This window comes from Caenimonas soli, assembly GCF_013155545.1.
In the GTDB taxonomy this organism is placed as follows: domain Bacteria; phylum Pseudomonadota; class Gammaproteobacteria; order Burkholderiales; family Burkholderiaceae_C; genus Ramlibacter; species Ramlibacter soli.
The window spans coordinates 612,533-665,242 of sequence record NZ_JABJVV010000001.1; the positions used below are offsets into that span (position 1 = coordinate 612,533).

A 52,710-nucleotide genomic window follows, 5' to 3' on the forward strand; every position below is an offset into this window, starting at 1 on the left:
CGCTATCAAGACGCCTGGAAGTTGCTTGCTGCGCTTGAGAAGCCAGATCGTGGCGAGCGTTCCGGCGCCGAGTGCCAGCGCTACCCAGTTGGTTCTACCCGCCACAATCGCCTCCACGAATGCCCGGGACGCACTCAAGAGGCCGCGGCCCTCGACCGAGAAGCCGAACAGTGCGGGCAGTTGGCTGACCAACACGGTCAACGCGATGCCGTTCATGTACCCATAGCGAATGGGCTTGGACAGCAGCTCGGTGATGAAGCCCAGTCGGGCGAGTCCTGCCAGGACGCATACGCAGCCGGAGACAACGGCCATCAACGCAGCCAGGGTCATTGCGCGCTGGGGGTCCCCGGCGGATAGCGGAAGCACGACGCCCAGAATAAGGGCGATGTGCGAGGAATCCGGTCCGAGCACCAGCACGCGGCTGGGCCCGAACAAGGCATAGGCCAGCAGCCCGAAGATGGTGGCGTACAGGCCGCAAATGGCCGGAACCCCCGAGGCGACCGCATAAGCGATGCCGACCGGCACCAGCACCGCGGTCAACACCAGTCCGGCCAGGACATCGTGGTGAAGCCAGGCAATCTCGTACCCTCGAATGCTATCGATCCCAGGAAGCCAGCGCGCCCACCCGGTCTGGCGTGCGGCGCGCCGCAAAGGCTTCGAATCGCTCATGAACTGGCCCGACCTCAGGCCAATTCGACCAGAACGGGTTGGTGGTCGGACGCGTCCGTGGTGCCGTCGACTCGAACATCGCGAACACGGTGCGCGATGTCCGCGCTGACGAAGATAAGGTCGAAAGTGAACGGTGGGCCCGGCCATTGCGCCTTGTCGTGCACGCCCACCGTGGGCTCGTGCGCGCGACCGGGATGGGTGACTTCCCAAGCATCTTGGTAGGCCGGTGTCGCTGAGTCGATCGGCGCAAGCACCCGCGCGTGATCAGGCTCGTCGGGCCTGAAGTTGCAGTCGCCGAGCAGGACTGCCGCGGCGGCATGTGGCATGGCTTCGAATGGACCATGCGACGCGTCGCCGGGCTGACTCATATGCGAGCGCGCCACCGAGTCGCGGTGCAACTCGCGCAAGCGATCGATCTGGGCATCACGCTGGCGCGGCGAGTAGTACTCGAGATGTGTCGTCGTGACGCGCAGCGGGCCGAGCGGCGTGTCGAGCGTGGCCTCGATCGCGACCCGCTGCATGCTCATGACACCGTCCTCGGTGGGCCAGGGGAGGAGGTGCCGAAACACCTGCCGCACCGGCAGCCGCGAGAACAGCATGTTGCCGAACCGGCGGCGCTCGCCCGCCGTGCCGAGCGTGTCCACCGCCACCCCGGCGACTGGCTCGTAGCCCGGAAGTCTTGCCGCGAGCTGTTCGAACTGATCGCTTCCGTCGCAGCCGGGAAGCTGGTGGTGGCCGGCCGATACCTCCTGCAGGCACAGGACGTCGAAGTCCGCGAAGCGCTGCGCATGGGCGACGATGCGATCAAGGTCCACGCGGCCGTCGGCTCCCCGGCCCCACTGGATGTTCCAGGTGATGAGCTTCATGTCTGCTCCTGTCCTGACAAAGCCTGATCTGAACAGTCCCCAGCACAAGCACTCGCTAGAAACTGTTTCGCCTGTCACCAAAAGATCCCCTGGGCCATAGCCCAGCAACTAGACTGGTCTGATGAACGACGACGAGATTGCAATGCGCATGCAGCGCGAGGTGGTGGACAGTTACGACGAGGAACTCGAGCTCGAGCTGGAAGACCGCCCCTTCGACAGCGACGGATTGGAAGTCGCGCTAACGGAACAGGAGAAACGGGAGCGCCGGCGCTATTTCGCCGAGCTGTTGCGGCTGCAAGGCGAACTGGTCAAGCTGCAGGACTGGGTCGTGGCGAACGGGCATAAGATCGTCATCCTGTTCGAGGGGCGCGACGCGGCGGGCAAGGGTGGGGTCATCAAGCGCATCACGCAGCGCCTCAACCCCCGAGTCTGCCGGGTGGCCGCGCTGCCGGCTCCGAACGACCGTGAACGCACCCAGTGGTACTTCCAGCGCTACGCCGCGCACCTGCCGGCCGCGGGCGAAATCATCCTGTTCGACCGCAGTTGGTACAACCGCGCGGGCGTCGAGCGTGTCATGGGCTTCTGTACCGACGAACAATACGAAGAATTTTTCCGCACGGTGCCCGAGTTCGAGAAGATGTTGGTGCGCTCGGGCATCCAGCTGATCAAGTATTGGTTTTCCATCTCGGACCAGGAGCAGCACCTGAGGTTCATAAGCCGCATCCGGGACCCGCTGAAGCAGTGGAAGCTCAGCCCGATGGACCTTGAATCGCGACGGCGCTGGGAAGCCTACACCCGGGCCAAGGAAATCATGCTGGAGCGCACCCATATTCCCGAAGCCAGGTGGTGGGTGGTGGAAGGCGACGACAAAAAGAAGGCCCGCCTGAACTGCATCGACCACCTGCTCTCGCAGGTGCCCTACAGCGAGATCGAGCACCCCGTCGTGCAGCTGCCCGAACGCGTGCGGCACAAGGAATATTCGCGCAGGCCGGTGCCCAAGGAACTGTTTATTCCGGCCAAGTACTGACGGTTCTAGCGCAGCGGCTGCAGGTAGTTCTTCACCGCATACTGGCCGATCTCCTTGCCCATCTTCTGCCCTGTCTCGGTGGAGAAGCGATAGTGCACCCCGCTCCATACGCGGGCGTCCGACACCTCCTGCACGAACTCGGACACCTTGTTCCAGCGGCGCGTCACGCCGGGCAAAGTGGGACTCACCATCTCCAGGGGGCCAACCACATCGCCCAGCTCGCTTTGCAGCACCTGGCCCACCGAGGCGGCACTGATGCAATGCGCGCAGGGATATTCCGGGTGCATGGGCGCATCGACCAGCGGCAGCCAGCCCGCATCACGCTTGACTGCGGGATTGCCATGCTGGTCGCCGTTGCGCACGGCAGTCATGGGTCGCCAGAAGTTGTAGGTGTACTTGGCGTCGAACACGGCCACCAGTGCATCGTTGAACGCCATGTAGACCAGGGCGGCGACCCGCGCGGACTCCAGGGTACCCAGCTTGCGTTGCTCCACGGCCTGGCGCATGAGGCCGTTGAACGCCGGCGCACCGGTAATCACCCAGAACTGCGCCACTTGTGTCTGTTCGGCTGTGCGCTTGGTGGAGGCTCGGGCGCCGATCTGCTGAATCTCGTTGAAGTCGCGGGCCCACGTCTCGCTGGCGAGCGCCGGCGGCGGGGGCGGACGGAACTGGTCCGCGCTCTTCAGCAGCCACGGACGAGACAGCGCGAAGTCATGCGCGACAGGCAGCGTCGTGGGCACGTAAGACCCGGGGGTGGTGATCGGGCGGTACTGCGTGACCGCGCCCACGCGGTCATCGGCGCACCAGGTGAGGATGGTCTGCGCGGCCGCTTGGCCGACCGCGACACCGTCGTTGCGGGGCGCTCCCTCCGGCAGCTTCGCCAACGACGCCGAGAGCGCCTGGTCGAAGGTGGCGCGCTGGTCCGGGTAGAGCTTGACCAGCGCCGCATGGGCCGCAGCCGCCGCCGCGGCATCGATGGACGCATTCGGCGCCGCTGTGCCGGTGAACTTGAACTTCTGGTACTTGGGTTGGACGGCGTTGACCGCGTCGAACACGGCGGAATGGACCACCGCCATGCTGCGCGTCGTTAGCGTCGGCCCTTGTCTGGAAGCGACTGCCGCCTTGATGGCGATGTCGTTCCATTCGAGTACCGGGTTGGCGATGGCGTACAAAGGCGCTGCCAGAAGGAAGGGCGCAAGCCAATGCCTCCGGCCCATCACTGGGATTTGCATCCTGGTCTCCTATGACGCGGCGAACCCGCTGCGGCGGAAACTGTATGCCTCGCGCGCAGGAGGCGCAAAGCAAGAGATAAAGCGTTACAGGCTCGACAGCAGCGGCTGCTCGGCGCTACCCCTAGCGCGCAAGCGCTCGCAGGATCGCCTCGCGCGTTGGCCCGCGCACCTTGATCGCGTTGAGCACCTGGACGCGGCTGCGGCCGGTGGCGCGCATCAGGAACTCGACCTCGTGGTCGTGTTCGGTAGGCAGCTTGATCTCGGGTCCGCTCTTGGTCGGGTCGACGCCAGATTTAGCCATATTGCCGCCTAGTGTTGTGGTGGCCCACTGTGACAGGTAACTGTCGAGGTGTCCAACCCTGAATGCCGAACTGGTCCGACACCCGCTGCCATTGCGCGGGAGAACAATGGGACACGCGGCCGCGTAAGGCGGCCCCAACCCAGCAGGAGCAGCCATGACCGATCCTGAACGCAGCGAACGCGAACCCCAACCCTGGCATGCCGCGGACGAGAAACCCGCCGCCAGGAAACGCGGAGGACCCATAGGTACGCACAGCCTGACCGGCGACCCGGCCAGCGTCGGCATTCCATCGGCTCCTGAGGCCAAGAACAAACCCGAGCGCAGCACCCCGCGCGACATGCCGCCCGGCGCGCAGGAGCCCGATCCGCTGGCCGAGCCGCGCGCCAACGTCGGCGAGATTCTCGGGCACAAGCCTTGAGGCTGTCGGCGATCGTGTAAGCGGCGACGGCCTCCACGGGCTGCTCATGGGCAAGATCTGGCCTATCTAGCCCCTCATTTCATTTCTGGTTTTCGCCGAGCCACTTCAGGATGAAATCGGCGACCTGCAGGTTGTTCCTGTCCTGCATCATCATGTGCGAATTGCCCTTGATGCCGACCTCGGGAAGAGCCACCAGGGTGGCTCGGCCACCTTCGTTGCGGTTGATCCGCTGCACCACCAGCTTGCGCGCCTCGTAACGAGTGCGCGCGGTAAAGACCGGGGCATCCAGGTAGTCGCCAAAGAGTTCGAGTACCGGCACCCCCTTGTACGCGGCGATCTGTGCATCGGTCGGGACGATGGCCTGAGCACCTTCGATATTCACGACCGCGTGCACCAGGCCTGGCCGCAGCGCAACCAATGCATCGGCAAAAGGCCCCGCCAAGGAGTGGACCACCACCACCGCCGGGCCGATCTTGTCGAGCAAGGCGGCAAGCGCACGGGGCGCCGTTTGCATGGCGCCGCCCTCCAGCGTCACTTCGGCAAAGGGCACGCCCTGCGCGCCGAACGCCGATGCGGCCTGAATGGGGTATTGGCTGCCGGGATAAGCAGTCCCATGGGTCGGTCCGAAGCGAAACAGCGACCATGCGAGTTCAGCCGTCACCATCAGCATGGGGGGCGGAAGGGCCTTGGCGTCGGACTCGATCTTCGCCTGATTGAGCGCTGACGCATTGAATCCCGCTCGCCCGCGGCCGGGTGTGTCGACGACATAAACCGCATGGCCCTTGCGTGCGAAGTAGGTCGCCCATCCCTCGCGGCCATCGGGCGTCGTTTCGTAGCTCGCGCCCGTCAGGCCGCCTCCGTGGACCAGCACGACAGGGATCCTGCTGGTCTGGTTCGCGGGAATCCGGTAGTGAACGTACATCTGGTCCACCACCACGGTGCCGGGTGGCACCGGGCCGGCGGGTGAGACGCCAGGAAAGCGGGACATGGTATTGCGGCCTCCGACAAAGAAGGCGCCTTCATCGGCGAGGTTCAGGGGTGCTCCCAGGCTCGCAGCCCAGGTAGTCGGCACCCCGCCAATGGCGGCGAGTGCAAGTGTGAACGCTGAAAGCAGCTTCGTGAATCGGGGGTTTTGCATGACTTGTCTCCAGGATAGTTTTCGCTGGCGAAAGTGTGGTCACGCGTTGCCTCGATGTCCAACGAAGAGAAATCATGGATTCATGAGGCGGCCTTATGAGTGGCCGGTGGCATGCTTCTGGCTGGCAAGGAAATCGACAAAAGCCTGGGCCGCCGGCGAGACCGAGGATCCCGCCTTGCGCACCAGCAGCACTTGCCGCTCGACCAGCGGCTTCTCCAGTCGGCGCCATCTGATCCGGCTCTTGTCGGTCAACGACGTGGCATAGCCGGGGAGGATGGCGACGCCCAAGCCCGCAGCCACCAATCCAATGAGCGAGCCGGCGTAATCGGCCTCGAAAGCCGGTTGCAGCGGCAATCCAACGGATGAGAATCCCGCCTCGGCCAGATCCCTGAAGACACTGCCGCTGCGCAGCGTGAGGATGGGCGCAGAGGCCAGGTCTGCCCACGTGAGACGCTTCATGGAGGCAAAGGGATGCGAAACAGGAAAGACTGCGACCATGGCTTCCGTGAACAGCAGCAGCCGCTCCAGGTCCACCTCGGTCGCAGAGAAGGTCCCTATGCCCAGGTCGGCCGCCCCGCCGCGCACCAGAGGCAAAACCTGCATCGGCAACGTATCCTTCAAGACGAGTTCGATGCCGGGATAAAGCGCTTTGAATGCTGCCAGCACGGGCGGCAGAAACGTGCTCGATAGCACGAGCGGCGCAGCAATCACGACTCTTCCGCGCTCCTTGGCCACGAGCTTGTCGACCCCGTCGATCACGCTCTCGAGGTCACTCAGGATGCGCTGGGCCCCTGCAAAGAACTCGCTGCCGGCCGCGGTGAGGCTCACGGTACGCGTCGTGCGGTCGAGCAGGCGGGTATTCATCGCCACTTCGAGTTCCCGCACCAGCAAGCTCAAGGCAGACTGGGTGACGTGCATCGCCTGCGCGGCCCGGGTGAAGTTTCCAAGCCGGCCAACGAGAACAAAGGCCCGCAACTGGCGGAGGGTGACATTCATGAGGCGAGCCAATCACTTGATTGGAATAAATCGTTTGAATCATAGCGCCGCGGCGACTTTAATCACGCCACTACCCAAGCCAATACAACAGGAAGAGAGACATGAATCGACGGCAACTCATTGCGTTCCTATCCCTCGTTGCCGGCACCGCGCTGCCGGGAATCGCCGGCGCGCAAACTGCGTATCCATCCGGCCCCGTCAAGGTGCTGGTCGGGTTTCCGCCAGGTACCGCCGCCGACGTGGCCACCCGCGTCGTGACCGAAGGCATGGCCAAGCGCCTGCGCCAGCCATTTATCGTCGAGAACCGCGCCGGCGCGGGGAGCAACATAGCCGCCAGGGCCCTTGTTTCATCGCCGCCCGACGGCTACACCGTCTTCGTTGCGACCATCGCGAACACCATCAACGCCGGATTTCCCAATTCAACGGCCGTCGACCCGGTCAAGGATTTCATGCCGGTCACCATGATCGGCAACGTGCCGAATGTCCTGGTGGCGCATCCCTCGCTAGACGTCGCCACGGTGGCAGACGTCATCCGGATGGCCAAGGCCAAGCCGGGGGACCTCTCGTTCGCCTCTTCCGGCATCGGCACATCACCGCATCTTTCGGGTGAACTGTTCTCCATGATGGCCGGCGTGAAGATGGTCCATGTCCCGTATCGCGGCAGCACGCCGGCGGTGACCGACCTGCTGGCCGGTCAGGTGCAGCTCATGTTCGCACCGGCATCGTCGGTGCTCCAGCACGTTCGTGCCGGCAAGCTGAAGGCGTTGGCTGTCACCAGCCCAAAGCGCACGGCCGTTGCCCCCGAGTTGCCCACGCTGGATGAGCTTGGCCTCAAGGGTTTCGACACCTCGGTCTGGATCGGTCTCGTTGCGCCGGCCCGTACCCCGCCGGAAGTCACGGCCAAGCTGCGCGCGGCCGCCCACTCGACGCTCGATTCGCCCGAGGTCGAGAACGTGTTCAAGACGCAGGGCATCGACGTCGTCAAGACCAGCCAGGAAGAATTCAGCCGCCACCTGCGCAGCGAAGCCGCCCGGTGGTCCAAGGTCATCCAGGCCGCCGGCATCAAGCCCGAATAAATTTTTCATCACTAAAGGAATAGCGAAATGGCAAAACTCACCGCCGCGGAATGCCGCGAGTTCATCAAAGCCGTCACCGAGAAGGCCGAGGAAATGGGCGTGCCCCTCTCGGTTGCCGTGGTAGGCCCGGAAGGCAACCTGATCTCTTTCGAAAGGATGGACGACGCCGGCTTCATCACGCCCGATACGGCCCGAGCCAAGGCGTACACGGCAGCCGCATTCCGCTCCATGAGCCCCCGTTTCACCGACGGCCTCGTGATCCAGAAATGGTTCAAGGAACGCAATCCACAGATGCTGGTGAACGCAGCCGTCTTCAGCAACGGCCTGGTCTGTGCCTCGGGTGGCTGCGCGCCGGTGTTCAAGGGAGACGAGATGGTGGGCGCCTACGGCATCAGCGGAGCGACCGGTGACCAGGACGAAGAGATCGGCCGCTACGCCAGGGCCAAGGTCGGCTGGGCCCATATGCCGGCCAACGACACGACGCCGGAGAGTGTCAAGAAGCACGTCAACGAGATCTACGCCAAGGTGGGCCTGAGCGACCGGACCCTGTGAACTCATGACTATCGACTCAGCGAATATTGACTGCGCGGCCCGTGCGCTGCGCGAGGCGGCGTCCAGCGGCAACTTTGTCCCGCCGCTGCGCGAAAGCTATCCCGGGCTCGATGCCGCCGGCGCCTATGCGATCCAGCGGATCAACACCGAACACAGGTTGAAGCAGGGGCGCCGTGTCGTCGGCTGCAAGATCGGCCTGACCGCCCGCGCGGTGCAGGCGCAGCTCGGTGTCGACCAGCCCGATTTCGGCATGCTGTTCGACGACATGGGCTTCGGCGATTCGGACCCGGTCCCGATGGCCCACCTGCACCAGCCGAAGGTGGAGGCCGAAGTGGCCTTCGTGCTCGGCCGTGACCTGGCCATGCCGAACCCGGGCCATGCGGATGTGCTCCAGGCCATCGAATACGTGCTTCCCGCCGTGGAGATCGTCGGCAGCCGCATCGCCAACTGGAACATCCGTTTCGTCGATACGGTAGCCGATAACGCCTCCTCCGGAGCGTATGTGCTGGGCAGCACGCCGCGGCTCCTACGGGAGGTCGACCTGCAGCTGTGCGGCATGGTCATGACAAGGCGAGGCGAGCCGGTTTCGGTCGGCGCGGGCGCAGCTTGCATGGGCCATCCGCTGAATGCCGTGGCTTGGCTTGCCCGCACTATGGCTGCGCTGGGCCACCCGCTGCGGGCCGGTGACCTGGTGCTCTCGGGAGCGCTGGGCCCGATGGTGCCCGTCAGCGCAGGTGACGTCTTCGATGTCCGCATCTACGGCCTGGGCGCCGTCAAGGCGGCATTTGGCGGCCGTCCCGTCCAGGAATCACATTGATGAATCACATCACCGAACTTGCAACTATTCTCGATGACGCCGCGCGCCAGGCGCGCGCGGTTGCCCAGATCGATGCCGAGGGCCGCCTGTCGCTGGACGACGCCTACGCCGTCCAGAAAGCTTCGATCGAACGAAGGCTGGCACGTGGCGAGAAGCATGCCGGCATCAAGATGGGATTTACCAGCCGCAGCAAGATGGTCCAGATGGGAATCTCCGACGTGATCTGGGGCCGCTTGACCACGGGCATGCAGATCGAGGAAGGCAGTTCGATCGCCCTGGGCCGCTTCGTGCATCCGCGCGTCGAACCGGAAATCGCTTTCGTCCTCAAGAAGCCACTTCCCGGAATGGTCACCGCCGCCGAGGCGCTTTCCTGTGTCGAGGCCGTGGCCCCGGCGCTGGAGATCATCGATTCGCGCTACCGTGACTTCAAGTTTTCCCTGACGGATGTGGTCGCCGACAACGCATCGTCGAGCGGGTTCGTGATCGGCGCCTGGAACGATCCACGCGAGGACTTCAGCAATCTCGGCCTGACGATGAATGTGGATGGCGTTGCGGTCCAGATCGGTTCGACCGCGGCCATCCTGGGCCACCCCTTGCGCTCGCTGGTGGCGGCGGCGCGTCTGGCGGCCGCCGCCGGCGAGCCGCTCCAGGCAGGTGCGGTGGTGATGGCCGGCGGCGCGACGGCCGCGGAATGGATCAGGCCCGGAAGCTATGTCTCCATCGAGATGGAGCGTCTCGGCCATGCCGGCTTCCACGTCAATGAACAGGACTAGGCCATGAGCGACAAGGTCAAGGCAGCCATCATCGGTCCGGGCAACATCGGCTCGGACCTGATGATCAAGGTACTGCGCAATGCGAAATATCTGGAGATGGGCGCCATGGTCGGGGTGGATCCCTCGTCCGATGGCTTGGCCCGCGCCGAACGTCTCGGCATCCCCGTCACGTCCGACGGCGTCGAGGGCCTGCTGAAGCTGGACGTCTTCGACAAGATCGACGTCGTCTTCGACGCAACTTCCGCCGGTGCGCACCGCCACCACGACGAAGTGCTGCGCGCCCATGGCGTGCAGATCATCGACTTGACGCCGGCGGCGATCGGCCCCTATGTGATTCCCGCCATCAATCTCGAGTCCGAAAACGCGCCCAACATGAACATGGTGACCTGCGGCGGGCAGGCGACGATCCCCATCGTTGCCGCGGTATCCCAGGTTGCCAAGGTGCACTACGCGGAAATCGTTGCATCGATCTCCAGCAAATCGGCGGGGCCCGGCACCCGCTCCAACATCGACGAATTCACCGAAACCACGCGGGCGGCCATCGAGAAGCTCGGCGGCGCCGACCGCGGCAAGGCCATCATCGTGCTGAACCCGGCCGAGCCCCCTCTGATCATGCGCGACACCGTCTTTGTGCTGTCGGAGCTGGCCGATCAGGCGGAGGTCGAGGCCAGCATCGCTCGCATGGTGGCCAAGGTACAGTCGTACGTGCCGGGCTACCGCCTGAAGCAGCGCGTGCAGTTCGACGTCATCCCCGCAAATGCCCCGTTCAACGTGCCGAAACTGGGCCCACGCCATGGACTCAAGACCTCGGTGTTCCTGGAAGTCGAAGGCGCCGCCCACTACCTTCCTTCCTATGCAGGCAACCTGGACATCATGACCTCCGCAGCATTGGCCTGCGGCGACATGATGGCTCGCCGCCGGATCGCCGCCGGCATTGCGCGCGGCCTCCAGGAGCTGGCATGAACAAGCTCTACATCTCCGACGTCACGCTGCGCGACGGCAGCCATGCCATCCGGCACCAGTACAGCATCGCCCACGTCAAGGCGATCTCGGGCGCGCTCGACGCCGCCGGCGTGGACAGCATCGAAGTGGCCCATGGGGACGGCCTCGAAGGGTCGAGCTTCAACTATGGTTTCGGTGCGCACACGGACGTGGAGTGGATCGCCGCGGTGGCCGAAACGGTGAAAAACGCCAAGGTCGCGACACTGCTGCTGCCCGGCGTAGGCACGACGCACGATCTGCGCGCGGCCTACGACGCCGGTGCGCGGGTGGTGCGGGTTGCGACCCATTGCACGGAGGCCGACGTTTCGAGGCAGCACCTTGAGTACGCCCGGCAACTCGGCATGGACCCGGTCGGCTTTCTCATGATGAGCCACATGACCACGCCGGCGAAGCTGGCCGAGCAGGCCCGGCTGATGGAGGGCTACGGCGCCTCATGCGTGTACGTGGTCGACTCCGGCGGCGCGTTGAGCATGACCGACGTGCGCGACCGTTTCCGCGCGTTCAAGGACGTCCTGCGCCCGGAAACGCAAACCGGCATGCACGCACACCACAACTTGAGCCTGGGCGTGGCGAACTCCATCGTGGCGGTGGAAGAAGGTTGTGACCGGATCGATGCCAGCCTGGCCGGCATGGGTGCCGGTGCGGGCAATGCCCCGCTGGAAGTCTTCGTAGCGGCGGCCGAGCGCATGGGCTGGAACCACGGCACCGATCTGTACCGGCTGATGGATGCCGCCGACGACCTGGTCCGGCCGCTGCAAGACCGGCCTGTGCGCGTGGATCGTGAAACCCTGGCGCTCGGCTACGCGGGCGTGTACTCCAGTTTCCTGCGCCACGCGGAGGCCGCCGCCCGGAAATACGAGCTCAAGACCGTGGACATCCTGGTTGAACTGGGCAAGCGCAAAATGGTCGGAGGCCAGGAAGACATGATCGTGGACGTGGCCCTGGACCTGTTGAAGCTTCCACACCCCGCCTGATCATCCGCCCCCAGGAGCGGTTCACCACTTCATCTCGCCCTTGTTCACCTTGGCGCCAATCTCCAACGCGATGCCCGGGCCCGCCTCCGGGTAGGCCTGCTTCATTGCGCCGATGAGGGCACTGCTGTTGCGTCACATCCAGATTGCGGCACGTCCGGTCCCCGACAGGCCTCTGGAGGCCGACTGATGACGCAGCTATCCGTCGTGAACGGCAGATGATTGCTCATGTCCTGGCCGGATTGACGACCAAGGAGGCCGCCCGCGAGATGGGGATCTCTTCCACCACCGCGCTCACCTATCGCGACCGTGCTTTCAGCATCTGGGTATTCGCAGCCATCGGGAACTGATGGTTTTGCTGGCCCCGGGGCTCAGTGAGCCGCCTGAATAAGGCTCCCCTCAGCACATCCCGGAGACACGCACCGCCGGGACCGCCAGCTCGCGGCCGACCAAGGCGCGGGCCGCCAGCTCGAAGGACATCCCTTTGACGGCCTCCGGATTGTGAACGTTGACAGCGTTTCCCGCGTCGAAGGCGACGATGTTCTTGAACGCATTGCCGTATGCGATCTCGTGGTTGTCCACCTCGACATAGCCGATGTGCGGTGTACACAGCGCATTGGGCAAGGAAAGCAAAGGGTCCTTGCCGTCCAACACGGGCTCAGTCTCGAAAACGTCGACGGCAGCCATCCCGGGGCGACCGGCCTTCAATGCCGCGGCCAAGACGCCGGGTGAGATCAGTTCCGCGCGGCTGGTATTGACGAGCAGCGCGGTCGGTTTCATGCACGCAAGATCCTGCGCCGTCACACTGCCGCGCGTCTCTTCGTTGAGTCGCAAGTGCAGCGAAAGAACATCGGACCGGGCAAAGAAATCGGCGCGGTTCGCCGGGATGTCATGCCCGTCCTTGCGGGCCTGTCCGAAGCCGTTCTCCCGTTCCCAGACCAGCACGTTCATCTCGAAGGCCTTCGCGTAGTTGGCGATGACCTTGCCGATCCGCCCGTAGCCGAGGATGCCCAAGGTCCGGCCTCGCAGGCCCCTGCCGATCCTGGACTGCCAGCGACCCTGTCTCAACGCCTCGGCCTCGAAAGGGATGTGGCGCATGGCCGCGATGATGAGTCCCCAGGTCAGTTCCGCTGCTGCATAGGACGGCCGGGAGGTCAACTCCGAGCAGACGACGACACCGTGTCGCGTACAGGCCTCGAGGTCGATATGGGGCACATGGCCGTTCTGCGTAATGAGCTTCAGGTTGGGCAGGCGCTCGAGCAGCGCCTCGCCGATCGGCGTGCGCTCGCGCAACAAGACCAGGGCTTCAGCGTCCTGAACGCGTTGGGCCAGCACATCGACATCGGACACATAGTCGTTGAAGATCGTGACTTCGTGACCCTCCAGGGTCTTGAAGCAGTCGAGGCGACGGACGACGTCCGCATAGTCGTCAAGGATGGCGATTTTCATGGTGAATCCACTGGCAGTTATCTGTTGGTCAGGCGTTGGCCGGCAGGTCGGCAACCGCCAGGCCTTCGTCGATGAGCTTGCACTTGCGCGCTTCCGCTGCGGCTTTTTTCTCGGACAGCGCCAGCACGTCCTCGGCTCTTTGCCGGGGAATGAAGCAAACGCCGGTGTCGTCAGCCAGCACGATGTCGCCGGGCGAAACACGTATGCCACCGATCTCCACGTCGCCGTTGATCTCGACGGTTTCGATGCGCCACTTGCCCGTCACCGGGGAAATCTCGGTAGCCCAGACGGGATAGCCGACGCTTCTCGAATGGGAGATGTCGCGAATGGCGCCGCTGATGACCGCGCCGGCTTCACCCTGGCGCTTCCCGGTTTGCGCGGAAATTCCGCCCATGTTCGAGATGCCGCTGACGCCGTCGATCACGAGCACATCGCCCTGCGAGGCGAGGTTGTGCGCCTCGAACTCCGCCATCTTGTTGACATGAGCCCGAGCGCTTTCGTAGGCGTGCTCGCGCTGCATGATGTTGCGCACGGTCAACGCAGGTCCCACCACACACGCACCGGCGATGGTGGGTACGAACCGCGAAGCCGGCAGGACGCCGACAATGCCCAGTTCGTCCATGATGTCGGAGACGATACTGCTGGCGTCGCCGCCGAGGGCCTTGAAGCCATCGATCAGGGCCTGCGCCGGGCGTGGTACCTGCATCAGGCGAATGCGCTCGGGGGCGATTTTTCCGGTCAGTTTTTTTTCGGTCATGGTTTGCTTGCTTTGCACTGTGTCTTTAACGAATCGGGGACCATGGAAGAGGCGCCATGATTCGGCCTTCCTGCTTGGTATAGAACGGTTTTATCTTGGCGACGTAGTCCTTCCACCCAGGCGCCACCTGCAGTTCGGCGCGCCTGCGGCTTCGGTCTTCCATGCTGTCGTAGGCCCACAGATGGACGACCTGGTTGAGCAGTTCGTCCTCTGTCTTGAAGTAGCCCAGCATCCGCAGCACCTTGCTCTGGATCGGCAGGCCTTCGCTCTCGTAGAGCGCCAGGTACTCCTTCATCCGTTCCGGCTGGATGGTGTAGATGCGTTCCTCAATGACCATGCTCTTGCCTCGTCACTTCTCGATGCCCTGCTTGACCAGCCAGTCACGAACCAGGCGGGCCACCTGGTCGCTGTTGCGGTCCATCATCACCATGTGGCTGTTGCCGCGAATTCCCATGGCGGGCAGGTCGATCGTGTCGGTAGTGCCACCGGCCGTCTTGATGGCATTCGTGTACGTCTCGGCGGTGTTCCGGTAGCGCATCCACAGCGCGCTGTCCGCGAGATAGTCGCCCCATACCGTCAGGTGCGGTATGTGCTTGACCCGGGCCGGATCGACCTTGACCGGATCGAGGGCCGAGGCCGGCTCGATCAGCACGACCGCCTTCACCTTATCGGGCGCGCGCTGCGCCGCCGTGTAGACGAACTGGCCGGCCTGGCTATGCCCGACGATGACGCACGGACAGACCCGCTGCACCAGCGCGTCATAGGCGCTCTGGATCTGTGCATCGGTATTGGTCCAGCGGGCGACAAATTGCTTGGTGAACTGGTCGATCGCCGCCACCGGGAACTGCATGCCCGGATAGGCCTTTTGCTTGCTGACCTCGGCCGAGTAGCCATCGGCCGGGCCAAAGCGGAAGATGCCCCACGATTGGTCGATGGTGCGGTGCTCGGGCTCGGCGGGGTTGATCTCCGGATAGCGCGCCCATGAGGAGCGGCCTCGCTCCACGGCGTCAGAGACCAAGGTGTCGTAGCCCGCGCGCATGAAGTACTCATGCCATCCGGCTCGGCCGTCGGGAGTGGTTTCCCAGGTCACACCGGTCAGCCCGCCGCCATGCCAGAGCAGCAGCGGCACCTTGGCCTTGGGCGATGCCAGGGCAAAGTGCTGGACGTACAGCTGGCCGACCTGATAGTCGCCATTGGGATCGGACTTGCGAGTAGGCGCCTGGGGATTGGTGCGCACCTCTTTGACCGGCAGGCCGGATAAGGTCTTGCGTTCGCCGCCAATGTGGTAGCCACGCACGCTCTCGAGCGCGATCGGACCTTTTGTCGGCACTGCCGTGCTGGCACAGCCGGCGAGCAAGGCCACCCACGCGGCCAGCATGCATATTTTGAGATTCATCGGGCTTTCTCCGGCTTTCAATTCGGTTGCGCGCCGGATTTGCGTATCAACTCGGCCCAGCGTGGAATTTCCTTTTGCATGAACGTCGTCAACTCCTGCGGCGAGCTGCCCACGACTTCGATCCCGGTCGCCGCCATCTTCTCGCGCACCTCCGGCGTTTTGACGCTCGCGACGATTTCCTTGTTAAGCCGGTCGATGATCGCCTTTGGGGTGCCCTTAGGCGCATACACGGCCTGCCATGCCACCATCTCGAAGCCCTTGACGCCCGCCTCGTCCATCGTCGGCGTATCCGGCGCGGCCGCGACGCGTTTGGACGTAGTCACGGCAAGCAACCTGAGCTTGCCCGCCTTCACCAGCCCCATCCCAGCGGTTAGCTGGTCGAACAGGAACGCCACCTGTCCGGCCGCGACGTCTTGCAGCGCCTGCGGTTGCCCCTTATAGGGCACGTGGGTCAACGGCACCCCGATCAGGTCGGCAAACATTTCTCCGGCCAGATGGGTGGACGACCCGGCGCCGGGCGATGCGAAAGTGCGCATGGCCGGGTCCTTCTTGAGCAGCGCAATCAACTCCTGAACCGATCGCACAGGCAATTGCGCGTTGACGTACAGCGCGTTGGGAATGAAGCCGACCAGCGAGACGGGCTCGAAGTCCTTGATCGGGTCGTAACCAAGATTCTTGTAGAGCCCCGCATTGATCGCATGCGTGCTGATGGTGCCGCCCAAGAGCGTGTACCCGTCCGGATTCGCATTCGCCACCAGGCGAGCAGCAAGGGCGCCCGCCGCGCCCGGTTTGTTGTCCACGACCACCGGCTGGCCAAGGGCATTGGCCAGACTATGACTGATGGTGCGGCCGACGACATCGGTGGTTCCGCCCGGCGTGAATGGCACGACGTAGGTGATTGGCTTGGTGGGCCAGGACTGGGCCATGGCCGCGAGGGGCGCACATGTCAGGACGGTTGCGGCGACTGCCGCGAGCAATTCAAGGGGCCTCATGGGGTACTCCGTGTCTTGTGCGGCGATTATTTCTCGCAGATGGCTATGACGCGGGCTGGGCTACCACTTCCAATGACGAGGGGGAGCGCGCCTGCGACGAGGGTGCAGCTGTCGGGCTTGGCCGAAGCGATCGAACCCAGGTTGGTGGCGTTTTCTATGAACTTCCAGTCCCGCTGCAAGCCGCGCACGTGCGATGCATAGATATGCCCGGTAAAGCTTGCGTCAGCGCCGGCCTGGCCCTCGCCAGAGTCGATGCCAATGTTGTCGATCGCGATTCCATTGATGCGGATGCCTTTCTTTTTTTCCAGATCAATCAACGCATCCACTGCCGCCTTGCTTACACCAGGGAAATTCCAGCCATTGATGTAGGGCGATGTTGAAAGATCACCTCCTTTGTAGAAGCGCGACCAGCCGGTGTTGACAACAATCCAGCTGCCGTTCTGGAGCTTGTCGGCCACCGCATTGATGTCATTGGCTGTGACGTTGTTGGGCGAGGCTTCCGAGAAGTCCATCACGCTCTTTTGCGGGCTGGGGGTGCCGCCGTTCCTGTCCAGTTGGGCCTGCACGCGTTGGCTGATGTCGACAAAGACAATTGGTCCGGTCAGGTCTGCAAGGGTCAACTGATTTTGAAACCTGCGAGGTAAAGAAGCATCGGCCTCGACCGTTCCGGGGACATTGACGTAATGGGCTGGGGCATCAATGTGTGTTCCATGGTGCTCCGCAATCGTCATATAGGATCGATAAAAATGCCCGTCATCAAAGTGATTTTCACTGGGCTGCAATGCAACCTGCCTGAAGAAGCTGGGCACGGGCTGGCTGTGTGCATGGGGCTTGGTCAGGTCTGGCTTGGCGGGGTCACTGGCCAGAGGCGCGAAGGTCGGAATCTCGTGGGTCAGGTCAAGGTAGAGCGGTTTGGCCTTGACGTCACTAGAGAGCACATTTGCCTGGGAACCCTCAGCCGATCCGCAAGCGGTGAGCACCGCCCCGCTGATCGCTGCGAAACCCATTGAGCCAATGACGATCATCGTTCTTGCTGTCAATTTCATCGGAGTCTCCTTCTTGGTTTGTTCGGTCGCTCCGTAGTGCGAAGCGGCAGGCGTATTACAGGACTCCCTCATTCATAATACAAACGAATCTTTTCAATAAACACATTTGAACTATTCATGAATCTGACAGTTCGACAATTGCGCGCTTTTGTCTTGGTGGTCCAGAAAGGCAGCTTTACCGGCGCGGGCCGGGCAATGCACCTGACCCAATCGGCGGTGAGTATCCTGGTGCGGGACCTGGAGGAGGCACTGGGCTCACGCCTCATCGACCGCACTACGCGCAGCATCGCCGTTACCGCGGTGGGGCAGGAGTTCTTCGCGAGCGCGCAGCGCATCCTGGCCGATATCGAGCATGCGGTCGGCAATGTGGACAAACTCATCGCGAAGCAGCGGGGCCGCGTGGTCGTGGCCGCACCCCTGATCCTGTCGAGCACCTTCCTGCCTCCCGTCCTGGCGGCCTTCGGGCGCCTGCACCCCGGTGTTGACGTTCTGGTGCTGGACTCGTTGACGGACCAGGTTCTGCCGAACGTGCGTTCCGGCGTGGCGGATCTGGGCATCGGCACTTTCCGCAAGACGGAGGCGGATCTGTCCAGCGCTCTGCTCTTCAAGGAGCCGCTGGTGGCCGTTTACCCCAAGCGCCATGCGTTTAGCCGCGCCGCCCGGCTGGCCTGGAAGGATCTCCATGGGTGTTCCATCCTGACCCTGCGCAGTGGCAGCGTCTTCAGAGAGCTGACGCAGGCCGGGTTGGCCTCTGCCGGGTTGCCGCTGGAGCCGGCCTTCGAAGCGACCTACAGCGGCACACTGATCGGATGGGTGAAAGCCGGCCTGGGTGTGGCTATTGTTCCGGCGCACGCCACGGCACTGGCGGATGAAAGGAGCGTTGGCTGGAAGCGCCTGGAAAAGCCCGCGATAGAACGAGAGGTCCTCATGGTGCACCGCGCCGGCGTTTCGCTGTCACCGGCGGCGCAGGCAGTCGCCGAGCACCTGCTGACGAACAGCACGCGGGGCGCCCTCGACTCCGGCAAATAGGTTGCGGCGGAGCAACCCGCCCCTCAATCTCCGCTAACGTTGTTGTAGCGCTCGATCTGGCATGCGTACGATGCCTCGCCGGCGGAACACGGCGATACGGTGGACTGGCGGGGGGAAATGCCTGAGCACCCCGCCACCGCCAGAAGCAAGGCGACACTGAATGCCTTGATCATGATCACGGGCTCAGCCCATCTGGAGTTCCTTCTTGAGACTCGAGGCCTCGTCGTGAGCCCGCTGCACCGCCTGCTGCACTTTCGGGTCGACGTTGCCCGCTTTGCGGCACGCCTGCATGGCGCGATCGCCCGCCTGCTCGAGTTGCATGACGACATCGCGCAAGCGGCCTTGGTCGGCTTGCTGCTGCTGCGAACTGCACGCCTGCTGCGCCTGGCGCGCCTGCTGATGCATTGCGTCCACGGACTGGCGCACCTCGCTCGGCACCGAGCCTGACTGAACTGCCCGCTCTGCCTCGTCTGCACATTGCTCGACTCGATCGATCCGTTGCTTCACTTCACTTGGCTGCATGAGGTACTCCTTCATCAGAAAATTCAAGCGTACGCACCCCGCCGCAAAGACCAAGCCGACTCGTGCCTACTCGCGTGTAGGACAACTACCTACGGCCTTAGACTAGCTACACAGAAAGCATAGCCATGACCAACCTTGCCCACTCCTGGTTGATCCGCAGCGCGCCTGTGGCCGCCGCACAGGCCGCCGGCCGCCCGGTCGTCGCGCTGGAATCAACCATCATCGCCCACGGCATGCCCTATCCCGAGAACGTTCGCACTGCGCGCGAAGTGGAGGCCGTGATCCGCGGCCTGGGAGCCGAGCCCGCCACCATCGCGCTGATGGCCGGGCGAATCCGCATCGGCCTTTCGGATGACGAGCTGGAGCTGCTAGGCCGCTCCGGCCAGGCGCACAAAGTCAGCCGCCGCGACCTCCCGGCCGTGTTGGCAAGCGGCGAACTCGGCGCCACCACCGTGGCCGGCACGATGATATGTGCGGCGCTGGCGGGCATCGAGGTCTTCGTCACCGGCGGCATTGGCGGCGTACACCGCGGCGCGCAGGAGACCTTCGACATCTCGGCCGACCTGCAGGAACTGGCGAAAACCTCGGTGGCGGTGGTGTGCGCGGGCGCAAAGTCGATCCTGGACATCGGGCTCACGCTGGAGTACCTGGAAACGCACGGCGTGCCGGTGCTCAGTTGCGAGCAGGACAACTTCGCCGCGTTCTACACGCGCGACAGCGGCTTTCGCGCGGACTTCAGGCTGGACGACGCGGCGCAGCAGGCAATCTTCATCCGCACCAAGTGGGACCTGGGCCTCGCGGGCGGCGTGGTCCTGAGCACGCCGGTGCCGGAAGCGGCGGCGATGGCGCGTGGGGAGATCGACGCGCTGACGGAGCAGGCGCTCTCCGAGGCCAAGGAGCAAGGAATCACCGGCAAGGCCGTGACACCCTTTTTGCTGGGTCGCATCAAGGCGCTGACGGGCGGACGCAGCCTGGCGACCAACATCGCGCTGGTGAAACACAACGCCGAGGTGGGGGCCAGGCTGGCGCTGGCGTTGGCACAGGCGGCGGTCCATTGAGCGAGTAAGGCCGAATCCCCCTGCGTTGGCAAGGTCTCCATCATGCAACTACAGTTGTTGCATGAAACGAGACAGTCGATTATCCGGTGTGCTGCATTGCCTGCTGCACATGGCCGAGTTGGATGGCCCGGCAACTTCCGAGTCCCTGGCTGCCGCCATGCACACCAACCCTGTGGTGGTGCGGCGACTGATGGCCGGGCTGCGCGATGCCGGGTTTGTGGCATCGGCGAAAGGCCACGGGGGTGGCTGGGTGCTTTCCTGTCCCCTGGAGCACGTCACCCTGCGAGACATCCACGAGGCCGTGGGCTCGCCCGATCTGCTGGCTGTGGGCCATCGCGAGCAGAACCCGACCTGCCTGGTCGAACAGGCGGTGAATGCCGCGCTGGAAGACGCCTACCGCCAGGCGGAAGAACTCCTCCTGGCGCGCCTGGGCACGGTCACTCTCTCGGCGCTGTCGAAGGATTTCCACCGTCGCATGGCCAGCGGCCACCACAGCCTCGAGGAGATATCACATGGAATTTGACGCAGTCGTCGTTGGTGGAAGTTTCGCCGGGCTGTCCGCAGCGCTGCAACTGGCGCGGGCCAGGAGGCAGGTCGCCGTGATCGACAGTGGCCTGCGCAGGAATCGTTTTGCGCAGGTCTCGCATGGTTTTCTGGCTCAGGACGGACGGCCCCCGTCCGAAATCCACGCGGAAGCCAAGCGCCAGCTGCTGAGGTATCCGGCCGTGCGGTGGCTGGAGGGCGCGGCGCACGCCGTCCGCAGGAGCGGAAAGTCGTTCGAGGTAGTCACCGACCAGGGGGCGCAGCGCTCGAGGCGAATCGTTCTTGCCACAGGCGTGGCCGATCAACTGCCGGACGTGCCGGGGCTGCGCGAACGCTGGGGCAAATCGGTGTTCCATTGCCCCTACTGCCACGGCTATGAGCTCCGAAACGGCCACATCGGCGTGTTGGCAGTGGGGCCGGTGTCCATCCACCAGGCTATGCTGCTGCCGGACTGGGGAGCGGTCACCCTGTTCTTGAACGACGCGCTGACGCTGGACGCCGATCAGGAGCAAGCATTAGCGGCGCGCGGCGTGAGGATCGAGCGCGCACGAGTGGTCCGGGTGGCGGGGCGCGCGGCAATACAGCTGGAGGGACAGCGGGAGGTTGAACTGGACGGTATTTTCACGGCCAGCCTCACGCAACCTGCCAGCCCACTGGCTGAGCAGCTCGGTTGCGAATTCGATCACGGCCCACTGGGCCCCTTCGTAAAGACTGGTGCGCAACAAGAGACCACCGTCCCGGGCGTGTTCGCCTGCGGGGACCTCGCCCGAGCGGCTGGCAATATTGCGGTCGCCGTGGGAGACGGCGCCGTAGCGGGTTCGGCCGCGCACCGCTCGCTGATTTTCGAGCCGTAGTGTGAACAAATGTGTCACAGTCTTCACGCGGCCTTTGCGTGAAGCCGTCATCTTCCCTGCCCTGCTCCCCGTTGAAGCAGTAACCGGCCCAGAAGGCGGAGGAGGTGCCAAAATGATCCAGACCAGACCCAGCCCCTATCTGCTGCGTTTCAAATCGCTGTTCGAGAACGGACCCGGGTACGCCTTCCCTTGCGATGACAGGGGCCGGGTGGACCTGGATGGCCTGAGCGAGAGCGCCCGCAACGACTACTTGTATGCCCGAGCGATGATAGGCCGCGAGCTTGCCGCCCCTGCGGTGGAGGCCGGCGACCTGCATTGACAATGTCCCCCATGCCCGGCACATCGTTCCTGAGGTTTTGGGCGCCCGGCCTGGTTGCGCTGGGCGCGATGCTGTCGACCTGCGAAGACTCGCCGGCCGACCCGCGAAACGTCGAGCAGCAACTGCAGGGCACGTGGCTGAGGGAGTACGCGATGCACGGCATGAAAGCACGGCGCATCCTGACGCTCCAGCTGGACGGTTCGTTTCGCGAAAGGGTTCGGGTCGTTGATGGAGCCGGCGCCGTTACCCAGTACGACCATGAGGGAACCTGGCTCTACGACGGCACCAACCTGAAGCGCAAGTACACGCTGATGAACGGCGAACCGCCTTCGCGCCTGAACCTGCCGTTTGCCACCTTCCAGATTTCCTTCGAAAGCAACGACGAATTTCTTGGCATCGACCACATTCGCGGCCACCGGGTCCACTACCGGCGGGTGGCGCCGGAAACGCAGCCCTAAGGCGTTCGCGTCATCGGAGTGCCCTTGGGATATTCGTCCGCGATCCGGTCCTCCCAGTAGGTCGCCGGGTTCGGTGCGCTGCAAAGCCGCCGGTACACCTCTTCCGGAACATGCTTGTACGCCAGGATGGACTTGTTTTCCCAGTGCAGATCCAGCTGCCGCGGCGCGGGGTCGTACTCCGCCTTCTTGATGCGACCGCTTGTGAATACCTTCGTGAGCATGATTGGCGACTCCCGCGAACAGCTACCAGAGTGCATGGAAGCTGCCTGTGCCCCAGTTTACAACGCGGGGAGCCTAGCGCGAGCGCACCATCGTCGTCGTCAGTGAGTAGCGGCCCCTGGGATAGACGGAGCGCGTCACCAGCACGACGGCGCTGGCGGGATCGCGGTATTTTCGCAAGACCTTGAGGCCGGTGGATCCGTCCTCAGCCCGCAGCCGCCGCGCAATTTCGCCCTCCACCGCGCAGGCGGAGACGGTCTGCTCCACGGTGCCGATGCGGCGGCCGTAGGTTTCCTCGATCAGGTCGCAAAACAGCTTGCCGGGATACTTCGCGGCAAGCTTGGGCAAGCCCTCGTAGTGGGTATCGACGAAAGCATCGGTCCAGCCCAGGGGCAAAGCGGCGCCCTCCTCGCGCCGGGTCAGGCCGATGTGGATCCATCGCGAGCCGGGCGGACACCCCAGTTCGCGCGCCGTTGCCACGTCCAGAACCACGTGCCCGGTTTCCTCGATCTTGCGCTGCGCCGTCTGCGCGAGCGACACCAGATCGTCCAGGGTGGCCAGCGACTGCGTGAATGAGCCCACCGCAGGCAGCGCTTCGACCATGGTGCCGCGGTTGCGGCGCCGCGATACCAGCCCCATCTCCTGCATTTCCTTCAAGGCTGCGCGGATGGTGTTGCGGCTGGCGCCGTACTCGTCCATCAACTGCAATTCGGTCGGCAGCAAAGCGCCGACCGGCAACTCGCCCGAGGTGACCTTGCCGACCAGGTGCTGGGCGATCTGCTGGTAGCGGGTAACGGTCACGATATAGGCGCCTGTGCGAGGGAGATGCGGGCAAGTCTAACAACCCGTTGCTTGACAGCGGTAAGGCCCGCGCCTTAGTATATGTACCAACATATAAATAGACGGTATTTATTCAAGGATACGACTTCATGCTCCCTCGCAGATCCCTGTTGATTCACTCCCTGGCCGCCGTCCTGGCGCTGCCTTCGCCGGCCCTGGCGCAAGGTGCGGCCGATAACTTCCCCACCAAGCCCGTCACCATCATCGTTCCGTTCACGCCCGGCCAGTCGGGCGACGTCCTGGCGCGGGTACTGGCCGACGGCCTCACCAAGCTGTGGGGCAAGGCTGTCATCGTCGACAACAAGGGCGGCTCCGGAGGCACGGTGGGCAGCAAGATCGCCGCCGCAGCCGCGGCCGACGGCTACACGCTGTTGCTGGGATCGAGCGGCCCCATGGCCATCGCACCCAATCTCTACAAGAACACGGGCTACGACCCGCGCAAGGACTTCACGCCCATCATGAATGTGGCCGGGGTCGCGCAGTTGCTGGTGGTGCCGGCGGAGTCGAAATACAAGACCGTGGCCGAGTTTGTGGCGGGCGCGAAGGCTGCGCCCGGCAAGCTGAGTTACGGCTCCGGTGGCGCCGGATCCACCCAGCACCTGACGATGGAGATGTTCAAGCAGCGCGCCGGCGTCCACATCCTGCATGTGCCGTACCGCGGCTCCGCCCCTGCGTACACCGACATGTTCGGCGGCCAGATCGACGCGCTGTTCGATTCGCAGCCCGGCGTGCTGCCGTTTATCGCCTCCGGCAAGGCGCGGGTCCTGGCCGTGTCCACGCCCAAACGGGTACCCTCCCTGCCGGATATTCCGACGCTGGCCGAGAGCGGCTACCCCGGCTTCGACGTGCTGGGCTGGCTGGGCATCGTGGCACCCAAGGGGCTCGACCCGGCGATCCGCAACAAGATCAATGCCGACCTGAAGAAGGTCATGGCCACCGACGAGGTCAAGGCGCGCTTCGCCACGCTGGGCATGCTGCCCGTGGGCGGCAGCCCCGAAGACTTCGCCACCTACCTCGACAGCGAGCTGAAGAAATGGGGCGCCGTGATCAAGACGGGCTCCATCGCCGTCGAATAAGCGGCCAATTCCATGCGCATTACCGAAATCCGCGAACTCGCTGTTCGCCTCGAGGGCGACGTCGCCAACGCCGTCGTCAATTTCTCCGACCACGACGTCTCGCTCGTCTGCGTCGTGACGGACATCATCCGCAACGGCAAGCCGGTCACCGGGCTGGCGTTCAATTCCATCGGGCGCTTCGCCCAGGGCGGCATCCTTCGCGACCGGATGATTCCCCGGATGCTGGCGGCGCCTCCCGACACGCTGCTGGACGACAACCGGTCCGCCTTCTCACCCGCCAAAGTACTGGCCGCGGCCATGCGCAACGAAAAGCCCGGCGGCCACGGCGACCGGGCCGGTGCGGCAGCCGCCATCGAGCTGGCGGTGTGGGACCTGAATGCCAAGCTGGCGGGCGAGCCCGCGTACGCCACCATCGCGCGCGCCCATGGCCTTGTGCCCATGACCGACCCGGTCGATGTGTACGCCGCCGGGGGCTATTACTACGCCGCCGGCAAGCAGAAGGGCCTGGGCGATGAGCTTCGGCGCTACCGCGACATGGGTTTCAACGCCTTCAAGATGAAGATCGGCGGCGCACCGATAGCGCAGGACATGCGCCGCATCGAGGAAGCGCTCGAAGTGGTGGACGGCGATGGCAGCCGCCTGGCCGTCGACGCCAACGGCCGTTTCGACTACGAAACGGCCGTGGCCTACGGCAAGGCGATGACGCCCTATGGCCTGCGCTGGTTCGAGGAGATCGGCGATCCGCTCGATTTCGATTTGAACCGCCGTGCGGTCGAAGCCGTCACCAGTCCGGTGGCGACCGGCGAGAACCTGTTCTCCCGCGTCGACACGCTGAACCTGCTGCGGTTCGGTGGCATGCGCCCCGGCCGCGATATCTTCCAGATGGATGCAGGGCTCTCGTATGGATTGACGGAATACGCGGGCATGCTGGCACTGCTGGAACAGCACGGCTTCAGCCGCAAGCAGGCTTATCCCCATGGCGGCCACCTGATCAACCTGCACATCGTGGTGGGCCTGGGACTGGGCGGCTGCGAGGCCTACCCCGGCGTGTTCCAGCCCTTCGGCGGCTACTCACCGCAGTGCCGGCTGCAAAACAGCGCGGTAAGGCCGAGCGACGCGCCCGGCTTCGGGCTGGAAGAAAAGGCAGAGTTGGCGCCGTTCATCGCGAAATTGCTCGGGGACTGAATTTTCCTTCCTGCTGGGCTTCAGCCTGTCGGTGTCTTCGTCGCCATAGAATTTCTTCAGGCACGGGAAGCCGCGAAGGAGCCCCTATGCGAACGCTGTTGAAACTGATCGGCGCCTTCATGTTCGTGGCTCTCGCCGCCACCAGCAACGCCGCGGCGCCACAGCTGCGGACAGGCGCCAACTTCACCGGCAGTACCTACGGCATCGACAGTTCAGACGTTCCCCCGGACACCGATGGCGCTGTGGGTCGGCGCCACATAGTCGAGCTCCTCAACGGCCAGTACGCGGTTTACCTGAAGAACGGCAGGCGTGTGCAATCCGCCTCGCTCGATCAGTTCTGGGCCGCGGCCGGTGCAACTGTTCGGGGACGGTTGGCCGATCCGCGGATATTGTTCGATCCGTTCAGCCAGCGCTGGTTCGCGTCGACGCCTTCGTTCAACTTCGGGAACGGTCCGGACGACCTGCTGGTCGGCGTGTCGAAGGGCCCGGACCCCACGAAGGGCTGGGCAGGCTTCACGATTCCGTTTGCCGGCCCGGTCGGCACCTTCGTGGATTTTCCGACGCTCGGGATCGATCGCGACGGCGTTTTCGTCTTCACCAACGGCACCGTGCTGGTAGTGCCGAAAAGTGACCTTCTGGCCGATCCGCCGTCCGTTGCCCATGCCGTGCTCGTGCAAAGTACTGATCTCCTGACGCCGCTCGGCACCAAATTGCAGCCCATCGTCAGCCTGGACAATGTGGCGTTGCCGGAGCCCCTGCTCGGCCCTTGGGACGTGGAAGGCACCGTGTTCCGCCGCTGGAGCGTCACGGGCCCCATCACTGCGCCGGTGCTGGATGCGTCGGCCGGATTCATTCCGGTCACGCCGTACCAGGGGCTGGGCAACCAGGGCGCGCTGCAGCCGGAATCCGGGATCGGCATTTTCACGAGTTCGCCCATGTTCGCCTCGAGCGTCGTCATGCGGAACGCGGTCCTCTGGGGCGTGCAGACCGTGGCCAATCTGGGCCGCGCGGCGCTGCGCTGGTTCGCGATCGACGCCCAAACCAACGCCGTGCTCCAGGAAGGCCTGATCGCCGACCCGATCCGTGACGTGTTCATGGGTTCGATCGCGGTGAATGCCTGCAACGACGTCGTGATCGGCTTCAACGAATCCGGGCCGAGCCAGTTTGTGAGTGCCTATGCGGTGGCAGGCACCACGGTCAACAACGTCACGACCTTCGGCGAGCCGCTCCTGCTCAAGTCCGGCGTGGCGCCTTACGAGGTGACGGGCGGCGCGCCTGTTGCCCGTTGGGGCGACTACAGCGCGACCGTCGTGGACCCCAGGCATCCCCTCACCTTCTGGACATTCCAGGAATGGCCATCCGCGCGCGACGTCTGGTCCACCCAGATCACCCAACTCAAGCTGCACAAGGGCGGCCGGGCGCACGACGAAGCTGAAGACGACGATCGGGCGGACGACGCCGACGTCAACGATCACGCGAAGCAGGTTTCCAGATGCCGCGCGGGCTAGAACCGCGACTGGCGGCGACGCCCAACCAGTCGCGAAGTTGCTTCCCCCACTGAGGCTGACATTCCCAAAGCAACCTGAGGGCGTCTCCGGCGGTAGCGTCGCTTGGTCGATCAAGTGAAGCCAGTCGCAGAGAGCACCGACCTGCCGCCTTCTCGTCCTGCAACGCCACGTGGCAACAGACTTCGCATTGCAGCGCCGGCGCCCAGTCCGGTCGGACCCCCTGGGCGCTGCGGGCGCATTGCAGTGCGCTAACCGGATTTCCCGCGAACAGGTGTGCATAGGCCAGCGTGACGTACCACACGAAATTCTGCGGATCGAACGCATTCAAATGCAGGCCGCGGGTCAACGCGGCCTGAGCTCCGGGTGCGTCCCCAGAGAAGAGCCGAGCCATACCCAGCACGAGGTGACCGAGCGCAAAGCCCGGGGCCAGCTCAGCCGCGACGGTAGCAGCGCGGATTGCCGTATCGAAGCGCTGCGCATACACGCTCGTAATAGCGACCGCGTAGTGTGCATAAGGATTCTTACCGTCCAAGCGGATCGCGCCCGCCGCTGCTTCCAGGCCTTCGCGCAAGTCGCGTTCGGGCGCGTCGCTCCAGCCGTAAGCAACAATGCCCGCACTTACCCGCGCAAGCCAGAAGTGTGCTTGGCCAGACGCTGGGTCCCGGTGGCATGCCTCACGAAACAAGTCGCGCGCCTGCAGATGTCCGGAGCGCGTGACTTGATGGAAGAGCCAGGTGCCGCGATGCACCAGGTCTCTGGCGGTGGCTGTTGCGGTCCCACCCGCTTGGACCTGGGACGAAGAACTCTTGAGCAGTTCAGGCTCGACCGCTCCCGCCACTTGGTGCGCGATGGTGTCGTGGACGTTGCCCAGGTCGCCCGCCGCGAGCTCGTAGCGCGCCGACCAAAGTTGCGTCTCGGTAGGCGCATCGGTGAGCTGTACAGCGATGGCGAGTCCGTCAGCCGATTTGCGCAAGCTGCCTTCGAGCGCGTACCGAACACCGAGTTTTCCGGCGACCTCGCGCGTTGGCAGGCGATCGCCCTTGAATGCAAAGCTTGCGCTTCGACCGATCACCTGAAACCACCTGAAGCGAGACAACGCCATCATGATGTCTTCCGTGATGCCGTCGGCAACATACTCCTGCTCGGGGTTGCCCGTAAGGTTCAGCAGGGGAAGCACGACAATGGACGACCCTGGGTCGATGTCGAACGCCGGCGGCTGGACTGAAACGGGAAAGCAGAACCGGTAGCCGATTCGCGACACCGTTGCGATGAAATCGCCACCGTTTTCGGTTGTGCCCAGCACGCGCCGAAGCGCAGAGATCTGCACCGAGAGGTTGCTTTCCTCGACCACTGCGTCCGGCCAAGCGGCGTCGATCAGTTCGGCCTTGCTCAGAACGCGACCATTGGCACGCACCAATGCAACCAGAACGGCGGCCGCACGGTGACCCAGCGAAACAGGGGTGCCGTCCCGCAACAGAATGGCCCGCCCCGCATCGAGCGTAAAGGGCCCCAGCTCGAAGCACTCTTCAGCCATACAAGATTGTAGGGGCGCACATTTCGGAGTTTTTCGGCATTCCTTCAAGACTGGCCGCGAGGCTTGACCTAGGCTGAAAGCCTACCCATCACCGAAGGTGTTCGCCATGACGACAAGCCCCAAGAGCAAGATTGCACAAGTGGTCCGTGGGAGCGAGCCGTTCCGCAGCGTACAAGGTACTGTCTACGCACCTGGCATCAGCGCGGAAACCGCCAACGCAAAAGCGCTTTTTCTGGGGCTCGTCACCCTGCCCCCCGGGGAGCGAACCAAAGCGCATGTCCACAAGACCCACGAGTCGGCGTTTTATCTGGTCAGCGGCGAGCGGGTGGAACTCTGGAGCGGCGAGCACCTGGAGCATTTCGCCGTAGCTCGCCCCGGCGACTTCTTGTTCATCCCGCCGCTAGTGCCGCACGTGGCTGTGAACCGAAGTGCGAATCAGCCGGCCGTTTTCATTGGCGCGCGAAATGAGCCGACGGCCATAGAGAGCGTTCAAATGCGACCCGACCTCGACGACCGAATCCTTTGACCAAGAGAATGTGGAGGTTCAAATGCAAAAGTCGATTGTTCATACTGAGCACGCACCCGCTGCGGTAGGTCCCTATTCACAAGGCGTGACCGTGGACGGGTGGGTTTTTACATCGGGTCAGGTGGCACTTGACCCACGCACCGGCACGCTCGTCGGCGACAATGCGGCCGCCCAGGCGGAGCAGGCGCTCCGTAACGTCAAGTCCATCCTGCTGGCAGCTGGAAGCACACTCGAATCCGTGATCCGCGCCACGGTCTACCTGACGGACATGGACGATTTTTCAGCCTTCAATGCCGTGTACTCGCGCTACTTCCCCGATAGCTTTCCGGCCCGGGCATGTGTCGAGGTTTCACGCTTGCCCCTGGGGGCCCTGGTGGAAATCGATGCCATTGCGCGAGTCCAACAACGCTGAGCCGTCACGCCGCACCTGCAGGCGATCAACGATTGGCGAGCTCGCGACAGCGGGCCTCGTCCAGCGGGTGCCCGGCGCCGCGGAAGCCTTGCGCAGCGGCGGCGAAGCCCTCGCGGGCGGCCGAGCGCTCGCCCGCGGCCAGCGCGACATGCGCCCGCGCCTCATGCAGCGCGGCATACCAGGCGGGCAGCTTCATCACCACGTTGGCCAGGAATTCGGATAGCCGCTGATGGCCGGCGGCCAGGTCCATCTCGCGAGCCCTGGCGGCCGCGATGGTGGCGGGAATGGCGAAGGTGATGCGGCAGCCGGGGCAGGTCTCCAGCGGGCCGCGCACGGCGGCCTCGGCCTCTTCCAGCACGCCCAGGGCGGCATCCGGATCGGTCGTGATGGCGATGCGGGTGCCGTAGATGCGGTCCAGCAGATGGAAGCCGACGTCGGACTGGCGCGCCACGTCCAGCGCTTCATCCAGGAGGCCGCGCGCCAGGTCCGGCTGGCCGCGGTACATGGCGAGCTCGGAACGGCGCTGCAGCGACAAGGCTTCACCCGTCGCGCCGCCGATGGCCCGATGCAGCCGGCCGCCGGCGACCAGGTCTTGCTCGGCCGCGTCGAGCTGGCCGCTGAGCAGCTTGGCCTCGCCACGCAAGGTCACGGCGAAAGCATGGCCGCGCGCGGCGCCGAGCCGCTGCGCCTCGGCGGCCAGCGAGTCGGCGAACGAGATCACGTCGGCGTACGGACGCGAACCGTAGAGGAAGCGCTGCGTGATGCACAAGTGGCCGTCGAACACCCGCGTCGCAAGGTGCGGCAGGTGGCTGGTCTCCTTCAGGTCGGCCCACACGCTGCCGTGCAGGTCGCCGCGCGCGTGCGCGGCCGCTGCCTGCGCCCAGGAGGCGATCACCAGCGTGCCCTCGTCGCCGGTCTCCAATGCGAGGCGGCGCACCTCGGCCGCGCGGCGCGTGCCTTCGGCCGGATCGCCGAAGCCCAGCGCCGCGGCGCCGCTGTAGGCCAGGGCTTCGGCCAAACGGCCCGCGACGGTCGTCGGATGCACGTTCTCCAGGTACTTCAGGGCGCCCGGCGGGTCGCTCATCTTCACCTGCGCCAGCGCCCGCTTGGCGCGCAACTCGTGGGCCTGGGCCTCGGGTGCGACGTCCGCGGCGGCGTCATAGGCGAACAGGGTGCCCGGGCGAGCCAGGGCGTCCATGGCCTCGGCGCGCAGCGCCAGCGCTTCCGGCTGCGCCGGGCGATGCGCGAGCAGCGGCTCGACGTGGCGCAGCACGTCCTCGAAGGCGCCGAGGCGGAACGCCTGGCGCGCTGCGGCCAGCGAGGGCGGCACCGCCTTGTCGGGATCGCCCGCGGCCAGCCAGTGCTGGCCGACCAATCCCGGCGCGGCGCCGGCACCGTCCAGCCGCGTCGCCACGTCGCGATGCAGGGCCACGCGCCGATGTGGCGTGACGCCGTCGACCAGCGCCTGCCGCACCAGCGCATGGCGGAAGCGGTAGCGGCCGTCCGTCACCACCAGCACGCCGGCGCTGAGCGCCCGGTCCAGCCGGGCCAGCGGATCGTGGCCTTCGTCCACGGCAAGCGCAACGGCGGTAGCGACGTCGAAGTCCTCGGCCGCGAGCGCCAGCCGGCGCAGTCCCTCCATCGCACCCTCATCCACGTCGCACAGGCGTTCGGCCAGCGCCGCCGACACGCTGCGCGGCAAGTCCGGGCTGGCAGCATCGCCTGACGCGGGTGCCGCGTGCGCAAGTTCGACCACCGCAAACGGAAGGCCCTCGGCCCGCCGCGCGATGCCTGCTGCCGTACCCGGCGGCAGCGGTGCAGCGGACGACCGCGTGGCCAGCAGCGCCGCTTCGTCCTCGGTCAGCGGCCCAAGCTCGATCGCCTCCAGTTGTCCCGAGCGCAGCATGCGCGACACGTGGCGACCCAGCAGCTCCGGCAGCGTGGGCCGGCATGCGAGCAGCACGAACACCGGCGGGCCGCTGGCCGCCAACTGCACCAGCACCTCGGCGCTGGCGTCGTCGGCAGAGTGCGCGTCGTCGACGATCACCAGCACGGGCTTGCCGGCGGCGGTGGCCAGCAACAGGCGACGCACGGCGCCCACCATCTGGTGCCGCCCGAGCGGCAGCGCCAGCGGCGGCGCGCTCCCGGCGGCGGGACTCATCGCGGCCAGCACCGTCTGGGCGTGCGCGCCGATGGCCTCCAGCGCGTCGGGGGTGGCGTCACGCAGCAGCGGCTCCACCACATCGGCCGTGAGCCCGTAGGGCCGCGTCCAGTCGCTGGCCTGCATGGCACGCACCTGCCAGCCGAGGCCCCGAGCCTCCTCGGCCACGCGGCGGCAGAAGGCGGTCTTGCCCATACCGGCCGGCGCGCGCACCACCGCCCCGCCCGGCCGGCCCGCAAGGCTCGCGCGCAGCAGCGTCAGCACACGCACCAGTTCCAGCGCCCGTCCGACGAAGCGCGGCGCGGCGCCCTCCATCCCCGCGACACATTCGCGGTACAGCGCTTCCACCTGCGGGCTGGGCCGCAGGCCCATGGACTGCTGCAGGTGGTCGCGCAGGTGGCCATACCAGCGCAGCGCCGAAGACCGGCGGCCGGCGGCAAGCTCCTCACGCATGAGTTGCAGGTGGGCTGCCTCGTCGGTGGGATCTTCCTGAACCAGCCGCTCCAGCTGGCCGGCCTGCCGCAGCAGCCGCAGGTACTTGTCGCGCAGCCGCTGCCGCGGCGCCTCCGTCCAGGGTTCGTAGCGGGCTTCGGGCAGCAGCTCGCCGCCATAGAGTTCGGCCGCCGCCTTGCACGACTGCGCGTCGCCGCCGGCCAGCGCATCGTCGGCGGCGCGCTCGAAGCGCACCGCATCGCAATCAACGCTGCGGTCGGGCAGCAGGAAGACGCGGCCCCCGCGCAGCACCAGCGCATCGGGTTGATCGATGAACTGCCGGGCGTGATGTGCCGCCTTGCGCAGGTTGGCGCTGCCGGCATCCGGGTCCAGGTGGGGCCACAGCGCCTCGACCACCTCCTCGTTCATGAGGCTGCGCTCGGGCTGCAGGCTCAGCAGTTGGATCAGCTCGGCGGCGCGGCGGCCGAGCTGTTCCTCTGGCGACTTCGCCCCCTCGACGCTGACGCGGAACTGCCCGAGCAGCCGGATTTGAAGCGACATCGCGATCCTTTTCTCCCGGCGCGCGCCGGGAACGTTTCAGGAACACCCGGTGTGGATCATGACATCACAGGCGCTAACCGGTGCCTGATTCTAGGAGAGCAAGCATGCGCATGGCTAAAGATGACGTAGACGTCAAGATGCAGATCCCGGGCGCGGTGATCCGCCAGCAACTGAACTTTGGCGACGCGACCGGACTGGGAAAAATCAGCGGGGAGTACTTCAGCCTCTCGGCAGGCGTCGATACCACGCCGCTGTTCCAGGGACTGCAAGGCAATTCATGCCAGTGCCCGCACTGGGGCTTTGTCTTGCACGGTCAGCTGACGACGACCGATGAGGGCGGCGCGCAGGAGACGGTCAAGACGAATGACCTTTTCTACTGGCCGCCCGGTCACAACGTCAAGGTCGACGCAGACGCGGAGATCGTGATGTTCAGCCCTCAACACGAGCACAGCCACGTTATCAACCACATGATCGAAAAGGTGAAATCATGAACCCGAACAAGACCCTCTGGGAAAAAGGCGACTTCACCCGTATCGCCGAAAGCATGCGGGAAAACGGGGAAGACATCGTCAGGCAAGCCGGCATCACTCCCGGCATGAGAGTTCTCGACCTCGGATGCGGCGATGGCACGACGGCCATCCCGGCCGCGAAGCTGGGCGCCAATGTGCTCGGCGTGGACATCGCAAGCAACCTGGTCGCCGCGGGCAACCGGCGCGCGGCCCAGGAAGGCTTGTCGGCGACCTGCCATTTTTTGGAAGGCGACGCCTGCGACCTGGGCAGTATCGAGAACAAGACCTTCGATCTCGTCATCAGCATGTTCGGCGCCATGTTCGCCCCCAAGCCCTTCGACGTGGCCAGGGAGATGGTTCGCGTGACCAAGCGCGGCGGCCGCATCATCATGGGCAACTGGATCCCCAATGACCCGACGCTGGTCGCGCAGATCCTGAAGATCAGCGCGTCCTACTCGCCGCCGCCGCCCGAAGGCTTCATCAGCCCGATGACCTGGGGCTCGCCCACCAACGTGATCGAACGCTTCGGCGAGGCGGGCATCGCGTACGAGGGCATCACCTGTGAGCGGGACAGCTACCTGTTCGACTTCAAGGGGTCACCGGCGGAGTTCGTCGACACGTTCCGGCAGTTCTACGGGCCCACGATGAATGCCTTCGACGCGGCCGCCAAGGAGGGTCGGACGGATGCGCTGCGCAAAGAGCTGGTGACGCTGTTCGAAAGCCAGAACCTGAGCCAGTACCCAGGCACGGCGTTGATCCCGGCGACGTTCCTGCGAGTGACGGTGCAAGTGGGCTGACGGTACGCCTTTGCGACTCTACTGGCCCGAGCCAGCCCAGTAGAGCGCCGCGGGATTGCTGGTGAGCGCCAGGGTGGCGGCTTCCTCTCCCACCCAGTCGTACACCGCATCGAGCAAGCTTGGATATACCGCGAGCGCTTCGTAGTTGGTACAGGGCCAGTCGCTGCCCCACAGCAAACTCCGAGGACCCAGCTCGTCATGAAGGATCCTGCCCACCGCGCGGGGGTCTTTTCCTTCCAGGCGATATGCGCCGCTCAACTTGACGTGCACCGGGTTCAGGCGAGCGCGCGCCCTCAGCATTCCGATCGTCGGGTCCGAAGCCGAGGCTGCGGCAGGTTTGCTCATGTGGTCGACGACCAGCGGGATTCCCCTGGGGAGTTGGCGCAGCACATGCGGCAGGCCTCCCACGTCGGTGTGGAGTTCCACGTGCCAGTCCAGCAGGAACATCTCGTCCCAAACCGAAGTGGCATGGTTCCATGCGCCCAGGTCGTGGGAGGCACCGGAGAGATTGAGGCGAATTCCGCGCACACCGCACGATTGAAGATGACGCAACTGCTCCGCTGACCAGGCAGGATCGATTACAGCGATCCCGCACAAGGTGTCGGCGTGCTTGCGCAGCTCTTCGCACAGGCGGGTGTTGTTGGTGCCTAGAAAGCTGGGTTGGACGAGTACGCCTCGGCCCACCCCTACCGCGCTTGCGGCAGCCCGCCAGGTCTGGAAATCCGCGTCATACGCGGGGACATACCGTGCGCCGGGACTCGCCTCGCCCGCTGCGAAGAGGTGGAAGTGAGAGTCGACCAAAAGGTTTTTTGACGATTTCGGCGGCATGCAGTACATTCTAGTCCTCTAGAGGTCTAGTCGATGCAACAAAGCAGTCAATTCACCGCCGACGTGGAGCCGTCCATTCCCGGCCTGAGCCGCTATGCGGAGCTTGCGACGGACCTGCGCGCGCGCATCCTGCGGGGCCAATGGGAGCCGGGGCAAGCCCTCACCGCTGAAGCTGAACTGGCGCGCGCCTATGGCGTCGCCCTGGGCACGATCCGGCAGGCGATTGCGCTGTTGGTGGATCAGGGCCTGCTTGAACGGCGGCACGGCAAAGGCACGTTCGTGAAAGCGGGGCTCGGCGGCGCGTCGATGCTGCGCTTCTTCCGTTTCCGTCATGCCGACTCATCGCAGGCGCCCACCTCGCGCATCCTGAATCGCAAGCGGATACCGGCCGATGCTGCCACCTCTCAAGCCTTGACGATCCCTGAAAACGCGCCCGTGCTGGCACTGGAGCGCCTGCGCAGCATCGCCGGGCAGCCGTGCCTGCTCGAGACGATCATGCTGCCCCTGCCCCTGTTCGAGCCGCTCGCAAGCTCGGATCCGGCAGCTTGGGGCGATCTTCTCTACCCCGAGTACCAGCGTCGATGCGGGGTGGTCGTCCACCAGGCCGAAGATCAGCTGAGCTTTGACACGTTGGGCGCATCGAATGCCCGACGGCTGGGACTCACGAAGGGCCACCCCTGCGTGCGTGTTCGGCGCCGGGCGTATGACCTCACCGGCCGATGCGTGGAGCTTCGCATCACCCTCGGCGATGCGTTTGACTTCGAATACACGGCCCACGTGCGGTGAGGCCCTTCACTTCTTCTCCAGGAGACAGTCCATGAAGCCCCGTTATTCTTCGCTCGGCCGTGCCGCCGGCATCGTCACGATCGGCATCCTGGCGGCCGCGGCGCAAGCCAACGCCCAGCCGACAGCCTGGCCCGCGAAGCCCATCACACTCGTGGTGACCTATCCGCCCGGCGGCGGCGCTGACGCCATGGCTCGCCTGATCGCGCCCAAAATGGGTGAAGCGCTCGGCCAGAACGTGATCGTCGATAACCGCCCCGGCGCAGGCGGACAGATCGGGGCCTCCTTCGTGGCCAAGGCCGCGCCGGATGGTCATACGCTGATGCTCGACGCGTCATCGTTCGCAGTCAATCCGTCGCTCTACCCCAAGCTGCCCTACGACAGCAGCAAGGCGTTCCGCGCGATCGGCCTTGTCGCGCAGTTTCCGAACGTGGTGCTGGTGAATGCCCAGTTCCCGGCGAAATCGGTGGGCGAACTCACTGCGCTTGCGCGTGCGCGCAAGGACGCTGTCTCCTACGCCTCGTCGGGCAACGGCTCGGCCCAGCATCTCGCCGGGGCGCTGTTCGAATCGGCAGCCAAGGTCGACATGGTTCACGTTCCTTACAAGGGAGGTGGCCCGGCGTTGAACGATGTGATCGGCGGGCAGGTTCCGCTCTTCTTCGGCAATCTTGCTTCCACCCTTCAGCATGTGCAGTCCGGCAAACTGCGAGCACTTGCCGTCACCTCCGCCAGACGTTCCAGCATGCTCCCGGACGTGCCCACCTTGACCGAATCAGGTCTGCAGGGAGCCGATATCTATGAGTGGAACGCGCTCTTCGCGCCCAGTGGCACCCCTGAGCAAGTGGTGCAAAAGCTCAACGCCGCGCTGCACAAGGCCATCGACGCGCCCGACGTCAAGGCACGCATCGCTCAGCTTGGCGGCGAACCCCAGCGAACGACGCCCGACGCCGCCCAGCAATTCATCAGCGCCCAGATGTCTCTGTGGGCGCGGGTGATCAAGGACCGCAACATCACTATCGAGTGACTCGACGCCCCTAACCCAACCCGGAAAGAAATGAGGTTTGACATGCAATTTGAAGATCAATCTACTACGCGGCGCACCTGGATCACCCAGGCCGCGGCGGCGGGACTCTCGCTCTCCCCGCTATTCGCAGCACGCGCCGCGGAGGCCTGGCCGACAAAGCCGGTACGCCTGGTGGTGCCGTTCGCACCCGGCGGAAGCTCCGAGATCGTGGCTCGAGCACTCGCCGGCGAGATGGCCAAGACCATCGGGCAGAACGTGTTTGTGGACAACAAGCCAGGCGCGGCCGGGAACATCGCCATGCAGGAAGTCGCGAACTCCACCGACGGCCACACACTCATCCTGGGTCACATCGGCACCCTTGCCGTGAACCCCTACATATTTCCCAAACTCCCGTACGATGCCGAACGGGACTTCGCCCCGATCACGCTCATCTCAAAGGTGCCCAGCCTTTATGTCGTGCATCCGGATCTGCCCGTGAAGGACTTGAAGGAGTTCGTCGCGTACGCCAAGGCGAGGCCTGGTCAGCTGAATTACGGCTCGGCCGGCAATGGCAGCGCCGGCCACCTGGCCATGGAGTACCTCAAGCTGGCGACGGGATCTTTCATGCTCCATGTGCCGTATCGGGGCACGGGCCCCATGCTCACGGACCTGATGGCGGGCCGGTTGCAGGCGGCGTCGGTTGGCGCCCCGGCATTACTGCAATTCATCAAGGCAGGAAAGCTGCGGTGCATCGCCACGGGCAGTTCGACGCGCCTTTCCCAGTTGCCTGACGTCCCGACGGTAGCCGAACAGGGCTACAAGGGGTTCGAGATGACGCAATGGTACGGATTGATGGCACCCAGCAAGCTTCCCAAAGAACACCTTGACAAGCTCGAAGCCGAGGCCGTGAAGGCTGCGCGCTCCAGGGCCGTCGCCGACAAACTGGGACAGGAGACCGCGATTGCCGTCGGCAGCACCCGCGCCGAGTTCGCCGCCTTCATCCGTCAGGAGCAGGCGCGCTGGAAACCAGTGATCGCGCGCGCGCAGATCAAGCCGGAAGGCACCTGACCACCTAGCCAGGACGGATGTCTGATTTTGGCCGGCGGACGGCCCTCACCTTCCCGCTATTGCCGCCGCCGCAAAAAAACTGCTCTGCACCGTCGGACTCGAGCCCGGAGATGCCCACCCCGGCCGGCATCTCCAGGGCCTCCAGGACTTCCCCGGTCCGCGGATCGATCCGCCGCAACTCGCTTTCGTCGCCTTCCCAGGTGGCGTGCCACAGCTCGCCATCGACCCAGCTCACGCCGGTGACGAAGCGGTTGGATTCGATGGTGCGAAGCACGGCACCTGTCTGCGGATCGATCTGATGGATCTTGCGGTCCCGGTGCTGGCCCACCCATAAGGTCCCTTCCGCCCACGCGAGCCCCGAGTCGCCGCCACCGCCCGGCGCGGGGATGGTGGCGAGTACGCGGCCGGTGTCCGGGTCGATCTTCTGGATGCGGTCCTCCGCGATCTGGAAGAGGTGCCGGCCGTCGAACGCCGTGCCCGCATGCGCGGCGACGTCGATCGAGCGCACCGTCTGTCCGCTCGCCGGATCGAGGGCGTTCAGCTTGTCCCCGGAGGCAAACCAGACCTGCCGGCCGTCATAGGTGACGCCACCCACTTTCTCGACACCCGGAAAGGGCCCGTATTCACGCACGATTTTGGCTGCTTGTCGCTTCATGCCGCCATCCTACTCACCTGGCAGCGAAGCGGGGAGTAACAATGCCGTCGTGAATCCGGCCACGGTCGGCGTCGTCATCCAGCGACGCGATCGCCCGTGGCCCAACCATTGCACCTTGCCCGCCCCCGCCAGGGATTCCAGCGCACGCTGCACGGTGCGCTGGCTGGCGCCCAGTGCCAGCGCCAGGGCCGAGCTCGACCACGACTCGCCGTCGGCCAGGAAGGCGAGCACCTCCCCATGCTCCCCTTCCATCGGCCGCGCCAGCACGGCCACCTCGGCCGCGTGGTGAGGCTCCAGCACGAAGCCCTGCTTCGTCGCCGTCACGCTTGCCAGTGGTTGTAGCAGCGTGCGAAGCCGTCCCATCTCGACCCGCAACCGCGCTCGATACGACTCGTCCGCTTCCTTGCCGCGGAAGGCCCGCGCGACCAGTGTGTCCCGCGGCACGTCGGCGGGCCACGCCTCGCCCAACGCGCGGGCCAGCGCAAACAACACCGGCCGGCTTGCCAGTGACACCGACACTCCTGCCCGGCGCACCGCATAGCGGCACGCGTCCACGACGAACGCCTCGGATGCGAGAAGCGCTTCCACCTCTTCGAGCAGCAGGGCCCGCCCCTCGCCGCGCGAGATCAGGCGCGCCGCGGGCGCGTCCAGAGCGCGCGAGGCGCTCGCCACTTCCGCCGCCAGCGCGGGGATGCCTGCCTGGCGCGCGGCGAGCTCGGCCCCGGCGAGCGCAGCGCGCGCCGTCTTCGTGTGCAGGCGCCGCACCGCGAGCCCCGCAACCACCAGCGCATGGGCGACCTTCGATGCCGGCGGCAAGGGTGTGGGATCGAGCCCGGCGAGCGTCCGCTCGGCCTCGTCGAGCTGGCCGATCAGCAAGAGGCGCCGGGCCTGGAGATGTCCCGCATGAGCGGCGTTGGCCTTGTCGCCATGCGCTTCGAGCGTCGCCCTTGCGGCGTCCAGCGCCTTCGCCGGCCAGCCCAGGTCGCGCGAGACGAGCGCGATCTCGGCCTCGGCGACCACGCACCGGGCGCGGTCCACGGCTTCTTTCGATCCGAAGGCGCGGGCGGCACTTCGCAACAGCGCCTTTGCCCGCACGAGATCGCCGAGCCGCGCCATCGCGATGCCCCGAAGCGCGAGCGCGGCTGCGTCGTCGCGCAGAGCCACGCGGTTCAGCGCGCCGAGCACATCACCGGCCGCGAGCGCGCGCGCCGCGGCAGTGATCAGCGAATCCATCCCCACCTCGCCAAATATCCCGCCACATTTGTCACTCTCACTCTCCCCATGCTTGTTTTTACTATAAGCCCACGCCTGATCGACAACCAACGAAAGGAGATGGCGATGACGACACATAGGACCGGAACACGCGAAGAATGGATGGCCGCGCGGCTCGAGCTGCTCACTGCGGAGAAGGAGCTGACGCGGCGCGGCGACGAGCTGGCGCGGCAACGCCAGCAACTGCCGTGGGTGCGGATCATCAAGAGATATCAGTTCGAGACCGACGAAGGCGGCGCCTCGCTGGCGGACCTGTTCCAGGGGCGCTCGCAGCTGCTGGTCTATCACTTCATGTTCGGGCCCGACTACACGGCGGGCTGCCCCTCCTGCTCGATGATCGCGGATGGCTTCAATGGGTTCGCCGTGCACCTGGCCAACCATGACGTGACACTCTGCGCGGTCTCGCGGGCGCCGCTCGCGAAGCTGCAGGCGTTCAAGCAGCGGATGGGCTGGACTTTCCCCTGGGCGTCCTCGGCCGCCGGCGACTTCAACGCCGACTTCAACGTCACGTTCACGGAAGCGCAGCAGCGCAAGGGCGACATCGACTACAACTACCGGCGCGAGCCGGCGTGGACGCTACGCGGGATCGGCGACTCGCTGACGAAAGGCGGCGAGGGACCCGTCGCCGAGATCGCGGCCACGACCGGAACCGACGTGGCCACGTACACGCGAGAGAGACCGGGCATGAGCGCGTTCGTGCGCGAGGACGGCGCGATCTACCACACCTACTCCACCTACGCACGTGGACTGGACGCGCTGTGGGGCGTGTACCCGTGGCTCGACCGCGCCCCGATGGGACGCAACGAGACGGGCATCTGGTGGCGCCGTCACGACGAGTATGACGAGCCGGCGCGCACCGCCAGCGCGGCGTGCTGTGCCTGAGCACAACCTGTGGATGCCGATGTGCGGCCAGACTTGGGCCGGCACAGCGGCGTCCTTCGTCGGCATGTGGGCCGCAATGATGGTGGCGATGATGCTGCCGTCATTGGCGCCCACGCTGTGGCGCTATCGGCTGGCACGGGGCACGTTGGTAGGCGCGGGCTACTTTGTCGTATGGACCGTGCTCGGGCTGAGCATCTTCGCGCTGGGCGCTGCGCTCGCGGAAGCCGCCATGCAGATGCCGGCGGTGGCGCGCGCCGTTCCCGTGTCATCGGGGATGGTCGTGCTGCTCGCCGGCGCGTTCCAGTTCACGGCGTGGAAGGCGCATCACCTGGCTTGCTGCCGGCAAGCACCGGGACGGGACCTTGCGTTCCCCGCGAACGTCGGCATGGCATGGCGCCACGGCGTGCGGCTGGGCTTGCACTGCTGCTACTCGTGCGCCGGCCTGACGGCCATCCTCCTTGTCATGGGCGTCATGGACCTGCGCGCGATGGCGATCGTCACGGCAGCCATTACCGCCGAGCGTCTTGCGCCGGCGGGTGAGCGCGTCGCCCGCGCCGTCGGAGCCGTCTCAGTGGGGGCAGGCTTGGTGCTGACCGCGCGAGCGGTCTGGCTCGCGTAAACGCCGAGCTAGAACTTTCCGATGACCTGTGCCTTTGCGAGCACCTGAGCGCCATACCTCGCCTCGAACGCATCGATGGTCCACGGCGTGCGCGTGTCGACCTGCAGCTTGTCGCGCGAGGCGAACACGGCAAAGCGATAGGCGTGCACCCCATCGGGCGGACACATTCCTTCGTAGCCGCGCCCGCCGCCCGTGGTCTGCCCGACGTCACCGGAAAGCTGCTGGCCCGCGGCGATGGTCACATCGCCGTTCGCCGGGACGTTGAACATGTTCCAGTGCACCCACACCTTGCCGGCGGGCTTCACCGCGTCGGGGTCGTCGGCGACGATCGCGATGAACTTGGTGTCGGCCGGCACGCCGCGAATGGTGAGCTGCACCGGCTGATCCGTTCCGCCCTTGGCGCGGCAGGCGTGGGGTTTCTGGATCCGACCGCCCACGATGCTGGAAGAAGAGAGTTCCATGAGAGCCTCCTCTTTCAATCTACGCCTTTGCGCGCCGGTGCGCAAACGCGGCCCCAGCTCGACAAACAGCGGGTCAATCGGGACATTTTTCGTAATCGCTGAAGCTACCCGGCACCAAGCTTGCCGTGCGTTACCGGCGCTTGCCTTCGCCAGTGATCAGAATCATCATTGGCGGTGACCATGACGTGCATGGCCGCGTAGCAGGAGAGCAACATGAGATGCAAGCTATCAGTGATGGACTCGAGTGGCGACAAGGAAGTAACCTGGCAGCCCGATAGCCCCAGCGAGGTTGCGGCGGCCAAGGCGATTTTCGACGCCGTCAAGAAGCGCGGGTACCTGGTGTATTCGCAACCGGCCGGGGAAAGTGGCATTGCCTTGGGTCAGTTCGACGCCAAGGTCGAAACCATGATCGCAGTCCCGCCAATCGTCGCCGGGTGACCATGGCTATGTGGTGGACCCGAGCCTTTCGCCGTCATGTCGAGGCCGAGGGCGGGTGGGTGGCATCGGAAGTGACTGTGCTTGCGACCACGTGGGAATTCCTGGGTCCGTCGCTCAACGACTACCACCTCCCCGATCAGGCCGCACAGGCCAAAGCCAGGGTGTTGCTGGAGAGGGCCCTCACGCCGCAGCAGCGGCGCGATCTGCTCGCCAAGCGCTGCTTCTACGTGAAGGGCAAGAGGTTCAACTATCGCATTCGCGAAGGGCACTCGGGCAACGTGGACGCGCTTGACTCCAGCGGGCGCGTGATCAGCCGGCTCTGTGCCCATCCGCTCGGCCGCGTTCCGGTCTACGACATGATGCTGGCGCAGAAGCTGTGGATCGAAACCGACGAGACGATGTTTCTGGAGAATGCGGCGCCGTATCCGCTTCAATACTGACCGGCGGTCTCACATACGGTACCGCAGCAGCTAGGGCAGGTTCTCCCGGAAGATCACCTGGCTTCTGACCTGCTCGACGCCGCTAGTCGGCTCGCGCCCATCGCGCAGGTTGGCGAAGATGCGCACGCAGTTCATCACGGCGCCCTGGGGGTTCTGGGTGATGACGGCGTCCATGGTGCCGTCGATCAGCAGCGCTCGCGTGTCCGGCGTCAGGCCATGCCCGATGAACACCGGCTTGCGCGAAGCGCCCACCTCCTTGATGGCGCGGCCAATCCCTGCGGCGCCGCCGCCGATGTTGTAGATGCCGGCCAGGTCGCCATGCTGCTCCAGCAGCGTGCGCGCCTGCCGGTAGTTCTTCTCTTCGTCGTCCTGCCCTTCGCGAGCGCCGACCACATGGACCCCCGGGTACTGCTCTTCGAACAGATGCAGAAACCCGGCTTCGCGCTCTTCATGCGCCCGGTAGCTCAGCGAGCCGGCGATCATCGCCACCTTGGGATGGCGCCCGCGCGCGGCCGGTCCCATGAAGCGTGCGATCAGGTAGGCGGCCGTGCGCCCCGCCGCGCGATTGTCCAGGCCGACGTAGGCGGCGCGGCTGGAGTTGGACAGGTCGGAGATCAACGTCACGGTCGGCACGCCTTGCTCGGCCAACGACGCCACCGCTTCGCGGACCATCGGATGTTCCAGCGCCATGAAGGCGATGCCGTCGCATTTCTTGCCATGCTTCAACAACTGGCGCGCCAGTGCCTCCGGATTGAAGCTCTCCACGTACTCTGCCTGGCAGCGCACGTTGAATGGCGCCCAGTGCTCGTGCGAGTAACCGATCAAGTCGCCCAGCATGCGCAGGAACCGGTTGGGGCCCTCGGGGATCAGGAAAGACAGCCGCAAGGGCTTGGGCGCCATCGCGGCCCAGGCCTCGGCTTGCGCCACATAGCCCAGGTCCGCGGCGGCGCGCATCACGCGTTGCACGGTCGAAGCCCGCACGCCGGTGCGGCCGTGCAGAACCCGGTCCACGGTGGCCAGCGAGACCTCGGCTCGTTGCGCGACCTCTTCCATGCGGGGCAGACTCACCTCAAAACACCTCATTCAGCCGGTTTGACGATGCGGCCATGCCTGCCTACTCTATCGTCATCCGAGGGCAGAGACAATCGCCCCAACATCAGAAACCCTCAGAAGCCGTCAGATCAACAGGAGACAATGCATGCCCTCGAACCTCACGCAACCTTCGCGCCGCACGGTGCTGCGCCAACTGGGCGCCCTGCCTGCCGCCGGCATCGCCGCCGCGCTGCCCCGCTTTGCCCACGCGGCCGAGTACTCGCTGAAGTACGGCAACAACCTGCCGGTGAGCCATCCGCTGAACGTACGCGCCCAGGAAGCGGCGGACCGCATCGCCAAGGAAAGCAAGGGCCGCGTCGAGATCAAGATATTCCCCAACAACCAGCTGGGCGGCGACACCGACATGCTGGCCCAGGTGCGATCCGGCGGCATTGACTTCTTCACGCCCTCCGCGCTGGTAATCGCCACGTTGGTGCCGGTGGCCGCGATCAACGCCACGGGCTTCGCCTTCGCCGACTACAACCAGGTCTGGTCGGCGATGGACGGCAAGGTGGGCGCCCATGTGCGGGCCGCCATCGGCAAGATGCGGCTGCATGCCTTCGAGAAGATGTGGGACAACGGCTTCCGGCAGATGACCAGCAGCAAGTCGCCGATCACCGCGGCCAAGGACATGGACGGCCTGAAGATCCGCGTGCCGGTCAGCCCCTTGTCCATCAGCATGTTCAAGGGCCTGGGCGCCTCGCCCACCAGCCTGCAGTTCAGCGAGGTGTATTCCGCGCTCCAGACCAAGATCGTCGATGCGCAGGAGAACCCGCTGCCCATCATCCAGGTCGCCAAGCTGTTCGAGGTGCAGAAGCACTGCTCGCTGTCCAACCACATCTGGGACGGCTTCTGGTTCATCGCCAACGGCCGCACCTGGGAAGGCCTGCCGGCCGACCTGAAGACCATCGTCTCCAGCGCCATCAACGACGCCGGCGTCAAGCAGCGCGAAGACATCAAGAAGCTCAACGAAACCCTGCAGGCCGACCTGGCGGCCAAGGGTCTGGTGTTCAACAAGACCAATCCCGACAGCTTCCGCGCCAAGCTGCGCGAAGCCGGCTTCTATGCCGAATGGAAGGGCCGCTTCGGCGACGAGGCCTGGGGCCTGCTGGAGCAATCCGTCGGCAAGCTCGCCTGACAACGCCCGGTCCTTCATGACGCACTCCCTCACGCCAGACGCGGCGGAAGCCCTCGCGCCGCCGCACAATCCCCTCAGCGCCGCGGCCCGGCGCGTCGACAGCGGCCTGGGCGCCACGGTCGAAGCGGCCGCCGCCGGCCTGGTGCTGGTGGAAATATTCGTGCTGTTGGCGGGCGTCATCACGCGCTACGTGTTCCACAAGCCGCTGGTGTGGTCGGACGAGCTGGCCTCTGTGCTGTTCCTCTGGCTCTCGATGCTGGGCGCCGTGGTCGCGCTGCGCCGCGGCGAGCACATGCGCATGACCGGCCTGGTCAATCGCGTCAAGCCGCGAACGGCGGCCTTGCTCGAAGCATTGGCGCTCACGATTCCGCTGGCCTTCCTGGCCCTCGTGATGTGGCCGGCTTTCGAATACGCCTACGAAGAGATGCCGGTCGTGAGTCCGGCCATGGAGCTCAGCAATGCCTGGCGGGCCAGTGCCATTCCGGTCGGCCTGGGGTTGATGGCGGTGGTGGCATTGCTGCGCCTGTTCCGCTTCCATGAGCTGCGGCATATCGGGATCGCCCTGGCGGCAACGGCGGCGGTCTGCCTGCTGTTCTGGGTGGCCGGCCCGGTACTGGCACCGCTGGGCAAGCTCAATCTCATCATCTTTTTCGTGGTGATCGTCGGCGCCTGCGTGTTCGCCGGCGTGCCCATCGCGTTCTCCTTCGCGCTGGCGACCTTCGCCTACCTGGCGCTCACGACCCGCACGCCGATGCTGGTGATGGTGGGGCGGCTGGACGAGGGCATGTCGCACCTGATCCTGCTGGCGGTGCCGCTCTTCATCTTTCTGGGCGCGCTGATCGAAATGACGGGGATGGCCCGCGCCATGATCCAGTTCCTGGCGAGCCTGCTGGGGCACGTGAAGGGCGGTTTGTCGTACGTGCTGATCGGCGCCATGTACTTGGTGTCGGGCATCTCGGGCTCCAAGATCGCCGACATGGCCGCCATCGCGCCGGTGCTCTTCCCCGAGATGAGGAAACGCGGCGCCAAGCCCGGCGACCTGGTTGCGCTGCTGTCCGCCACGGGCGCCCAGACCGAAACCATCCCGCCTTCGATCGTGCTGATCACGATCGGCTCGGTCACCGGCGTTTCGATCGCCGCGCTGTTCACCGGCGGCCTGCTGCCCGCCGTGGTGGTGGGCGCATGCCTGTGCGCTGTGGTGTGGTGGCGCTACCGCCGCGAGGACCTGTCGCAGGTGCGGCGCTATGGCAAGCGCGAGATCGGCCGCTTCCTGCTGGTGGCGCTGCCGGCGATTGCCCTTCCCTTCGTCATCCGCGCCGCCGTGGTGGAAGGCGTGGCCACCGCCACTGAAGTCTCCACCATCGGCATCGTGTATGCGGTGGCTGTGGGCGTCTTCATCCATCGCCAGTTCGATCTGAAGCGCATCAAGCCCATGCTGGTGGAAACGGCCTCGCTCACCGGCGCCATCATCTTCATCGTGGGTTGCGCCACGGCCATGGCCTGGGGCCTGACCCAGTCGGGCTTCTCGCAGGATCTGGCCAGCATCATGCAGAAGATGCCGGGCGGCGCGATCGGTTTCATGGCGATCTCCATCGTGGCCTTCGTGATCCTGGGCAGCGTGCTCGAGGGCATTCCGGCCATCGTGCTGTTCGGGCCGCTGCTGTTCCCGATCGCCAAGGCCGTCGGCATCCATGAGGTGCACTACGCCATGGTGGTGATTTTCGCGATGGGCATCGGCCTGTTCGCGCCACCCTTCGGCGTCGGCTACTACGGCGCCTGTGCCATCAGCAAGATCCACCCCGACGAAGGCCTGCCGCACATCGGCGGCTACATCCTGGCCCTGCTGGCCGGCCTGGTCGTCGTCGCCGCGATCCCGTGGATCTCCATCGGCTTCCTGAAGACTTGAGGTATTGATCAATGAGCAGATTTTTTGGCGAGATTCGCCAGGTGGCCTACCTCGTGCCCGACATCGAGGCCGCCATGGACTACTGGGCCAATGTCCTGGGCGTGGGCCCCTGGTTCTACAACCCGCGCGTTCCCATTCGCAACTACACCTACCGCGGCGAACGCTACGAGCCCCACAACTCGGTGGCGCTGGCCAACGCCGGTGGATTGCAGGTGGAACTGCTGCAAGTGCGCAACGACGTGCCCTCGATGTACCGCGACTTCATCCGTGCCGGCCACCAGGGCGCGCAGCACTTCGCCTACTGGACCGAAAGCTTCGATGCCGACCTGGCGCGCGCGCAAGCGCAAGGCTTCAAGGTCTGCATGGGCGGCGAAGTCGGCGAGAACGGCCGTTTCGTGTATTTCGAGGACCAGAGCTCCCACCCCGGGCTGCACCCCGGCACGGTGGTCGAGCTGTCCGAAGTGGCGGGTCCCAAGGGCAAGCTCTTCAAGCTGATCCGCGAGGCCGCGCAAGACTGGGACGGACGCGACCCCGTGCGGCCGTTTCCCGACTTGAACACGCTGTAGCCCATGCCCAGTGATCGCTTCACGGCAAGCTACCTGATCGAGACACCGCTGGACCCTGCCCACGTGGCAGAGGTGCTGGCCGGCGAGCAGTCCTGCGGCACCTTCGCACGCGTCGAGGGGGAATCCGATGCGCTGCGCGAGCGGGCGCGCGCCAATGTCGAATCCGTCGAGCTGCTGGATGTGGCCGATGGCCCCAGCCTGCCCAATGGCTGGATGCAGCGGCGCGGCATGTTGCAGCAACCGCAGACCTGGCGGCGGGCCCGGCTGCGGGTGAGTTTTCCGGTGAGCAACGTCGGCGCCAACCTGCCCACGCTGGCCGCCACCGTGTCCGGCAACCTGTTCGACCTGGGCGAAGTGACAGGCCTGCGGCTGGAGTCGCTGCAGCTGCCCGCCGCCTATCGAAAGCAATTCGACCTGCCCGCGCAGGGCATCGCCGGCACGCGCGAACTGACAGGCGTGCGCGGCCGGCCCCTGATCGGGACCATCATCAAGCCCAACGTGGGCCTCTCCGCCGAGGAGACGGGCGAGCTGGCCGGGCGGCTGTGCGCGGCCGGCGTGGACTTCATCAAGGACGACGAAGTCTGCGCCAATCCGGCGCACGCACCCCTGCAGGAGCGCGTGAAATCGGTGATGCGGCGGGTGCGCGCCCACCGCGACAAGACCGGCAAGCAGGTGATGGTGGCCTTCAACATCACCGACGAAACCGATGCCATGCGAAGGCATGCGGACCTGGTGGCGCAGGAAGGCGGCACCTGCGTCATGGCCAGCCTCAACTGGTGCGGCTACTCGGCGATCCAAACGCTGCGCCGCCACACATCGCTGGCCCTGCACGGGCACCGCAACGGCTATGGCGCGCTCTCGCGCCACCCGTTGCTGGGTTTCTCGTTCCAGGCCTGGCAGGCGCTGTGGCGCCTGGCCGGCGTGGACCACATGCACGTGCACGGCCTGCAGGGCAAGTTTTCGCAGACGGACGACGAAGTGATCGAGTCGGCCCGGGACACCTTGCGCCCGCTGGCCGATGGCGTGGACGATCGCGTGCTGCCGGCCTTTTCGAACGGGCAGTGGGCGGGCACCGTGCAAGCCACCTGGGACAGCGTGCGCAGCAACGACCTGCTGTTCATGTCCGGCGGCGGCATCCTGGCTCACCCGGATGGGCCCGCGGCCGGCGTGGCCAGCCTGCAGCAGGCCTGGGACGCGGCGCAGCAAGGCGAACCGCTGGCGCAACGCGCCCTGCGCTCACCCGAACTGCGAAACGCCATCGCGTTTTTCGGCAAGACCTGATGTCCGCTCCCCTGCTCGGCTGGTACGGCGACGATTTCACCGGCGCCACGGACACGCTGGCGGTACTCACCCAGGCCGGCCTGCGGGCCATGCTGTTCATGGGCGTGCCCGGTGGAGCGCAGCAGGCCGCGGCGGCACATGCGCTGGGCGGGCCGCTCCATGCCGTGGGCATCGCAGGCGCATCCCGCTCGATGGCGCCGGCGGCCATGGAGGCCGAGCTGGAGCCGGCTGGTGCGTTCTTCGCCGCGTTGGGCAGCCGTGTCCTGCACTACAAGGTGTGCTCCACTTTCGACAGCGCCCCGGAAGTCGGCAGCATCGGCGTGGCCGTGCGCGTGTTGCGCCGCCATGTGCGCAACGCCTTTGTCCCCGTCGTCGGCGGGCAGCCGAACCTGGGCCGCTATTGCGCGTTCAGCAACCTGTTCGCGGCCGCCGGCAGCGGCGCAGCCGTGGAGCGCATCGACCGGCACCCCACCATGCGCAATCACCCGATGACGCCCATGAAAGAGGCCGACCTGCGGCGCCACCTGGCACTGCAAGGCCTGCAGCCGGTGGCCGGGCTGCACTATCCGGTGTACGCCGAGAACCAGGACGCGCAGCAAGGCGTGCTGCGACGCCTGCTGGATGGAGCCGCCGCCGTGCTGCTCGACGTCACCGAACCGGCGCAGCTCGCGGCGATAGGAAATTTGATCTGGCAGCAGGCGCAGCAAAGCCCGCTGCTGGCCGTGGGGCCTAGCGGTGTGGCGCAGGCACTGATCGCGCACTGGCAGGAAAGCGGGCAGATGCCCGCGCCCGAGCAGTGCGCCCCAAGGGATGGCCAAGGCCTGCAGCCGGCCAAGAGCCCGGTCTTTGTCTTCGCCGGCAGCCTCTCGCCCATCACAGCCAGGCAGGTGCGGGCCGCGAAGTCATTCCAGCAGGTCGCGCTGGATGCCGGCGAGTTGCTGGATTCGCCGGGTTATGCGGCCAAGGTGCAAGCCGAGATCAGCCGGCATCTGCTGGCGGGCCGGCATGTGCTGGCCTACACCGCATCGGCCAATGGCAATCCCCCCGACACCAGCAAGTCGGCTGCGCTGGCGCGGGCCACCGCGCGCTGCGTCAAGGCCATCGTCGATGGCCAGGCCGTGCGCGGCGCACCGCTGCGGCGCATGGGCATCGCCGGTGGCGACACTTCCAGCCTGGCCGTCAAGGCCTTGGGCGTTTGGGGCCTGTCCTATCGCGCTGCGCTCGGCGCCGGCGTATGCGTCAGCGTGACCCATAGCGACGACCCGGCGCTCGATGGCATGGAATTGATGCTCAAGGGCGGGCAGATGGGCAGCGAGGACGTGTTCGAAAGGCTGCTTGGAGATCCCTTACCCCCGCACGGCCATCCTCGTCGGTGCGAACATACTCCGTCCCAGCCAGCGCCATAAGAGTTGCCCCGCCCGGCCGGCTCCCTGCACGACCAGCTCGCCGCCTCTAATCTCATCCGCTGGATCGCTGTCGCCGGTCCAGACCTCGGTCAAGGCGCGCACGGTCGACTCGACGATCACCGTCAAGTCGTGGCCGGGGTCATCGCGGCACAGATCGGCGGTACGGTCTTGCACCACCAGCCACCACAGACGCTCTGCCGCGGGCCCGTCGCGGAAACGGAAATGCACCACGGTCCGCCGGCTGGCGGGGAATTCGTCAACGAGCGCGAAACGGCGGATGTCCCACATCAGGAAGCCGGCATCGAGCTGCTCGCGCCGCAGGCGACTGCCGATCCAGCGGGCGCCCCAGTGACCAAGGGCCACCACGATCGGCCGCAATTCCTCGCCTGCGGCCGTGAGGTGGTATTCCCAAGTTTTATCGGCCCGGCGCCGTTCCAGCACACCAATCGCCTCGAGCTTGCGCAGCCGCTGGCTCAGCAGAGTGGCCGACATGCGCGGCACGCCGCGGTGGATGTCGTTGAACCGGCAACTGCCGCAGAGCAACTCGCGCACCACCAGCGGCGTCCACACCTCACCGAGCACCTCGGCGCCGCGGGCCACCGTGCAGAACTGCATGTAGTCGATCATGGATGAAGTCTACGCCGCCGCAGCCGGCGTGAGGAGTCCAGATTCTGGACTTGAGCGACCCGGGCACCAGCCTTACCTTTGCGCCAGCCGACGCATGTCGTGCCGGCCGCAATTGCAAGGAACACCACCATGGCTGAAACCGTTTCCTCCCCGACAGTTCCCGCGACGTTCGATGCGGACAAATTCCGCCAGACCACCCGTGCCCAATGGGAGAACGCGGCCGAAGCGTGGGACCGCTGGTCTGCGTTGCTGGGCCGCTGGCTGGGCCCGGCAACCGAAGCCATGCTGGACGCGGTGCACATAGGCCCCGGTTCACGCGTGCTCGACATCGCCGCCGGCGCCGGCGAGCAGACGCTCGCGGCAGCACGCCGCGTCGGGCCCACAGGCCACGTGCTGGCCACCGACATCTCGCCCGCCATCCTGCGCTATGCGAAGGCCGCCGCGCAAAAGGCCAGCTTGGCCCATGTCGAAACCCGCGAGCTCGACGGTGAGCGTCACGACATGCTGCCTGCGGCATCCTTCGATGCCGCGATTTCGCGCGTCGGGCTCATCTATTTCCCCGACCAGCAACGCGCGCTTGCCGGTATTCGCCACGCCCTGCGGCCGGGCGGCCGCTTCGCCGCGGTGGTGTACTCCACGCCGGAGAAGAACCCTTTCTTCGCCCTGCCGGTCGGCATCATCCGCCGACGCGCGCAGTTGCCGCCGCCGCTGCCGGGTCAGCCAGGGCCTTTCTCACTGGGTGGCGAAGGCGTCCTCGCACGCACATTGGAACAGGCCGGCTTTCGCGACGTGAAGGTGGACAAGGTCGACTCGCCTGTGCGCTTGCCCACGGCGGCGGAATGCGTGCGCTTCGAGCGCGAGTCCTTCGGCGCACTGCTCCAGATGATGGCGGGCATGGGCGAAGACGAACGGGCCGGCACCTGGGATGAAATCGAGCGCACGCTGGCACACTTCGAGACGAGCGAAGGCGGATTCGTCGGACCGTGCGAGATGCTGATCGGCAGCGGCACGCGCTGATCAGCAGGGCATAGGTGTTTACCCGTGAGCCCCTGTCAACTCTGACAGGCGCTGCCAACACACGTGCTTTCGCGGGAGCATAAGAGAGCAAAGGATCCCACGACCGATGAATGCACTACCCGCCCTGAAGGACATGAACACGCCGCCCCCGCGACATGCACGTGCCCTTTGGCAGCATTTCTCGGACACCTACCTCTCTATTCGGTTGGGCCTTGCCGTATTGGCATTTGCTCTCCCCATCCTGCTGTGGGCATGGGGCCGTTTCGTCCACGGACTGCCCCTGCAACCCTCAATGAGTTCCTACTTCTGGGCGGCCGATGCCACGCAGTGCGCAAGCTTTCCGATGCGATCTCTATTCGTCGGCGTGGTGATCGCCATAGGGGCGTGCCTTTACCTGTACAAAGGCCTGACGGTGCTGGAGAACTACCTGCTGAACGGCGCCGCGATCTGCGCCGCAGTGGTCGCCATGGTTCCAGAACGGCTCGGAACGGACGATCCCTACCCGCGCGTGGTGCAGCTGTTTGCCCAGTGCCCCGCCATAGAACAGTGGGCGGTCGAGCAACAGCCTGGCCTGCCGTACCACTACATGGCAGCCACCGGACTGTTCGTGCTCCTGTTCATCGTGGCGTGGTTCTGCGCCTGCAAGTCCCTGGAGTATCTGCCGCCTGACCCACCTCTGACCGAAGGGCAATTCCGTTCCTTCTACCGCGGTATCGCTTTGTCGATGCTGATCGTGGGCGCAATCGGCGGCTTGGCCGTTTACCTCCTGCGTCACGAGCAAACGCCCGCGATGTTCTTCCTGGAGATGGCAGAGATCTGGGTGTTCGCCGCCTACTGGGGCTTGAAGAGCTTCGAGATGTCGCTCACCAAGCTGGAGAAGGATCCTGAAGCCGCGGTGAGCAACGCTGTTGCGAGCGGCGCGGCTCAGGATATTGAACGATCGGGACGGGAGGCCGGACAGCCGGCGGCGGACGTCCAGCCGCCGGCATAGCGCGACTCAAGGCGGATGCTATTGCGCCACGATCACACCGCGGAGGCCCGCGCCGTCGACCGCGGACCGCACCAAGCCCGCCGCCTTTGCCTGTTCGACAAACTTGGAGACATACGCAGCAGCGATGGCGTTACGCCCCTTGGGAACGCCCATGCCGATCGGTTCGACAAGAAGCCGGCCATCGAGAACTCGCGAGCCCGGGTGCTTTGCCGCCGT

The 52,710-nt window shown here is 65.5% G+C and carries 60 protein-coding genes and 1 pseudogene (2 of these 61 only partly in view); 36 read left to right on the forward strand and 25 right to left on the reverse strand.

Annotated features, from left to right (window positions below):
* Both HNE04_RS03025 and HNE04_RS03030 read right to left on the reverse strand, forming a co-directional pair.
* Positions 1 to 669, reverse strand: the start of a protein-coding gene (locus HNE04_RS03025; protein ID WP_172216593.1) for a SulP family inorganic anion transporter. Its footprint begins 1,083 nt before the window's first position; the window shows 669 of its 1,752 coding nt (coding positions 1–669); the start codon lies at positions 667 to 669; its stop codon lies off the left edge, out of view.
* Between the two features lie 14 nt (positions 670 to 683).
* On the reverse strand, positions 684 to 1,535 hold the full coding sequence (locus HNE04_RS03030; RefSeq protein ID WP_172216595.1) for an endonuclease/exonuclease/phosphatase family protein: 852 nt from the start codon (positions 1,533 to 1,535) through the stop codon (positions 684 to 686).
* A 121-nt stretch (positions 1,536 to 1,656) separates the two neighbouring features.
* On the opposite strand from HNE04_RS03030, the gene ppk2 reads away from it, so the two are divergent.
* Positions 1,657 to 2,562, forward strand: a complete 906-nt coding sequence (ppk2, locus tag HNE04_RS03035) for a polyphosphate kinase 2 (protein WP_172216596.1) — start codon at positions 1,657 to 1,659, stop codon at positions 2,560 to 2,562.
* Between the two features lie 5 nt (positions 2,563 to 2,567).
* Here the strand turns inward: ppk2 and HNE04_RS03040 are convergent, their stop codons facing one another.
* Both HNE04_RS03040 and HNE04_RS03045 read right to left on the reverse strand, forming a co-directional pair.
* Positions 2,568 to 3,794: a vanadium-dependent haloperoxidase gene (locus HNE04_RS03040; RefSeq protein ID WP_172216598.1), complete on the reverse strand. Its 1,227-nt coding sequence runs from the start codon at positions 3,792 to 3,794 to the stop codon at positions 2,568 to 2,570.
* Positions 3,795 to 3,915: 121 nt separating this feature from the next.
* Positions 3,916 to 4,095, reverse strand: a complete 180-nt coding sequence (locus tag HNE04_RS03045) for a DUF3606 domain-containing protein (RefSeq protein WP_172216600.1) — start codon at positions 4,093 to 4,095, stop codon at positions 3,916 to 3,918.
* Positions 4,096 to 4,249: 154 nt separating this feature from the next.
* On the opposite strand from HNE04_RS03045, the gene HNE04_RS03050 reads away from it, so the two are divergent.
* On the forward strand, positions 4,250 to 4,513 hold the full coding sequence (locus HNE04_RS03050) for a hypothetical protein (protein WP_172216601.1): 264 nt from the start codon (positions 4,250 to 4,252) through the stop codon (positions 4,511 to 4,513).
* 79 nt (positions 4,514 to 4,592) lie between these two features.
* Here the strand turns inward: HNE04_RS03050 and HNE04_RS03055 are convergent, their stop codons facing one another.
* Both HNE04_RS03055 and HNE04_RS03060 read right to left on the reverse strand, forming a co-directional pair.
* Positions 4,593 to 5,651, reverse strand: a complete 1,059-nt coding sequence (locus HNE04_RS03055) for an alpha/beta hydrolase family protein (RefSeq protein WP_207717400.1) — start codon at positions 5,649 to 5,651, stop codon at positions 4,593 to 4,595.
* Positions 5,652 to 5,744: 93 nt separating this feature from the next.
* Positions 5,745 to 6,647 carry a LysR family transcriptional regulator gene (locus tag HNE04_RS03060; RefSeq protein ID WP_172216603.1) on the reverse strand — a complete coding sequence of 301 codons (903 nt, stop codon included), beginning with the start codon at positions 6,645 to 6,647 and terminating at the stop codon, positions 5,745 to 5,747.
* A 101-nt stretch (positions 6,648 to 6,748) separates the two neighbouring features.
* On the opposite strand from HNE04_RS03060, the gene HNE04_RS03065 reads away from it, so the two are divergent.
* The 6 genes from HNE04_RS03065 to dmpG are packed head-to-tail and all read left to right on the forward strand — an operon-like array spanning position 6,749 to position 11,841.
* Positions 6,749 to 7,723, forward strand: coding sequence for a Bug family tripartite tricarboxylate transporter substrate binding protein (locus tag HNE04_RS03065; RefSeq protein WP_172216605.1), 975 nt, complete (start codon positions 6,749 to 6,751; stop codon positions 7,721 to 7,723).
* A 27-nt stretch (positions 7,724 to 7,750) separates the two neighbouring features.
* A complete protein-coding gene (locus tag HNE04_RS03070) occupies positions 7,751 to 8,275 on the forward strand; it encodes a GlcG/HbpS family heme-binding protein (protein WP_172216607.1) in 525 nt (174 codons plus the stop codon).
* A gap of 4 nt (positions 8,276 to 8,279) precedes the next feature.
* Entirely contained in the window at positions 8,280 to 9,092 is an 813-nt protein-coding gene (gene mhpD / locus HNE04_RS03075) for a 2-keto-4-pentenoate hydratase (protein WP_172216609.1), read from the forward strand.
* Positions 9,092 to 9,865 (forward strand): 2-keto-4-pentenoate hydratase, encoded by a 774-nt coding sequence (locus HNE04_RS03080; RefSeq protein WP_172216611.1) that lies wholly within the window; start codon positions 9,092 to 9,094, stop codon positions 9,863 to 9,865. Before mhpD ends, HNE04_RS03080 begins: the two co-directional genes overlap by 1 nt.
* A 3-nt stretch (positions 9,866 to 9,868) precedes the next feature.
* Positions 9,869 to 10,828, forward strand: a complete 960-nt coding sequence (locus HNE04_RS03085; RefSeq protein ID WP_172216613.1) for an acetaldehyde dehydrogenase (acetylating) — start codon at positions 9,869 to 9,871, stop codon at positions 10,826 to 10,828.
* Complete coding sequence (gene dmpG, locus HNE04_RS03090; RefSeq protein WP_172216615.1) at positions 10,825 to 11,841, forward strand: 4-hydroxy-2-oxovalerate aldolase; 1,017 nt, start codon at positions 10,825 to 10,827, stop codon at positions 11,839 to 11,841. The genes HNE04_RS03085 and dmpG overlap by 4 nt, the downstream gene beginning before the upstream one ends.
* A gap of 21 nt (positions 11,842 to 11,862) precedes the next feature.
* Here dmpG and HNE04_RS27930 read toward each other — a convergent pair.
* Positions 11,863 to 11,970 (reverse strand): annotated as a pseudogene (locus HNE04_RS27930) (MBL fold metallo-hydrolase); the annotation flags it as partial.
* A gap of 86 nt (positions 11,971 to 12,056) precedes the next feature.
* Here HNE04_RS27930 and HNE04_RS27935 point away from each other — a divergent pair.
* On the forward strand, positions 12,057 to 12,188 hold the full coding sequence (locus HNE04_RS27935; RefSeq protein WP_235964720.1) for a hypothetical protein: 132 nt from the start codon (positions 12,057 to 12,059) through the stop codon (positions 12,186 to 12,188).
* A gap of 49 nt (positions 12,189 to 12,237) precedes the next feature.
* Here the strand turns inward: HNE04_RS27935 and HNE04_RS03100 are convergent, their stop codons facing one another.
* From HNE04_RS03100 to HNE04_RS03125, 6 genes are read right to left on the reverse strand one after another with little or no spacing between them, the layout of a single operon-like run.
* Positions 12,238 to 13,287 (reverse strand): D-2-hydroxyacid dehydrogenase family protein, encoded by a 1,050-nt coding sequence (locus HNE04_RS03100; protein WP_172216617.1) that lies wholly within the window; start codon positions 13,285 to 13,287, stop codon positions 12,238 to 12,240.
* 28 nt (positions 13,288 to 13,315) lie between these two features.
* Positions 13,316 to 14,044 carry an RraA family protein gene (locus HNE04_RS03105; RefSeq protein WP_172216619.1) on the reverse strand — a complete coding sequence of 243 codons (729 nt, stop codon included), beginning with the start codon at positions 14,042 to 14,044 and terminating at the stop codon, positions 13,316 to 13,318.
* A gap of 25 nt (positions 14,045 to 14,069) precedes the next feature.
* Positions 14,070 to 14,381, reverse strand: coding sequence for an NIPSNAP family protein (locus HNE04_RS03110; RefSeq protein ID WP_172216621.1), 312 nt, complete (start codon positions 14,379 to 14,381; stop codon positions 14,070 to 14,072).
* Between the two features lie 12 nt (positions 14,382 to 14,393).
* Complete coding sequence (locus tag HNE04_RS03115) at positions 14,394 to 15,440, reverse strand: alpha/beta hydrolase family protein (protein ID WP_172216623.1); 1,047 nt, start codon at positions 15,438 to 15,440, stop codon at positions 14,394 to 14,396.
* A gap of 17 nt (positions 15,441 to 15,457) precedes the next feature.
* Positions 15,458 to 16,432: a Bug family tripartite tricarboxylate transporter substrate binding protein gene (locus HNE04_RS03120; protein WP_172216625.1), complete on the reverse strand. Its 975-nt coding sequence runs from the start codon at positions 16,430 to 16,432 to the stop codon at positions 15,458 to 15,460.
* Between the two features lie 26 nt (positions 16,433 to 16,458).
* Entirely contained in the window at positions 16,459 to 17,478 is a 1,020-nt protein-coding gene (locus HNE04_RS03125; RefSeq protein ID WP_172216627.1) for a cyclase family protein, read from the reverse strand.
* Positions 17,479 to 17,595: 117 nt separating this feature from the next.
* On the opposite strand from HNE04_RS03125, the gene HNE04_RS03130 reads away from it, so the two are divergent.
* Entirely contained in the window at positions 17,596 to 18,507 is a 912-nt protein-coding gene (locus tag HNE04_RS03130; RefSeq protein WP_172216629.1) for a LysR family transcriptional regulator, read from the forward strand.
* Positions 18,508 to 18,690: 183 nt separating this feature from the next.
* Here the strand turns inward: HNE04_RS03130 and HNE04_RS03135 are convergent, their stop codons facing one another.
* Positions 18,691 to 19,029, reverse strand: a complete 339-nt coding sequence (locus tag HNE04_RS03135; RefSeq protein WP_172216631.1) for a hypothetical protein — start codon at positions 19,027 to 19,029, stop codon at positions 18,691 to 18,693.
* 125 nt (positions 19,030 to 19,154) lie between these two features.
* Here HNE04_RS03135 and HNE04_RS03140 point away from each other — a divergent pair, with 125 nt between their 5' ends.
* From HNE04_RS03140 to HNE04_RS03160, 5 genes are all read left to right on the forward strand, one after another.
* Positions 19,155 to 20,087, forward strand: coding sequence for a pseudouridine-5'-phosphate glycosidase (locus HNE04_RS03140; protein ID WP_172216632.1), 933 nt, complete (start codon positions 19,155 to 19,157; stop codon positions 20,085 to 20,087).
* A 61-nt stretch (positions 20,088 to 20,148) separates the two neighbouring features.
* Entirely contained in the window at positions 20,149 to 20,610 is a 462-nt protein-coding gene (locus HNE04_RS03145; protein WP_172216634.1) for an Rrf2 family transcriptional regulator, read from the forward strand.
* Positions 20,600 to 21,484: an NAD(P)/FAD-dependent oxidoreductase gene (locus HNE04_RS03150; RefSeq protein WP_172216636.1), complete on the forward strand. Its 885-nt coding sequence runs from the start codon at positions 20,600 to 20,602 to the stop codon at positions 21,482 to 21,484. Before HNE04_RS03145 ends, HNE04_RS03150 begins: the two co-directional genes overlap by 11 nt.
* Positions 21,485 to 21,596: 112 nt before the next feature.
* Positions 21,597 to 21,803, forward strand: coding sequence for a hypothetical protein (locus HNE04_RS03155; protein ID WP_172216637.1), 207 nt, complete (start codon positions 21,597 to 21,599; stop codon positions 21,801 to 21,803).
* 11 nt (positions 21,804 to 21,814) lie between these two features.
* Complete coding sequence (locus tag HNE04_RS03160) at positions 21,815 to 22,261, forward strand: hypothetical protein (protein ID WP_172216638.1); 447 nt, start codon at positions 21,815 to 21,817, stop codon at positions 22,259 to 22,261.
* Here HNE04_RS03160 and HNE04_RS03165 read toward each other — a convergent pair.
* Positions 22,258 to 22,482: a KTSC domain-containing protein gene (locus tag HNE04_RS03165; RefSeq protein WP_172216640.1), complete on the reverse strand. Its 225-nt coding sequence runs from the start codon at positions 22,480 to 22,482 to the stop codon at positions 22,258 to 22,260. The genes HNE04_RS03160 and HNE04_RS03165 overlap by 4 nt on opposite strands.
* 73 nt (positions 22,483 to 22,555) lie before the next feature.
* A complete protein-coding gene (locus tag HNE04_RS03170) occupies positions 22,556 to 23,281 on the reverse strand; it encodes a GntR family transcriptional regulator (protein WP_172216642.1) in 726 nt (241 codons plus the stop codon).
* A gap of 128 nt (positions 23,282 to 23,409) precedes the next feature.
* On the opposite strand from HNE04_RS03170, the gene HNE04_RS03175 reads away from it, so the two are divergent.
* From HNE04_RS03175 to HNE04_RS03185, 3 genes are all read left to right on the forward strand, one after another.
* On the forward strand, positions 23,410 to 24,396 hold the full coding sequence (locus tag HNE04_RS03175) for a Bug family tripartite tricarboxylate transporter substrate binding protein (protein ID WP_172216644.1): 987 nt from the start codon (positions 23,410 to 23,412) through the stop codon (positions 24,394 to 24,396).
* Between the two features lie 12 nt (positions 24,397 to 24,408).
* Complete coding sequence (locus HNE04_RS03180; protein WP_172216646.1) at positions 24,409 to 25,581, forward strand: enolase C-terminal domain-like protein; 1,173 nt, start codon at positions 24,409 to 24,411, stop codon at positions 25,579 to 25,581.
* A gap of 98 nt (positions 25,582 to 25,679) precedes the next feature.
* Positions 25,680 to 27,089: a hypothetical protein gene (locus HNE04_RS03185; RefSeq protein WP_172216648.1), complete on the forward strand. Its 1,410-nt coding sequence runs from the start codon at positions 25,680 to 25,682 to the stop codon at positions 27,087 to 27,089.
* Here HNE04_RS03185 and HNE04_RS03190 read toward each other — a convergent pair.
* Complete coding sequence (locus HNE04_RS03190) at positions 27,046 to 28,623, reverse strand: winged helix-turn-helix domain-containing tetratricopeptide repeat protein (RefSeq protein ID WP_172216650.1); 1,578 nt, start codon at positions 28,621 to 28,623, stop codon at positions 27,046 to 27,048. The genes HNE04_RS03185 and HNE04_RS03190 overlap by 44 nt on opposite strands.
* Before the next feature lie 106 nt (positions 28,624 to 28,729).
* On the opposite strand from HNE04_RS03190, the gene HNE04_RS03195 reads away from it, so the two are divergent.
* Entirely contained in the window at positions 28,730 to 29,149 is a 420-nt protein-coding gene (locus HNE04_RS03195; RefSeq protein ID WP_172216651.1) for a cupin domain-containing protein, read from the forward strand.
* Between the two features lie 22 nt (positions 29,150 to 29,171).
* Positions 29,172 to 29,561, forward strand: a complete 390-nt coding sequence (locus HNE04_RS03200; protein ID WP_172216653.1) for a RidA family protein — start codon at positions 29,172 to 29,174, stop codon at positions 29,559 to 29,561.
* A 25-nt stretch (positions 29,562 to 29,586) separates the two neighbouring features.
* On the opposite strand, the gene HNE04_RS03205 is transcribed toward HNE04_RS03200, so the two are convergent.
* Positions 29,587 to 32,715, reverse strand: coding sequence for an ATP-binding protein (locus tag HNE04_RS03205; RefSeq protein WP_172216654.1), 3,129 nt, complete (start codon positions 32,713 to 32,715; stop codon positions 29,587 to 29,589).
* Between the two features lie 104 nt (positions 32,716 to 32,819).
* On the opposite strand from HNE04_RS03205, the gene HNE04_RS03210 reads away from it, so the two are divergent.
* Together HNE04_RS03210 and HNE04_RS03215 are read left to right on the forward strand one after the other, a co-directional pair.
* Positions 32,820 to 33,206, forward strand: a complete 387-nt coding sequence (locus tag HNE04_RS03210) for a cupin domain-containing protein (RefSeq protein ID WP_172216656.1) — start codon at positions 32,820 to 32,822, stop codon at positions 33,204 to 33,206.
* Entirely contained in the window at positions 33,203 to 34,021 is an 819-nt protein-coding gene (locus tag HNE04_RS03215) for a class I SAM-dependent methyltransferase (RefSeq protein ID WP_172216657.1), read from the forward strand. The genes HNE04_RS03210 and HNE04_RS03215 overlap by 4 nt, the downstream gene beginning before the upstream one ends.
* A gap of 18 nt (positions 34,022 to 34,039) precedes the next feature.
* On the opposite strand, the gene HNE04_RS03220 is transcribed toward HNE04_RS03215, so the two are convergent.
* The gene (locus HNE04_RS03220) at positions 34,040 to 34,822 is read right to left on the reverse strand and encodes an amidohydrolase family protein (RefSeq protein ID WP_235964723.1); all 783 of its coding nucleotides are present in this window, start codon (positions 34,820 to 34,822) and stop codon (positions 34,040 to 34,042) included.
* Between the two features lie 60 nt (positions 34,823 to 34,882).
* On the opposite strand from HNE04_RS03220, the gene HNE04_RS03225 reads away from it, so the two are divergent.
* From HNE04_RS03225 to HNE04_RS03235, 3 genes are read left to right on the forward strand one after another with little or no spacing between them, the layout of a single operon-like run.
* Complete coding sequence (locus HNE04_RS03225; protein WP_172216661.1) at positions 34,883 to 35,635, forward strand: GntR family transcriptional regulator; 753 nt, start codon at positions 34,883 to 34,885, stop codon at positions 35,633 to 35,635.
* Between the two features lie 31 nt (positions 35,636 to 35,666).
* Positions 35,667 to 36,656, forward strand: a complete 990-nt coding sequence (locus HNE04_RS03230) for a tripartite tricarboxylate transporter substrate binding protein (protein WP_172216663.1) — start codon at positions 35,667 to 35,669, stop codon at positions 36,654 to 36,656.
* Positions 36,657 to 36,698: 42 nt separating this feature from the next.
* On the forward strand, positions 36,699 to 37,703 hold the full coding sequence (locus tag HNE04_RS03235) for a Bug family tripartite tricarboxylate transporter substrate binding protein (protein WP_172216664.1): 1,005 nt from the start codon (positions 36,699 to 36,701) through the stop codon (positions 37,701 to 37,703).
* Between the two features lie 4 nt (positions 37,704 to 37,707).
* Here HNE04_RS03235 and HNE04_RS03240 read toward each other — a convergent pair whose 3' ends face one another.
* Together HNE04_RS03240 and HNE04_RS03245 are read right to left on the reverse strand one after the other, a co-directional pair.
* Positions 37,708 to 38,358, reverse strand: a complete 651-nt coding sequence (locus HNE04_RS03240) for a Vgb family protein (protein ID WP_172216666.1) — start codon at positions 38,356 to 38,358, stop codon at positions 37,708 to 37,710.
* 9 nt (positions 38,359 to 38,367) lie between these two features.
* Positions 38,368 to 39,591 (reverse strand): helix-turn-helix domain-containing protein, encoded by a 1,224-nt coding sequence (locus HNE04_RS03245; protein ID WP_172216668.1) that lies wholly within the window; start codon positions 39,589 to 39,591, stop codon positions 38,368 to 38,370.
* A 105-nt stretch (positions 39,592 to 39,696) separates the two neighbouring features.
* Between HNE04_RS03245 and HNE04_RS03250 the strand changes: the two genes are divergently transcribed.
* Together HNE04_RS03250 and HNE04_RS03255 are read left to right on the forward strand one after the other, a co-directional pair.
* Entirely contained in the window at positions 39,697 to 40,512 is an 816-nt protein-coding gene (locus HNE04_RS03250; RefSeq protein ID WP_172216670.1) for a DUF899 domain-containing protein, read from the forward strand.
* Positions 40,469 to 41,131 carry a DUF2182 domain-containing protein gene (locus HNE04_RS03255; protein ID WP_172216671.1) on the forward strand — a complete coding sequence of 221 codons (663 nt, stop codon included), beginning with the start codon at positions 40,469 to 40,471 and terminating at the stop codon, positions 41,129 to 41,131. The genes HNE04_RS03250 and HNE04_RS03255 overlap by 44 nt, the downstream gene beginning before the upstream one ends.
* A gap of 8 nt (positions 41,132 to 41,139) precedes the next feature.
* On the opposite strand, the gene HNE04_RS03260 is transcribed toward HNE04_RS03255, so the two are convergent.
* Positions 41,140 to 41,592 (reverse strand): YbhB/YbcL family Raf kinase inhibitor-like protein, encoded by a 453-nt coding sequence (locus HNE04_RS03260; RefSeq protein ID WP_172216672.1) that lies wholly within the window; start codon positions 41,590 to 41,592, stop codon positions 41,140 to 41,142.
* Positions 41,593 to 41,805: 213 nt separating this feature from the next.
* Between HNE04_RS03260 and HNE04_RS03265 the strand changes: the two genes are divergently transcribed.
* Complete coding sequence (locus HNE04_RS03265) at positions 41,806 to 42,030, forward strand: hypothetical protein (protein ID WP_172216673.1); 225 nt, start codon at positions 41,806 to 41,808, stop codon at positions 42,028 to 42,030.
* A gap of 8 nt (positions 42,031 to 42,038) precedes the next feature.
* Positions 42,039 to 42,470 (forward strand): hypothetical protein, encoded by a 432-nt coding sequence (locus HNE04_RS03270; RefSeq protein WP_207717401.1) that lies wholly within the window; start codon positions 42,039 to 42,041, stop codon positions 42,468 to 42,470.
* A 30-nt stretch (positions 42,471 to 42,500) separates the two neighbouring features.
* Here the strand turns inward: HNE04_RS03270 and HNE04_RS03275 are convergent, their stop codons facing one another.
* On the reverse strand, positions 42,501 to 43,553 hold the full coding sequence (locus HNE04_RS03275) for a LacI family DNA-binding transcriptional regulator (RefSeq protein WP_172216675.1): 1,053 nt from the start codon (positions 43,551 to 43,553) through the stop codon (positions 42,501 to 42,503).
* 115 nt (positions 43,554 to 43,668) lie between these two features.
* Here HNE04_RS03275 and HNE04_RS03280 point away from each other — a divergent pair, with 115 nt between their 5' ends.
* From HNE04_RS03280 to HNE04_RS03300, 5 genes are read left to right on the forward strand one after another with little or no spacing between them, the layout of a single operon-like run.
* Positions 43,669 to 44,700, forward strand: a complete 1,032-nt coding sequence (locus HNE04_RS03280) for a TRAP transporter substrate-binding protein (RefSeq protein ID WP_172216676.1) — start codon at positions 43,669 to 43,671, stop codon at positions 44,698 to 44,700.
* Between the two features lie 16 nt (positions 44,701 to 44,716).
* Positions 44,717 to 46,606: a TRAP transporter large permease gene (locus tag HNE04_RS03285; protein ID WP_172216677.1), complete on the forward strand. Its 1,890-nt coding sequence runs from the start codon at positions 44,717 to 44,719 to the stop codon at positions 46,604 to 46,606.
* Between the two features lie 11 nt (positions 46,607 to 46,617).
* Positions 46,618 to 47,172 carry a VOC family protein gene (locus HNE04_RS03290; protein WP_172216679.1) on the forward strand — a complete coding sequence of 185 codons (555 nt, stop codon included), beginning with the start codon at positions 46,618 to 46,620 and terminating at the stop codon, positions 47,170 to 47,172.
* A 3-nt stretch (positions 47,173 to 47,175) separates the two neighbouring features.
* A complete protein-coding gene (locus HNE04_RS03295) occupies positions 47,176 to 48,453 on the forward strand; it encodes a ribulose-bisphosphate carboxylase large subunit family protein (RefSeq protein WP_172216681.1) in 1,278 nt (425 codons plus the stop codon).
* Positions 48,453 to 49,859, forward strand: coding sequence for a four-carbon acid sugar kinase family protein (locus tag HNE04_RS03300; protein WP_172216683.1), 1,407 nt, complete (start codon positions 48,453 to 48,455; stop codon positions 49,857 to 49,859). Before HNE04_RS03295 ends, HNE04_RS03300 begins: the two co-directional genes overlap by 1 nt.
* Here HNE04_RS03300 and HNE04_RS03305 read toward each other — a convergent pair.
* Entirely contained in the window at positions 49,800 to 50,486 is a 687-nt protein-coding gene (locus HNE04_RS03305; RefSeq protein WP_207717402.1) for a winged helix-turn-helix transcriptional regulator, read from the reverse strand. The genes HNE04_RS03300 and HNE04_RS03305 overlap by 60 nt on opposite strands.
* A gap of 129 nt (positions 50,487 to 50,615) precedes the next feature.
* On the opposite strand from HNE04_RS03305, the gene HNE04_RS03310 reads away from it, so the two are divergent.
* Positions 50,616 to 51,503, forward strand: a complete 888-nt coding sequence (locus HNE04_RS03310) for a class I SAM-dependent methyltransferase (protein ID WP_172216684.1) — start codon at positions 50,616 to 50,618, stop codon at positions 51,501 to 51,503.
* Between the two features lie 106 nt (positions 51,504 to 51,609).
* Complete coding sequence (locus tag HNE04_RS03315) at positions 51,610 to 52,494, forward strand: hypothetical protein (protein WP_172216685.1); 885 nt, start codon at positions 51,610 to 51,612, stop codon at positions 52,492 to 52,494.
* A gap of 18 nt (positions 52,495 to 52,512) precedes the next feature.
* Here the strand turns inward: HNE04_RS03315 and HNE04_RS03320 are convergent, their stop codons facing one another.
* On the reverse strand, positions 52,513 to 52,710 hold the final stretch of the coding sequence (locus tag HNE04_RS03320; protein WP_172216686.1) for a transporter substrate-binding domain-containing protein. It continues 609 nt past the right edge of the window; 198 of the gene's 807 nt are visible here — the last part of the coding sequence; its start codon lies beyond the right edge, outside the window — the gene reads right to left on this strand; its stop codon occupies positions 52,513 to 52,515.

Excerpts from the sequence above, each read along its gene's own strand:
- HNE04_RS03030 (WP_172216595.1), bottom strand. The coding sequence starts at position 1,535 with ATGAAGCTCATCACCTGGAACATCCAGTGGGGCCGGGGAGCCGACGGC.
- ppk2 (WP_172216596.1), top strand. The coding sequence starts at position 1,657 with ATGAACGACGACGAGATTGCAATGCGCATGCAGCGCGAGGTGGTGGAC.
- HNE04_RS03040 (WP_172216598.1), bottom strand. The coding sequence starts at position 3,794 with ATGCAAATCCCAGTGATGGGCCGGAGGCATTGGCTTGCGCCCTTCCTT.
- HNE04_RS03045 (WP_172216600.1), bottom strand. The coding sequence starts at position 4,095 with ATGGCTAAATCTGGCGTCGACCCGACCAAGAGCGGACCCGAGATCAAG.
- HNE04_RS03050 (WP_172216601.1), top strand. The coding sequence starts at position 4,250 with ATGACCGATCCTGAACGCAGCGAACGCGAACCCCAACCCTGGCATGCC.
- HNE04_RS03055 (WP_207717400.1), bottom strand. The coding sequence starts at position 5,651 with ATGCAAAACCCCCGATTCACGAAGCTGCTTTCAGCGTTCACACTTGCA.
- HNE04_RS03060 (WP_172216603.1), bottom strand. The coding sequence starts at position 6,647 with ATGAATGTCACCCTCCGCCAGTTGCGGGCCTTTGTTCTCGTTGGCCGG.
- HNE04_RS03065 (WP_172216605.1), top strand. The coding sequence starts at position 6,749 with ATGAATCGACGGCAACTCATTGCGTTCCTATCCCTCGTTGCCGGCACC.
- HNE04_RS03070 (WP_172216607.1), top strand. The coding sequence starts at position 7,751 with ATGGCAAAACTCACCGCCGCGGAATGCCGCGAGTTCATCAAAGCCGTC.
- mhpD (WP_172216609.1), top strand. The coding sequence starts at position 8,280 with ATGACTATCGACTCAGCGAATATTGACTGCGCGGCCCGTGCGCTGCGC.
- HNE04_RS03080 (WP_172216611.1), top strand. The coding sequence starts at position 9,092 with ATGAATCACATCACCGAACTTGCAACTATTCTCGATGACGCCGCGCGC.
- HNE04_RS03085 (WP_172216613.1), top strand. The coding sequence starts at position 9,869 with ATGAGCGACAAGGTCAAGGCAGCCATCATCGGTCCGGGCAACATCGGC.
- dmpG (WP_172216615.1), top strand. The coding sequence starts at position 10,825 with ATGAACAAGCTCTACATCTCCGACGTCACGCTGCGCGACGGCAGCCAT.
- HNE04_RS27935 (WP_235964720.1), top strand. The coding sequence starts at position 12,057 with ATGATTGCTCATGTCCTGGCCGGATTGACGACCAAGGAGGCCGCCCGC.
- HNE04_RS03100 (WP_172216617.1), bottom strand. The coding sequence starts at position 13,287 with ATGAAAATCGCCATCCTTGACGACTATGCGGACGTCGTCCGTCGCCTC.
- HNE04_RS03105 (WP_172216619.1), bottom strand. The coding sequence starts at position 14,044 with ATGACCGAAAAAAAACTGACCGGAAAAATCGCCCCCGAGCGCATTCGC.
- HNE04_RS03110 (WP_172216621.1), bottom strand. The coding sequence starts at position 14,381 with ATGGTCATTGAGGAACGCATCTACACCATCCAGCCGGAACGGATGAAG.
- HNE04_RS03115 (WP_172216623.1), bottom strand. The coding sequence starts at position 15,440 with ATGAATCTCAAAATATGCATGCTGGCCGCGTGGGTGGCCTTGCTCGCC.
- HNE04_RS03120 (WP_172216625.1), bottom strand. The coding sequence starts at position 16,432 with ATGAGGCCCCTTGAATTGCTCGCGGCAGTCGCCGCAACCGTCCTGACA.
- HNE04_RS03125 (WP_172216627.1), bottom strand. The coding sequence starts at position 17,478 with ATGAAATTGACAGCAAGAACGATGATCGTCATTGGCTCAATGGGTTTC.
- HNE04_RS03130 (WP_172216629.1), top strand. The coding sequence starts at position 17,596 with ATGAATCTGACAGTTCGACAATTGCGCGCTTTTGTCTTGGTGGTCCAG.
- HNE04_RS03135 (WP_172216631.1), bottom strand. The coding sequence starts at position 19,029 with ATGCAGCCAAGTGAAGTGAAGCAACGGATCGATCGAGTCGAGCAATGT.
- HNE04_RS03140 (WP_172216632.1), top strand. The coding sequence starts at position 19,155 with ATGACCAACCTTGCCCACTCCTGGTTGATCCGCAGCGCGCCTGTGGCC.
- HNE04_RS03145 (WP_172216634.1), top strand. The coding sequence starts at position 20,149 with ATGAAACGAGACAGTCGATTATCCGGTGTGCTGCATTGCCTGCTGCAC.
- HNE04_RS03150 (WP_172216636.1), top strand. The coding sequence starts at position 20,600 with ATGGAATTTGACGCAGTCGTCGTTGGTGGAAGTTTCGCCGGGCTGTCC.
- HNE04_RS03155 (WP_172216637.1), top strand. The coding sequence starts at position 21,597 with ATGATCCAGACCAGACCCAGCCCCTATCTGCTGCGTTTCAAATCGCTG.
- HNE04_RS03160 (WP_172216638.1), top strand. The coding sequence starts at position 21,815 with ATGCCCGGCACATCGTTCCTGAGGTTTTGGGCGCCCGGCCTGGTTGCG.
- HNE04_RS03165 (WP_172216640.1), bottom strand. The coding sequence starts at position 22,482 with ATGCTCACGAAGGTATTCACAAGCGGTCGCATCAAGAAGGCGGAGTAC.
- HNE04_RS03175 (WP_172216644.1), top strand. The coding sequence starts at position 23,410 with ATGCTCCCTCGCAGATCCCTGTTGATTCACTCCCTGGCCGCCGTCCTG.
- HNE04_RS03180 (WP_172216646.1), top strand. The coding sequence starts at position 24,409 with ATGCGCATTACCGAAATCCGCGAACTCGCTGTTCGCCTCGAGGGCGAC.
- HNE04_RS03190 (WP_172216650.1), bottom strand. The coding sequence starts at position 28,623 with ATGGCTGAAGAGTGCTTCGAGCTGGGGCCCTTTACGCTCGATGCGGGG.
- HNE04_RS03195 (WP_172216651.1), top strand. The coding sequence starts at position 28,730 with ATGACGACAAGCCCCAAGAGCAAGATTGCACAAGTGGTCCGTGGGAGC.
- HNE04_RS03200 (WP_172216653.1), top strand. The coding sequence starts at position 29,172 with ATGCAAAAGTCGATTGTTCATACTGAGCACGCACCCGCTGCGGTAGGT.
- HNE04_RS03205 (WP_172216654.1), bottom strand. The coding sequence starts at position 32,715 with ATGTCGCTTCAAATCCGGCTGCTCGGGCAGTTCCGCGTCAGCGTCGAG.
- HNE04_RS03210 (WP_172216656.1), top strand. The coding sequence starts at position 32,820 with ATGCGCATGGCTAAAGATGACGTAGACGTCAAGATGCAGATCCCGGGC.
- HNE04_RS03215 (WP_172216657.1), top strand. The coding sequence starts at position 33,203 with ATGAACCCGAACAAGACCCTCTGGGAAAAAGGCGACTTCACCCGTATC.
- HNE04_RS03225 (WP_172216661.1), top strand. The coding sequence starts at position 34,883 with ATGCAACAAAGCAGTCAATTCACCGCCGACGTGGAGCCGTCCATTCCC.
- HNE04_RS03230 (WP_172216663.1), top strand. The coding sequence starts at position 35,667 with ATGAAGCCCCGTTATTCTTCGCTCGGCCGTGCCGCCGGCATCGTCACG.
- HNE04_RS03235 (WP_172216664.1), top strand. The coding sequence starts at position 36,699 with ATGCAATTTGAAGATCAATCTACTACGCGGCGCACCTGGATCACCCAG.
- HNE04_RS03240 (WP_172216666.1), bottom strand. The coding sequence starts at position 38,358 with ATGAAGCGACAAGCAGCCAAAATCGTGCGTGAATACGGGCCCTTTCCG.
- HNE04_RS03245 (WP_172216668.1), bottom strand. The coding sequence starts at position 39,591 with ATGGATTCGCTGATCACTGCCGCGGCGCGCGCGCTCGCGGCCGGTGAT.
- HNE04_RS03250 (WP_172216670.1), top strand. The coding sequence starts at position 39,697 with ATGACGACACATAGGACCGGAACACGCGAAGAATGGATGGCCGCGCGG.
- HNE04_RS03255 (WP_172216671.1), top strand. The coding sequence starts at position 40,469 with ATGACGAGCCGGCGCGCACCGCCAGCGCGGCGTGCTGTGCCTGAGCAC.
- HNE04_RS03260 (WP_172216672.1), bottom strand. The coding sequence starts at position 41,592 with ATGGAACTCTCTTCTTCCAGCATCGTGGGCGGTCGGATCCAGAAACCC.
- HNE04_RS03265 (WP_172216673.1), top strand. The coding sequence starts at position 41,806 with ATGAGATGCAAGCTATCAGTGATGGACTCGAGTGGCGACAAGGAAGTA.
- HNE04_RS03270 (WP_207717401.1), top strand. The coding sequence starts at position 42,039 with ATGTGGTGGACCCGAGCCTTTCGCCGTCATGTCGAGGCCGAGGGCGGG.
- HNE04_RS03275 (WP_172216675.1), bottom strand. The coding sequence starts at position 43,553 with ATGAGGTGTTTTGAGGTGAGTCTGCCCCGCATGGAAGAGGTCGCGCAA.
- HNE04_RS03280 (WP_172216676.1), top strand. The coding sequence starts at position 43,669 with ATGCCCTCGAACCTCACGCAACCTTCGCGCCGCACGGTGCTGCGCCAA.
- HNE04_RS03285 (WP_172216677.1), top strand. The coding sequence starts at position 44,717 with ATGACGCACTCCCTCACGCCAGACGCGGCGGAAGCCCTCGCGCCGCCG.
- HNE04_RS03290 (WP_172216679.1), top strand. The coding sequence starts at position 46,618 with ATGAGCAGATTTTTTGGCGAGATTCGCCAGGTGGCCTACCTCGTGCCC.
- HNE04_RS03295 (WP_172216681.1), top strand. The coding sequence starts at position 47,176 with ATGCCCAGTGATCGCTTCACGGCAAGCTACCTGATCGAGACACCGCTG.
- HNE04_RS03300 (WP_172216683.1), top strand. The coding sequence starts at position 48,453 with ATGTCCGCTCCCCTGCTCGGCTGGTACGGCGACGATTTCACCGGCGCC.
- HNE04_RS03305 (WP_207717402.1), bottom strand. The coding sequence starts at position 50,486 with ATGATCGACTACATGCAGTTCTGCACGGTGGCCCGCGGCGCCGAGGTG.
- HNE04_RS03310 (WP_172216684.1), top strand. The coding sequence starts at position 50,616 with ATGGCTGAAACCGTTTCCTCCCCGACAGTTCCCGCGACGTTCGATGCG.
- HNE04_RS03315 (WP_172216685.1), top strand. The coding sequence starts at position 51,610 with ATGAATGCACTACCCGCCCTGAAGGACATGAACACGCCGCCCCCGCGA.